Origin of the sequence: Streptomyces sp. ITFR-6 (assembly GCF_031844725.1) — a bacterium.
GTDB lineage: Bacteria > Actinomycetota > Actinomycetes > Streptomycetales > Streptomycetaceae > Streptomyces.
Window position 1 is genome coordinate 5,020,918 of record NZ_CP134612.1, and the last position, 57,671, is coordinate 5,078,588.

48 protein-coding genes, 1 tRNA gene and 5 pseudogenes (2 of these 54 only partly in view) are annotated in these 57,671 nt (G+C 67.5%); 29 read left to right on the forward strand and 25 right to left on the reverse strand.

Annotated features, from left to right (window positions below):
- Positions 1 to 926, reverse strand: partial view of a potassium/proton antiporter gene (locus RLT59_RS22865; protein ID WP_311305113.1) — the 5' portion only. It extends 760 nt beyond the left edge of the window; 926 of the gene's 1,686 nt are visible here — the first part of the coding sequence; its start codon is at positions 924 to 926; the stop codon falls past the left edge of the window.
- Positions 927 to 1,202: 276 nt separating this feature from the next.
- On the opposite strand from RLT59_RS22865, the gene RLT59_RS22870 reads away from it, so the two are divergent.
- Positions 1,203 to 3,953 (forward strand): penicillin acylase family protein, encoded by a 2,751-nt coding sequence (locus RLT59_RS22870; RefSeq protein ID WP_311305114.1) that lies wholly within the window; start codon positions 1,203 to 1,205, stop codon positions 3,951 to 3,953.
- Between the two features lie 49 nt (positions 3,954 to 4,002).
- Here the strand turns inward: RLT59_RS22870 and RLT59_RS22875 are convergent, their stop codons facing one another.
- A complete protein-coding gene (locus RLT59_RS22875; RefSeq protein ID WP_311305115.1) occupies positions 4,003 to 4,587 on the reverse strand; it encodes a 5-formyltetrahydrofolate cyclo-ligase in 585 nt (194 codons plus the stop codon).
- A 107-nt stretch (positions 4,588 to 4,694) separates the two neighbouring features.
- Here RLT59_RS22875 and galU point away from each other — a divergent pair, with 107 nt between their 5' ends.
- From galU to RLT59_RS22910, 7 genes are all read left to right on the forward strand, one after another.
- Complete coding sequence (galU, locus tag RLT59_RS22880) at positions 4,695 to 5,597, forward strand: UTP--glucose-1-phosphate uridylyltransferase GalU (RefSeq protein ID WP_311305116.1); 903 nt, start codon at positions 4,695 to 4,697, stop codon at positions 5,595 to 5,597.
- Positions 5,598 to 5,601: 4 nt separating this feature from the next.
- Positions 5,602 to 6,912, forward strand: a complete 1,311-nt coding sequence (gene glp, locus RLT59_RS22885; protein ID WP_311305117.1) for a molybdotransferase-like divisome protein Glp — start codon at positions 5,602 to 5,604, stop codon at positions 6,910 to 6,912.
- 122 nt (positions 6,913 to 7,034) lie between these two features.
- Complete coding sequence (moaC, locus tag RLT59_RS22890) at positions 7,035 to 7,535, forward strand: cyclic pyranopterin monophosphate synthase MoaC (RefSeq protein ID WP_311305118.1); 501 nt, start codon at positions 7,035 to 7,037, stop codon at positions 7,533 to 7,535.
- Entirely contained in the window at positions 7,532 to 8,050 is a 519-nt protein-coding gene (locus RLT59_RS22895) for a MogA/MoaB family molybdenum cofactor biosynthesis protein (RefSeq protein ID WP_311305119.1), read from the forward strand. Before moaC ends, RLT59_RS22895 begins: the two co-directional genes overlap by 4 nt.
- Before the next feature lie 17 nt (positions 8,051 to 8,067).
- On the forward strand, positions 8,068 to 8,682 hold the full coding sequence (locus tag RLT59_RS22900; RefSeq protein ID WP_311305120.1) for a GNAT family N-acetyltransferase: 615 nt from the start codon (positions 8,068 to 8,070) through the stop codon (positions 8,680 to 8,682).
- Between the two features lie 163 nt (positions 8,683 to 8,845).
- Positions 8,846 to 10,009 (forward strand): divisome protein SepX/GlpR, encoded by a 1,164-nt coding sequence (gene glpR, locus RLT59_RS22905; RefSeq protein WP_311305121.1) that lies wholly within the window; start codon positions 8,846 to 8,848, stop codon positions 10,007 to 10,009.
- Between the two features lie 96 nt (positions 10,010 to 10,105).
- Positions 10,106 to 10,179: transfer RNA gene (locus tag RLT59_RS22910), tRNA-Ala, on the forward strand.
- 254 nt (positions 10,180 to 10,433) lie between these two features.
- Here RLT59_RS22910 and RLT59_RS22915 read toward each other — a convergent pair.
- From RLT59_RS22915 to RLT59_RS22940, 6 genes are all read right to left on the reverse strand, one after another.
- Positions 10,434 to 11,171, reverse strand: a complete 738-nt coding sequence (locus RLT59_RS22915; protein ID WP_311305122.1) for a hypothetical protein — start codon at positions 11,169 to 11,171, stop codon at positions 10,434 to 10,436.
- Between the two features lie 29 nt (positions 11,172 to 11,200).
- Positions 11,201 to 12,493 (reverse strand): IS256 family transposase, encoded by a 1,293-nt coding sequence (locus RLT59_RS22920; RefSeq protein ID WP_311305123.1) that lies wholly within the window; start codon positions 12,491 to 12,493, stop codon positions 11,201 to 11,203.
- Between the two features lie 263 nt (positions 12,494 to 12,756).
- Entirely contained in the window at positions 12,757 to 14,136 is a 1,380-nt protein-coding gene (locus RLT59_RS22925; protein ID WP_311305124.1) for an IS1380 family transposase, read from the reverse strand.
- A 122-nt stretch (positions 14,137 to 14,258) separates the two neighbouring features.
- Positions 14,259 to 15,893: a hypothetical protein gene (locus RLT59_RS22930; protein ID WP_311305125.1), complete on the reverse strand. Its 1,635-nt coding sequence runs from the start codon at positions 15,891 to 15,893 to the stop codon at positions 14,259 to 14,261.
- 62 nt (positions 15,894 to 15,955) lie between these two features.
- Positions 15,956 to 16,711 carry a hypothetical protein gene (locus RLT59_RS22935; RefSeq protein WP_311305126.1) on the reverse strand — a complete coding sequence of 252 codons (756 nt, stop codon included), beginning with the start codon at positions 16,709 to 16,711 and terminating at the stop codon, positions 15,956 to 15,958.
- 162 nt (positions 16,712 to 16,873) lie between these two features.
- Positions 16,874 to 17,251 (reverse strand): peptidase inhibitor family I36 protein, encoded by a 378-nt coding sequence (locus RLT59_RS22940; RefSeq protein WP_311305127.1) that lies wholly within the window; start codon positions 17,249 to 17,251, stop codon positions 16,874 to 16,876.
- A gap of 959 nt (positions 17,252 to 18,210) precedes the next feature.
- Here RLT59_RS22940 and RLT59_RS39410 point away from each other — a divergent pair.
- Positions 18,211 to 18,351 (forward strand): annotated as a pseudogene (locus RLT59_RS39410) (transposase); the annotation flags it as partial.
- Positions 18,352 to 18,429: 78 nt separating this feature from the next.
- Here the strand turns inward: RLT59_RS39410 and RLT59_RS39415 are convergent.
- From RLT59_RS39415 to RLT59_RS22950, 3 genes and pseudogenes are all read right to left on the reverse strand, one after another.
- Positions 18,430 to 18,939: pseudogene (locus tag RLT59_RS39415) on the reverse strand (DUF6431 domain-containing protein); the annotation flags it as partial.
- Positions 18,825 to 20,054: a cation:proton antiporter domain-containing protein gene (locus RLT59_RS22945; RefSeq protein ID WP_311305128.1), complete on the reverse strand. Its 1,230-nt coding sequence runs from the start codon at positions 20,052 to 20,054 to the stop codon at positions 18,825 to 18,827. The pseudogene RLT59_RS39415 and the gene RLT59_RS22945, both read right to left, overlap by 115 nt.
- Before the next feature lie 95 nt (positions 20,055 to 20,149).
- Entirely contained in the window at positions 20,150 to 20,893 is a 744-nt protein-coding gene (locus RLT59_RS22950) for a thioesterase II family protein (RefSeq protein ID WP_311305129.1), read from the reverse strand.
- A gap of 133 nt (positions 20,894 to 21,026) precedes the next feature.
- On the opposite strand from RLT59_RS22950, the gene RLT59_RS22955 reads away from it, so the two are divergent.
- Positions 21,027 to 21,908: a barstar family protein gene (locus tag RLT59_RS22955; RefSeq protein ID WP_311305130.1), complete on the forward strand. Its 882-nt coding sequence runs from the start codon at positions 21,027 to 21,029 to the stop codon at positions 21,906 to 21,908.
- Between the two features lie 65 nt (positions 21,909 to 21,973).
- Complete coding sequence (locus RLT59_RS22960) at positions 21,974 to 22,366, forward strand: DUF6578 domain-containing protein (protein WP_311305131.1); 393 nt, start codon at positions 21,974 to 21,976, stop codon at positions 22,364 to 22,366.
- Positions 22,367 to 22,399: 33 nt separating this feature from the next.
- Here RLT59_RS22960 and RLT59_RS22965 read toward each other — a convergent pair whose 3' ends face one another.
- Positions 22,400 to 22,891, reverse strand: coding sequence for a GNAT family N-acetyltransferase (locus RLT59_RS22965; protein ID WP_311305132.1), 492 nt, complete (start codon positions 22,889 to 22,891; stop codon positions 22,400 to 22,402).
- A gap of 50 nt (positions 22,892 to 22,941) precedes the next feature.
- Between RLT59_RS22965 and RLT59_RS22970 the strand changes: the two genes are divergently transcribed.
- A complete protein-coding gene (locus RLT59_RS22970) occupies positions 22,942 to 23,757 on the forward strand; it encodes an exodeoxyribonuclease III (RefSeq protein WP_311305133.1) in 816 nt (271 codons plus the stop codon).
- Positions 23,758 to 24,023: 266 nt separating this feature from the next.
- Here RLT59_RS22970 and RLT59_RS22975 read toward each other — a convergent pair whose 3' ends face one another.
- Positions 24,024 to 24,218 (reverse strand): hypothetical protein, encoded by a 195-nt coding sequence (locus tag RLT59_RS22975; protein WP_311305134.1) that lies wholly within the window; start codon positions 24,216 to 24,218, stop codon positions 24,024 to 24,026.
- 285 nt (positions 24,219 to 24,503) lie between these two features.
- Here RLT59_RS22975 and RLT59_RS22980 point away from each other — a divergent pair, with 285 nt between their 5' ends.
- The gene (locus RLT59_RS22980; RefSeq protein WP_399125925.1) at positions 24,504 to 25,127 is read left to right on the forward strand and encodes an XRE family transcriptional regulator; all 624 of its coding nucleotides are present in this window, start codon (positions 24,504 to 24,506) and stop codon (positions 25,125 to 25,127) included.
- Positions 25,128 to 25,151: 24 nt separating this feature from the next.
- Here RLT59_RS22980 and RLT59_RS22985 read toward each other — a convergent pair whose 3' ends face one another.
- From RLT59_RS22985 to RLT59_RS23005, 5 genes and pseudogenes are all read right to left on the reverse strand, one after another.
- On the reverse strand, positions 25,152 to 25,577 hold the full coding sequence (locus tag RLT59_RS22985) for a hypothetical protein (protein ID WP_311305136.1): 426 nt from the start codon (positions 25,575 to 25,577) through the stop codon (positions 25,152 to 25,154).
- A gap of 206 nt (positions 25,578 to 25,783) precedes the next feature.
- The gene (locus RLT59_RS22990; RefSeq protein WP_311305137.1) at positions 25,784 to 26,362 is read right to left on the reverse strand and encodes a recombinase family protein; all 579 of its coding nucleotides are present in this window, start codon (positions 26,360 to 26,362) and stop codon (positions 25,784 to 25,786) included.
- A 484-nt stretch (positions 26,363 to 26,846) separates the two neighbouring features.
- Entirely contained in the window at positions 26,847 to 27,902 is a 1,056-nt protein-coding gene (locus RLT59_RS22995) for a recombinase family protein (protein WP_311307823.1), read from the reverse strand.
- Positions 27,903 to 28,124: pseudogene (locus RLT59_RS23000) on the reverse strand (recombinase family protein); the annotation flags it as partial. It lies immediately after the preceding gene.
- Positions 28,125 to 28,136: 12 nt separating this feature from the next.
- Complete coding sequence (locus RLT59_RS23005; RefSeq protein WP_311305138.1) at positions 28,137 to 28,388, reverse strand: recombinase family protein; 252 nt, start codon at positions 28,386 to 28,388, stop codon at positions 28,137 to 28,139.
- A 41-nt stretch (positions 28,389 to 28,429) separates the two neighbouring features.
- On the opposite strand from RLT59_RS23005, the pseudogene RLT59_RS23010 reads away from it, so the two are divergent.
- Positions 28,430 to 28,562: pseudogene (locus RLT59_RS23010) on the forward strand (exodeoxyribonuclease III); the annotation flags it as partial.
- Positions 28,563 to 28,575: 13 nt separating this feature from the next.
- Here the strand turns inward: RLT59_RS23010 and RLT59_RS23015 are convergent.
- On the reverse strand, positions 28,576 to 29,208 hold the full coding sequence (locus RLT59_RS23015) for a MerR family transcriptional regulator (protein WP_311307824.1): 633 nt from the start codon (positions 29,206 to 29,208) through the stop codon (positions 28,576 to 28,578).
- A gap of 194 nt (positions 29,209 to 29,402) precedes the next feature.
- Here RLT59_RS23015 and RLT59_RS23020 point away from each other — a divergent pair, with 194 nt between their 5' ends.
- The 10 genes from RLT59_RS23020 (at position 29,403) to RLT59_RS23065 (ending at position 41,279) form a co-directional block, all read left to right on the forward strand.
- Positions 29,403 to 30,923 (forward strand): flavin-containing monooxygenase, encoded by a 1,521-nt coding sequence (locus RLT59_RS23020; protein ID WP_311305139.1) that lies wholly within the window; start codon positions 29,403 to 29,405, stop codon positions 30,921 to 30,923.
- Positions 30,920 to 31,861, forward strand: coding sequence for an alpha/beta fold hydrolase (locus RLT59_RS23025; RefSeq protein ID WP_311305140.1), 942 nt, complete (start codon positions 30,920 to 30,922; stop codon positions 31,859 to 31,861). Before RLT59_RS23020 ends, RLT59_RS23025 begins: the two co-directional genes overlap by 4 nt.
- Positions 31,858 to 32,751: an SDR family oxidoreductase gene (locus RLT59_RS23030; RefSeq protein ID WP_311305141.1), complete on the forward strand. Its 894-nt coding sequence runs from the start codon at positions 31,858 to 31,860 to the stop codon at positions 32,749 to 32,751. Before RLT59_RS23025 ends, RLT59_RS23030 begins: the two co-directional genes overlap by 4 nt.
- 87 nt (positions 32,752 to 32,838) lie before the next feature.
- A complete protein-coding gene (locus RLT59_RS23035) occupies positions 32,839 to 33,033 on the forward strand; it encodes a hypothetical protein (RefSeq protein WP_311305142.1) in 195 nt (64 codons plus the stop codon).
- A gap of 180 nt (positions 33,034 to 33,213) precedes the next feature.
- Positions 33,214 to 33,990, forward strand: a complete 777-nt coding sequence (gene map / locus RLT59_RS23040) for a type I methionyl aminopeptidase (protein WP_311305143.1) — start codon at positions 33,214 to 33,216, stop codon at positions 33,988 to 33,990.
- 125 nt (positions 33,991 to 34,115) lie between these two features.
- On the forward strand, positions 34,116 to 34,532 hold the full coding sequence (locus RLT59_RS23045; RefSeq protein WP_311305144.1) for an SseB family protein: 417 nt from the start codon (positions 34,116 to 34,118) through the stop codon (positions 34,530 to 34,532).
- Positions 34,529 to 35,185: a hypothetical protein gene (locus RLT59_RS23050; RefSeq protein ID WP_311305145.1), complete on the forward strand. Its 657-nt coding sequence runs from the start codon at positions 34,529 to 34,531 to the stop codon at positions 35,183 to 35,185. The genes RLT59_RS23045 and RLT59_RS23050 overlap by 4 nt, the downstream gene beginning before the upstream one ends.
- Before the next feature lie 2 nt (positions 35,186 to 35,187).
- A complete protein-coding gene (locus RLT59_RS23055; RefSeq protein WP_311305146.1) occupies positions 35,188 to 39,948 on the forward strand; it encodes a putative T7SS-secreted protein in 4,761 nt (1,586 codons plus the stop codon).
- A gap of 8 nt (positions 39,949 to 39,956) precedes the next feature.
- Complete coding sequence (locus RLT59_RS23060) at positions 39,957 to 40,307, forward strand: hypothetical protein (protein ID WP_311305147.1); 351 nt, start codon at positions 39,957 to 39,959, stop codon at positions 40,305 to 40,307.
- A gap of 408 nt (positions 40,308 to 40,715) precedes the next feature.
- Positions 40,716 to 41,279 carry a hypothetical protein gene (locus tag RLT59_RS23065; protein ID WP_311305148.1) on the forward strand — a complete coding sequence of 188 codons (564 nt, stop codon included), beginning with the start codon at positions 40,716 to 40,718 and terminating at the stop codon, positions 41,277 to 41,279.
- A gap of 32 nt (positions 41,280 to 41,311) precedes the next feature.
- Here RLT59_RS23065 and RLT59_RS23070 read toward each other — a convergent pair whose 3' ends face one another.
- From RLT59_RS23070 to RLT59_RS23080, 3 genes are all read right to left on the reverse strand, one after another.
- Positions 41,312 to 41,584 (reverse strand): DUF397 domain-containing protein, encoded by a 273-nt coding sequence (locus RLT59_RS23070; RefSeq protein ID WP_311305149.1) that lies wholly within the window; start codon positions 41,582 to 41,584, stop codon positions 41,312 to 41,314.
- Positions 41,541 to 42,419, reverse strand: coding sequence for a helix-turn-helix domain-containing protein (locus RLT59_RS23075; protein WP_311305150.1), 879 nt, complete (start codon positions 42,417 to 42,419; stop codon positions 41,541 to 41,543). The genes RLT59_RS23070 and RLT59_RS23075 overlap by 44 nt, the downstream gene beginning before the upstream one ends.
- A 117-nt stretch (positions 42,420 to 42,536) precedes the next feature.
- Complete coding sequence (locus RLT59_RS23080; RefSeq protein WP_311305151.1) at positions 42,537 to 43,028, reverse strand: DUF6023 family protein; 492 nt, start codon at positions 43,026 to 43,028, stop codon at positions 42,537 to 42,539.
- 291 nt (positions 43,029 to 43,319) lie between these two features.
- On the opposite strand from RLT59_RS23080, the gene RLT59_RS23085 reads away from it, so the two are divergent.
- Together RLT59_RS23085 and RLT59_RS23090 are read left to right on the forward strand one after the other, a co-directional pair.
- On the forward strand, positions 43,320 to 43,544 hold the full coding sequence (locus RLT59_RS23085; RefSeq protein ID WP_311305152.1) for a hypothetical protein: 225 nt from the start codon (positions 43,320 to 43,322) through the stop codon (positions 43,542 to 43,544).
- A complete protein-coding gene (locus tag RLT59_RS23090; RefSeq protein ID WP_311305153.1) occupies positions 43,541 to 44,008 on the forward strand; it encodes an ATP-binding protein in 468 nt (155 codons plus the stop codon). The genes RLT59_RS23085 and RLT59_RS23090 overlap by 4 nt, the downstream gene beginning before the upstream one ends.
- Here the strand turns inward: RLT59_RS23090 and RLT59_RS23095 are convergent.
- Positions 43,981 to 44,412, reverse strand: a complete 432-nt coding sequence (locus RLT59_RS23095; RefSeq protein WP_311305154.1) for a hypothetical protein — start codon at positions 44,410 to 44,412, stop codon at positions 43,981 to 43,983. The genes RLT59_RS23090 and RLT59_RS23095 overlap by 28 nt on opposite strands.
- Before the next feature lie 283 nt (positions 44,413 to 44,695).
- Between RLT59_RS23095 and RLT59_RS23100 the strand changes: the two genes are divergently transcribed.
- Positions 44,696 to 45,259 (forward strand): Uma2 family endonuclease, encoded by a 564-nt coding sequence (locus tag RLT59_RS23100; RefSeq protein ID WP_311305155.1) that lies wholly within the window; start codon positions 44,696 to 44,698, stop codon positions 45,257 to 45,259.
- Between the two features lie 47 nt (positions 45,260 to 45,306).
- On the opposite strand, the pseudogene RLT59_RS39420 reads toward RLT59_RS23100, so the two are convergent.
- Positions 45,307 to 45,548: pseudogene (locus tag RLT59_RS39420) on the reverse strand (hypothetical protein); the annotation flags it as partial.
- Between the two features lie 390 nt (positions 45,549 to 45,938).
- Here RLT59_RS39420 and RLT59_RS23105 point away from each other — a divergent pair.
- Positions 45,939 to 49,601, forward strand: coding sequence for a laminin G domain-containing protein (locus RLT59_RS23105; protein ID WP_311305156.1), 3,663 nt, complete (start codon positions 45,939 to 45,941; stop codon positions 49,599 to 49,601).
- Between the two features lie 198 nt (positions 49,602 to 49,799).
- Positions 49,800 to 56,369, forward strand: coding sequence for an RHS repeat-associated core domain-containing protein (locus RLT59_RS23110; RefSeq protein ID WP_311305157.1), 6,570 nt, complete (start codon positions 49,800 to 49,802; stop codon positions 56,367 to 56,369).
- 452 nt (positions 56,370 to 56,821) lie between these two features.
- On the opposite strand, the gene RLT59_RS23115 is transcribed toward RLT59_RS23110, so the two are convergent.
- Positions 56,822 to 57,671 carry the final stretch of a S41 family peptidase gene (locus RLT59_RS23115; RefSeq protein ID WP_311305158.1) on the reverse strand. The gene runs 2,432 nt beyond the window's last position, so only the last 850 of its 3,282 coding nucleotides appear in the window; its start codon lies off the right edge, out of view; it ends in the stop codon at positions 56,822 to 56,824.

The window sequence follows — 57,671 nt, forward strand, 5'->3', positions numbered from 1 at the left end:
TCCTGCCACGGCAATCGGAACGGGGCCAGCGAGAGGAAGACCTCCAGCGGCCGGGCCACCACGGTGAGCACCAGGCCCACGACGACGGCGGGCCAGAAGTCGTCGAGCAGATCGTGCGGGGTGACCAGCAGGCCGAGCAGGACGAACATGCCGATCTGGGCCAGCCAGCCGAGCCCGTCCGCGAATCCGCGGGTGGCGGGCCAGTGCGGCAGCTTGGCGTTGCCGAGGATCATCGCCGCGAGGTAGACGGCGAGGAAGCCACTGCCGTGGACCATGGCGCCCGCCGCGTACGCGGTCACCGCGATCGCCATCACGGCGATCGGGTAGAGGCCGGAGGCCGGCAGCGCCACGTGCCGCAGCCCGAACGAGCCCAGCCAGCCCACCGCGATGCCGATCGCCGCACCGATCGCCAGCTCCAGCGCTATCTCGCCGACCAGCACGTACCAGTGGTCCACCGGACCGACGGCAGAGAAGGCCACCACCAGGATCACCACGGGGGCGTCGTTGAAGCCGGATTCGGCCTCCAGGACGCCGGTGATCCGGGACGGCAACGGCACCTTGCGCAGGACGGAGAAGACCGCCGCGGCGTCCGTGGAGGAGACGACCGCGCCGATGATCAGCGCCTGCCGCCACTCCAGACCGACCAGGTAGTGCGCCCCGGCGGCGGTCACGCCCACGCTCACCGCGACGCCGACGGTGGAGAGCATCGCGGCCGCGGGCAACGCCGGCCTGACCTCTTTCCACTTCGTGCCGAGGCCGCCCTCGGCGAGGATCACGACCAGGGCCGCGTACCCGATGACCTGCGTAAGTTCCGCGTTGTCGAACTTGACGTCGAAGAGCCCGTCCTGCCCCATGACGACCCCGATGCCGAGGTACAGGAGCAGGCTCGGGAGCCCGCTGCGCGACGAGATCCGGACCGCCGCCACCGCGACGAGCAGGACAAGTGAGCAGACGAGCAGGAGTTCGTTGAGCGCGTGGACAGTCAGTGGCCGGTCCTTCCCTGCGAGCGCCTGCCGGATCGTGTTCCGGCGGCCGGTACTTCGTTACCTTACCTAATCTTTAACGTTTTCTTGATGCGTTCGAGTACTCGTGCGATCACTACGCAATTCGAACCATCCCGATACCGCGTCAGAGGGGCTCCGGCGCTGCGCCTATGGTTGCTCCTGCACTCCCAGGACCACCCTGCCCCTCGAAGGACAGCGATGCCCGCCAACACAACCGCCTCTTCCGGCTCCACCGGTTCCGCCGGTGGCGGGTCGCGCAAGAAGAAGGGGCGACGCGCCCGCAGAATCGTGATCGTCCTGGTGCTGGCGCTTGTCGCGGGTATCGGATACGGCACGTACTGGTCCGTATCGACCGTGCGGGCCTCGTACCCGCAGACCAACGGGAGCGCCCAGCTCGCCGGACTCGACAGCAACGTCGAGGTCAAGCGCGACAGCTACGGCATTCCGCAGATCTACGCGGACTCCGACTCCGACCTGTTCCGCGCCCAGGGATTCGTCCAGGCGCAGGACCGCTTCTGGGAGATGGACGTCCGCCGTCACATGACGGCCGGCCGGCTGTCCGAGATGTTCGGGTCCGGCCAGGTCGAGACGGACTCCTTCCTGCGCACCCTGGGCTGGCGCAAGGTCGCCCAGGAGGAGTACGACCACGTCCTGTCCGCGGAGACCAAGAAGAACCTCCAGTCGTACGCGGACGGCGTGAACGCCTACCTCAAGGGCCGCGACGGCAAGGACATCTCCGTCGAGTACGCGGCGCTGGGCCTCACCAACGACTACAAGCCGGTGAAGTGGACCCCGGTCGACTCCGTCGCCTGGCTGAAGGCCATGGCCTGGGACCTGCGCGGCAACATGCAGGACGAGATCGACCGTTCGCTGATGACCAGCAGGCTCGACGCGAAGCAGATCGAGGACCTGTACCCGCCCTACCCGTACGACAAGCACAAGCCGATCGTCTCCGAGGGCGGGATCTCCACGCTCACCGGGAAGTACGACCCGCAGGCGGCACCGTCCGACGGAGTCGGCTCCTCGACCGTGCAGGGCGCCACGGAGGGTCTCACCACCCAGCTCGGCGCGCTCTCCGACACCCTCGACGAGATCCCCTCGCTGCTGGGCCCGAACGGCACCGGCATCGGCTCGAACTCCTGGGTGGTCTCGGGCAAGTACACGACGACGAACAAGCCGCTGCTCGCCAACGACCCGCACCTGGCGCCGCAGCTGCCCTCGCTCTGGTACCAGATGGGGCTGCACTGCCGCAGCGTCTCCGCCACCTGCAAGTACGACACCGCCGGCTACACGTTCTCCGGCATGCCGGGCGTGATCATCGGCCACAACCAGGACGTCGCCTGGGGCTTCACCAACCTGGGCGCCGACGTCACCGACCTCTTCCTGGAGAAGGTCTCGGCGGACGGCTACCAGTACGACGGCAAGGTGAAGCCCTTCACCACCCGCGAGGAGACCATCAAGGTCGCCGGCGGCAAGGACCGGCACATCACCGTCCGTGAGACCAACAACGGTCCGCTGGTCTCCGACCGCAACAGCGAGCTGGAGAAGGTCGGCCAGAAGGCGCCCGTGACCAACGCGGCCCCGGACCGTGCGGACGGCTACGGGGTGGCGCTGAAGTGGACCGCGCTGGAGCCCGGCAAGTCCATGGACGCGGTCTTCGAGCTGAACCGCGCCAAGGACTTCACGTCCTTCCGCGCGGCGGCAGAGCACTTCGAGGTCCCCTCGCAGAACCTGATCTACGCCGACACCAAGGGCCACATCGGCTACCAGGCCCCCGGCAAGATCCCGGTCCGCAAGTCCGGCGACGGCACGATGCCCAGCCCCGGCTGGTCCTCGGCCTACGGCTGGAAGAAGGACCCGATCCCGTTCGACGAGCTGCCGTATGAGTACGACCCGAAGCGCGGGTACATCGTCACCGCCAACCAGGCGGTCGTCGACGAGACCAAGTACCCGTACATGCTCACCAAGGACTGGGGCTACGGCACCCGCAGCCAGCGGATCAACGACCTCATCGAGTCGAAGATCAAGGGCGGCGGGAAGATCTCGACCGACGACATGCAGAAGATGCAGATGGACAACACCAGCGAGATCGCCGCGCTGCTGGTGCCCGAACTGATGAAGATCAACATCTCGGACAAGGACGTCCGGGAGGCGCAGAAGCTGCTGGAGGGCTGGGACTACACCCAGGAGTCCGACTCGGCCGCGGCCGCGTACTTCAACGCGGTCTGGCGCAACATCCTCAAGCTGGCCTTCGGCGACAAGCTGCCCAAGGAGATGCGCGTCAAGGGCGAGTGCCTGAACGTGCCGCCGGCCAAGAGCTCGGGCCCGGTCGACGAGCAGGACAGGCTGGTACGCGAATGCGGCCGGCGCGCCCCCGACTCGGCGCAGCCGGACGGCGGTGACCGCTGGTACCAGGTCGTCGAGAACCTCATGGACAAGCCGGACAGCGACTGGTGGAAGACGCCGGCGAACCGCAAGGACAAGGCGACCGGCAACCGCGAGGAGCTCTTCGCCCGCGCCATGAAGGACGCGCGCTGGGAGCTGACCGCCAAGCTCGGCAAGGACATCACCACCTGGAACTGGGGCCGGCTGCACCAGCTGACCCTCAAGAACCAGACCCTCGGTACGGAGGGCCCCGGACTGCTCCAGCGGGTGCTCAACCGGGGCCCGTGGAACCTCGGCGGCGGCGAGGCCGCGGTGGACGCCACCGGCTGGAACGCGGCGGGCGGCTACGAGGTCGTCTGGGTGCCGTCGATGCGGATGGTCGTCAACGTGGGGGACTGGGACAAGTCCCGCTGGATCAACCTCACCGGCGCCTCCGGGCACGCGTTCAGCGCGCACTACACCGACCAGACCGACAAGTGGGTCAACGGCGAGCTGCTCGACTGGTCCTACGGGACGAACGCGGTGGCCGGCTCGACGACGGACACGCTGACCCTCAAGCCGTAGGGGCTCATGGGTCCCTGGGGCTCTCGGCGGAGGGCGGGGCCGCCGCGCCTCAGCCGTCGCTGAAGCGCCGCGATCCCGCCGGTGTCACCACCGCGTCCACGGGGTGGTCGTGCGGTTCCTCCGGGACCCGCGCGGCCACCTCGTCGTCGTACAGCAGGACGATCAGCGCCGGGTGCGCCCCGGCCGCCGAGAGCCGGGCCAGCACCCGGTCGTAGCTGCCGCCGCCCCGGCCGAGCCGCATCCCGCGCCCGTCCACCGCGAGGCCCGGCAGCAGCACCGCGTCCGCGTCCAGTACGGCGTCGGGGCCGAGGCGCTCGCCGCCCGGCTCCAGCAGTCCGCGGCCGGCCTTCGTGAGGCTCCCGGCGCCCTCGTACTCCGCCCAGTCCAGGTCGTTGTCCGGCAGGAGCACCGGCAGCAGCACCCGGACGCCCCGTGCGCGCAGCGCGTCCAGCAGGGCGCGGGTGCCCGGTTCACGGCCCACGGAGACGTACGCGGCGACGGTACGGGCCCCGGAGAGCTCGGGGAGCGCGAGCGCGCGACGGGCCAGAACCGCGGCGGCCCGTTCGGCGTCCTCATCGGTCAGGAGGCGTCGTGCGGCGAGCAGTTCGCGCCGCAACAGGGCCTTTGCGGACATGTCGGTGTTCAACGGGGCACCCAGAGACCTCTCGTACTGGCGTATATGAGTGCAAAGTTAACCGGAGGATCATCTTCCGCCCATGTGCGCCGGTTAGGGTTCAGCGCATGACTCAGTCGAACCCCAGGATCAGCAAGGCTGTCATTCCGGCGGCGGGCCTCGGCACCCGCTTCCTGCCGGCCACCAAAGCCACTCCCAAAGAGATGCTGCCTGTCGTCGACAAGCCTGCCATCCAGTACGTCGTCGAGGAGGCGGTGGCGGCCGGCCTCTCCGACGTACTGATGATCACCGGTCGCAACAAGCGTCCCCTGGAGGACCACTTCGACCGCAACTACGAACTGGAATCCGCGCTCACCCGCAAGGGCGACGCCGAGCGGCTGCGCAGGGTCCAGGAGTCGAGCGACCTCGCCACCATGCACTACGTCCGCCAGGGCGACCCGCGCGGCCTCGGCCACGCGGTGCTGTGCGCGGCACCGCACGTCGGTGACCAGCCCTTCGCGGTGCTCCTCGGCGACGACCTGATCGACCCGCGCGATCCGCTGCTGGCCCGCATGGTGGAGATCCAGGAGCGCGAGGGCGGCAGCGTCGTCGCACTCATGGAGGTACCGCCCGAGCTGATCCACCAGTACGGCTGCGCGGCCGTCGAGCCCACCGCCGAGGATGATGTGATGCGGATCACCGGCCTGGTCGAGAAACCGGAACCGGCCGACGCGCCCAGCAACCTCGCCATCATCGGCCGCTATGTCCTGGACCCCGCCGTCTTCGGGATACTGCGCCGGACCGAGCCGGGCCGGGGTGACGAGATCCAGCTGACCGACGCCCTGCAACTGCTGGCGAAGGACGAGAAGACCGGCGGCCCGGTGCACGGGGTCGTCTTCAAGGGCCGCCGCTATGACACCGGCGACCGGAGCGACTACCTCCGTGCCATTGTCAGACTCGCGTGCGAACGTGAAGACCTGGGCCCGGAGTTCCGGACCTGGCTCCGCAGTTACGTCACCGAGGAGATGTAAGACCTTGAGCAGCACGATCTGGTCGGTGGACGAGCACCTGGAAGACATCCTCGCCGCCGTGAAGCCGCTCGAACCCATCGAGCTGCAACTGCCCGACGCGCAGGGCTGCGTCCTGGTCGAGGACGTCGTGGTGGAGATCGCCCTGCCGCCCTTCGACAACAGCTCGATGGACGGTTACGCGGTCCGCGTCTCCGATGTGGAGGGCGCCACAGAGGAGTTCCCCGCGGTGCTCACCGTCATCGGTGACGTCGCGGCGGGCGCCGCCGGGCTCCTCGGCGACCAGCGGGTGGGCCCGGGGGAGGCCGCCCGCATCATGACCGGCGCCCCGCTGCCGGCCGGGGCGGAGGCCGTGATCCCGGTCGAGTGGACCGACGGCGGTACGGGCGAGGGCCCCGCCACGTCGATGCGCTCCCACAGCGACGTCCCGGAGGGCGCGCGCGGCGAGGTCAGGGTGCACCGCCCGGTCGAGGCCCGTGCCCACGTCAGGGACCGGGGCAGCGATGTCCGGCCGGGCGATCTGGCTCTGCGCGCCGGTTCGGTGGTCGGCCCCCCGCAGATCGGGCTGCTCGCGGCGATCGGCCGCTCGACGGTGAAGGTGCGGCCCCGGCCGCGCGTCGTCGTCATCTCGACCGGCAGCGAACTCATCCAGCCCGGCGAGGAGCTGACCGGCGGCCAGATCTACGACTCGAACAGCTTCGCGCTGACGGCCGCCGCGCGCGACGCCGGGGCGATCGCCTACCGGGTCGGCGCCGTCACCGACGACGCCCAGACGCTGCGCGCCACGATCGAGGACCAGCTGATCCGCGCCGACATCGTCGTCACCACGGGGGGCGTCAGCGTCGGCGCGTACGACGTGGTCAAGGAGGCGCTGTCCTCGGTGGGCGACGAGGACGAGCCGGGCAGCGGCATCGACTTCCGCAAGTTGGCCATGCAGCCCGGCAAGCCGCAGGGCTTCGGCTCCATCGGCCCGGACCACACCCCGCTGCTGGCGCTGCCGGGCAACCCGGTCTCCAGCTACGTCTCGTTCGAGCTCTTCGTACGGCCCGCGATCCGGACGCTGATGGGCCTGCCGGACGTCAACCGCCCCACCGCCAGGGCCACCCTGGTCTGTGACAAGGCGCTGTCCTCGCCCGACGGCAGGCGGCAGTTCCTGCGCGGCACCTACGACGCGGAGGCGGGCACCGTCACGCCCGTGGGCGGTTCCGGATCGCATCTGATCGCCGCTCTCGCCCAGGCCGACGCGCTGATCGTGCTGCCGGAGGACGTCACCTCCGCCGAGCCCGGCACCGACACCGAGGTGATCCTGATCCGCTGACCGGCGCCCGGTGGCGGTACGGTATCTGCCGCTGTGCCTTCCGGGGGACATCCCCCGGACCCCGGGCCCGCACCCCGGTGCGGCTCAGGGGCAACCGGCGCCCTACCGCTAGGCGGAGTTAGTTGAGTACGCAGAACAGGCTGACACATATCGACGAGGCGGGCGCGGCCCGCATGGTCGACGTCTCCGAGAAGGACGTCACCGCGCGCGTCGCCCGTGCCAGCGGCCGGGTGCTCGTCTCGCCGCGTGTCATCGAACTGCTCCGGGGCGAAGGGGTCCCCAAGGGCGACGCGCTCGCCACCGCGCGCATCGCCGGGATCATGGGGGCCAAGCGCACCCCGGAGCTGATCCCCCTCTGTCACCCGCTGGCCGTCTCCGGTGTCACGGTCGACCTGAGCGTGGCCGACGACGCGGTGGAGATCCTCGCGACCGTGAAGACCACGGACCGCACGGGCGTCGAGATGGAGGCCCTGACCGCGGTCTCTGTCGCCGCGCTCACCGTCGTCGACATGATCAAGGCGGTCGACAAGGCCGCGGTCATCACCGACATCCGGGTCGAGGCGAAGTCGGGCGGCATGTCCGGCGACTACCGGCGCACCGCACCCGCCGGGGCGGACGCGTGAACGCCCCGGTGAGGGATTCCACCGGCTATCGCGCCCTCGTGGTGACCGCGTCCAACCGCGCCGCCGCCGGGGTCTACGCGGACAAGGGCGGCCCGCTGATCGCCGAGGCGCTGACCGGGCTCGGCTTCACCGTCGACGGGCCGCGCGTCGTCCCGGACGGAGACCCGGTCGAACAGGCGCTGCGGGACGGGGTGGCCGCCGCGTACGACGTCATCGTCACCACCGGCGGCACCGGCATCTCGCCCACCGACCGCACTCCCGAGGTCACCCGCGCCGTGCTGGACCACGAGGTGCCCGGTATCCCCGAGGCGATCCGTGCCGAGGGCCGGGACAAGGTCCGCACGGCCGCGCTCTCGCGCGGACTGGCGGGTGTGGCCGGCCGCACGCTCGTCGTCAACCTGCCCGGCTCCACCGGCGGGGTGCGCGACGGGCTCGCCGTCCTGAGCCGAATCCTGGTGCACGCCGTCGACCAGCTCCGCGGCGGCGATCACCCCCGACCCGGGAGCCCGAGCTGAACGTCCCGACCTGGCCGGTGACCCTGGTGGACGGTGATGTCACCCTCCGGCCGATAAAGCTCCGCGACCAGACCATGTGGCGCGAGGTCAACCGGCGCAACCGGGACTGGCTGCGCCCCTGGGAGGCGACCGTGCCGCCGCCCGCCCCCGGCGGCCCGGTGGCCCAGCGCCCCACCTACCGGCAGATGATCCGCCATCTGCGGTCCGAGGCCCACGCCGGGCGGATGCTGCCGTTCGCCATCGAGTATCAGGGCCGGCTGGTCGGCCAGCTGACCGTCGCCGGGATCACCTGGGGCTCGATGTGCTCGGGCCATGTCGGCTACTGGGTCGACCGGGAGGTGGCGGGGCGCGGAGTGATGCCGACGGCGGTCGCCCTCGCCGTCGACCACTGTTTCCGGGTGGTCGGACTGCACCGGATCGAGGTGTGCATTCGCCCGGAGAACGCGCCCAGCCGGCGGGTGGTCGCGAAACTGGGATTCCGCGAGGAAGGGATCCGGCCGCGCTATCTGCACATCGACGGCGCCTGGCGGGACCATCTGATCTACGCGCTCACCGCGGAGGAGGTGCCCGACGGGCTGCTCCGGAGGTGGCAGCAGGCCGGACCGGACCAGCCTAAACATCACACTAAATGAAATATGTGTTCGAAATTGATCGCTGTTTGACCGCTACCGGGCGGACAAACACCGACTGTTGATCCGAACAATCACAAAAAAAGTCCTTGATATCAGCAGGATCGTGCGACACACCGCGCCAATTGGCCGATGCCTCCATGCAAACCCCTCTACGGTGTGAGATGTGAGCAGCAGTGGCCTCATCTATGCAGTCATCGTCGGGGCCTGGGCCGCCTACTTGGTGCCGATGTGGCTCCGCAGGCAGGACGAGCTCAACGAAGCCCGTCCGACGGAACGCTTCAGCACCGCCATCCGGCTGCTGTCCGGACGGGCGGCGATGGAGCGCCGGTATGCCAAGGGGTTGCAGGAGCGCACCGACGGTGAGGCGGCGCCCGACGCCGAACCGGACGCGGACACGGACCGAATGGATTCCGTCGACGTCCGGAACTTTTCCGCGCCCCCGGCGCACACCGAGGCCCGGGTCCATGACCCGGCCCGTACGCCGGAGCGCGCCCCGAAGGAGCGGCAGGGCCGGGACCGCCCGGCAGCCCCGACCGGCCCCGACCCCGTATCCGCACCCGCCCGGCGCGCCCGCCCGCGCCCCGGTGGCATCGACGCCGAACGAGCCCGGCGCGCGCAGCGCACCCAGGTACTCGCACGCCGTCGGCGTACCACCGTCGTCCTCTTCCTCGGCTTCACGCTCGGCGCGGTCGTCGCGGCGGTCGGCGGCCTCGGCTTCCTCTGGGCCCCCGCGGTCCCCGCGGTGCTGCTGAGCACGTACATCGTGCATCTGCGTGCCCAGGAGCGGCGCAGGTTCGCCTTCACCATGGACCGGCGACGGGCCGAGGTGGCGGCGCAGCACCTGCGCGAGAACCGTCCGCGCAGGCACCAGCCCGCCACGACGGCCACCGCGGAGTCCGACGAGGACCCCGAAGCGCGCCACCCGGCCCCCGAGCCCACCCCCACGGTCTCCCCGCAGGAGGCCGGCCGCCGCGCCCTGGTCGAGCAGACGGACCACGCGGAGTGGGTGGACCAGCAGCGCGAACGCGGCCGGGTCCAGGGCGACAGCTGGGAGCCGGTCCCGGTCCCGCTGCCGACCTACGTCACCGCCCCGGTCGCCCCGCGCGCCACGGGCGGCGTCGAGGTCGGCAACCCGGAGACCTGGAGCGCGGCCCGCTCCAGCACCGCGGAACCCGCCCAGCCCGCCACCCCGCGCCCCTCGGCACCCCCTGTGGACCCCGCACCGCGCCAGCGCACCGGCCAGTCCCGCCGCTCCCGCGACCGGGGCCGGACGCCTCTTTTCGACCAGTACGACGTGGACGACCGCCCGCGCGCGGCCAACGAGTGAGGCGTCCGCCGCGCGCCGCGACGCCGACTCGGCTGACCAGCGCCTGCCGGATTTCCGAGCACCCCGTGGAGGGTGCTAAAGTTTCACTCGTTGCAAGGGCCTGTGGCGCAGTCTGGTAGCGCACCTCGTTCGCATCGAGGGGGTCTGGGGTTCAAATCCCCACAGGTCCACCGCAGGGCCGTTCACGAGTTAGCTCGTGAACGGTTCACGAAATCCCGTTCAGTCCATCCGACTGAGCGGGATTTCGTGCATCTGAGGCTTGGTACGGCATGGATGTTGTTCCGGGAGGTCCGGTTCGGGTCCGTGGGAACGCTGAGTGGAGCTGGCTGTGGCTGTGAGGGCATGGCGAAGCGGCCGTAGGACCCGGGTGGTCCTACGGCGCGCTGGTGGCTGTGCGGTTGTGCCTGCTTCGCCGATGCCGTTCCTACGGTTCGGGAGGCGGGGCGGAGCCGGGTCCCTCTGTCTCCTCGTCAGGGCTCTCGTACGGGTCGGGAGTCTCGGCGATGTGGCCGAGGGTGTAGTTCTCTTCCTTCCAGAGGCGCTGGTTGCGCAGGAAGGACTCGATGCTTCGCAGGTTCTCGACCATGAGCTGGATGGCGCTGAGCAGCGTTTGGGCGACTCGGCCTCGGCTTTGGTGTTTCTCGCGGGAGTGCAGGAATGTGTCGACGTTCTTGGCGCGGCCGTTGAGTCCTTCGACGTGGCTGCGCAGGCTTCGGTAGGCGCGCTGCCAGGCTTCCCGCCCCCACGGCAGGTCCTGGCGGAGCTTCGGCATGATGTCGACAGGCACGGTGATCGTGGACTGTTGGCAGATGGCCGGACGCTGGTGGGCCGGCCGTTGTGGTGGTCGTACGGTCGGTCTTGCGTCTGGATGGGCCTGCCGGGCGCGGCGGTTGGTCAGGTCGATGGTGTGGGGCTGAGCGCGGACGGGGCGGCGTGGGGTGTGGTTGCGGCGCCGGTGAGCGCCGGAGGCGTCGCGTTCCTGGGCCCAGGGGCAGGTGACGCGGGGGCTGGTGCCGGCGGCGGGGCACTGGCGGCGTTCCAGGCCGCGGTGGTCGGCGGACTGTTTCAGCGGGAGGACGTAGGGGTCCGCCTCCAGCATGTCGGGCAGGAGCTCTTCGCGGGTTCTGCTCTGCTTGGCGGCGGCCATGCGGGGGTCTGTCAAACGAGCGGTGTAACTCGGGTTGTTGAGGGTTACTGGCGTGCTGCGGAGAGTCGGCCGTCGAAGGTGATGTCGAAGGCGTTCAAGGCTGTCTTCCAGCGCATGGTCCAGCGGGCCTGGCCCTTGCCGGTCGGGTCCAGCGACATGATCGCCATGTAGACGCACTTCAGGGCGGCCTGCTCGTTCGGGAAGTGGCCGCGGGCTTTCACCGCCCGTCGGATCCGCGCGTTCACGGACTCGATCGCGTTGGTGGTGCAGACGATGCGTCGGATCTCGGTGTCGAAGCGGAGGAAGGGAGTGAACTCCTCCCAGGCGTTCTCCCAGAGCCGGACGATCGCTGGATACTTCTTGCCCCACGTGTCGGCGAACTCCGCGAACCGCTCGAGTGCGGCCTCCTCGGTCGCCGCGGTGTAGACGGGCTTGAGTACCTTGGCGATCTTGTCCCAGTCCTGGCGGGCTGCATAGCGGAAAGAGTTCCGCAGCAGGTGGACCACGCAGGTCTGGACGGTGGTGCGGGACCAGACGGCCTCGACTGCCTCGGGCAGGCCCTTGAGCCCGTCGCAGACGGGCATGAGGACGTCGTTCACTCCGCGGTTCTTGATCTCGGTGAGGATGTGCATCCAGTGCTTGGCACCCTCGCCGCCGTCGCCGGCCCACAGCCCGAGAATGTCCCGCCGGCCCTCGGCCGTGACGGCCAGGGCAACGTAGATGGGCCGGTTCGCCACGGCGCCGTCGCGGATCTTCACGTGGATAGCGTCGATGAAGACCACCGGATAGACCGAGTCCAGGGGCCGGTTCTGCCATTCGGCCATGCCTTCGAGGACCTTGTCGGTGATCGTGGAGATCGTCTGACGGGACACCTCGGCGCCATAGACCTCGGACAGGTGGGCCTGGACCTCACCGGTCGTCAGGCCCTTCGCGGCGAGCGAGATGACCATCTCGTCGACGCCGGAAAGGCGCTTCTGGCGCTTCTTGACGATCTTCGGCTCGAAGGAACCCTCGCGGTCGCGGGGCACGGTTATCTCCACCGGGCCGACGTCGGTCAGCACGGTCTTGGCTCGGGTCCCGTTGCGGCTGTTGCCGCCGTTCTTCCCGGCAGGATCGTGCTTGTCATAGCCGAGGTGGTCGGTGATCTCACCCTCGAGAGCGGACTCCAGGAGTCGCTTCGTCAGCTGCTGGAGCAGCCCGCCCTCGCCGGTCAGCTGCAGGCCCTCGGCCTGAGCCCGGCCCACGAGCTCGTCGATCAGCCGGTCATCCACAGACTTCGGCGGCACCGGCTCAGACGGCTCGACAGTCTCGGCCTCGGTCACGTTGTTGCTGGTCATCGATGCATCTTCCATGATCGGGAGTTACACCGAACGTTTTACAGTCCCCGATCAAGAGCAAGCGCAGGATCGGTAAGGCATCAGCTTGATAGCCTTGATCATTCGTGAGTCCCCGTCAGTTCGCTGATGATTGATCGGCGTTGGGGTGGTGCAGTCTTTTCGGGTGCGGGGCGGGCCGAGGGCCCGACGGTCGCGTCGGGTGTGCGCCGGGTTCCACTTTCCCGGGTGGTGGTGCGGGTTGTCGGGACGGTCGGGCCAGCTGGTCAGCCGGGGTTCGGGAGGGCTTGGAGCCGGTCGATCGCGTGGGAGATGACCTCGGTCCAGGGCCATCTGGCGGTGAAGCGGAGCCAGCGGCGGCGGCCGGTGTGGATGAGCTGCGCGGCGGCGGAGAACAGGCGGAGCCGGAGTCGTTTGGGTTCCCAGCGCCGGGCGTCGCCGGTCAGGGCGAGCATCGGCATCCAGGCCAGCAGGTCGAGGGCGATGGAGATGATCTCCAGCCAGATCCGGTTCTGTGCGGTGTCGTGCGGGGGCAGGTTGCGCAGGCCGGTGTCGCGGGCGTTTCGGATCCGGTCCTCGCAGCGGGCCCGCCTTCGGTGGCGGAGTTCAAGGTCGGCGAGCTGGCCGCCTTTGGTGTTGGTCGCGAAGCAGGTCAACCGCAGTCCGTCGAGGTCGGTGGAGCGCAACTGGGCGCCGGGGTGAGGCCGTTCCTTGCGGACGATCAGCCGCATCCCCCTCGGCCAGCTGGTCAGGTCGGGCATGTCGGTGATCTCCGCGACCCAGGCGCCGGGCCGCTCCGTGCCGCCGGAGTCGTAGGCCGGCGTCCACGCCTCCTTCGGGATCTTCAGCACCGCCTGGTGGATGGCGTCGGTGATGGTCATGCCGACGGAATACGACAGCCACCGGCCCCGGCGGGTCAGCCAGTCGAGGAAGGCGTGAGTGCCGCCGGCGGAGTCGGTGCGGATCAGTGTCTGGCGTCCGCGCCGCAGGTTCCTGGGCAGTTGGGCCAGGGCGAGTTGGGTGGTTTCGATGTGATCGCTCGCGGTGTTGGAGCCCGCATTGCCGGGCCGCAGCAGTGCGGCCATGGGCTCTCCGGCCCCGGCCTGGCCGTGGTCGACGAACGCGACGAGGGGGTGATGACCGAAGGTCTTCTTCCAGGTCGCGGTGGCGTCCTGCTTCTCGGAGTGCGCCAGGACCAGCACTCCGTCGATGTCCACGATCACGCTGCCGTCGGCGGCCGGACCGTTGCCCCCGGCCAACTCCCGGACTCCGCAGCGCACTTCCGCTCGGGCCGTGCGGATCGCGGTGAGCGCCTTGGGCCCGGCCGCGGCCAGGGTATCGATGAGGCGAGAGACGGTGGGATCGGAGGCCACCGGGCCGAACACGTCGGGCTCGGCCCTCAGCATGGCGACATCGGCCAGGCAGTCCCCGCCGAGTGCGACGGCCAGGGCCACATCCAGAAGGATCTTGCCCGGATCGTGCACCGCCCGCGGCTTGCTCCACGACGCCAACGCCGCCGATATCGCCTCATCCAGCCCGGACTTGCGGACCGTCTCCACCAACAGCACCGCCCCGGCCTGCGAGACCACCGAGCGGCCACCGCCCTCGACGCGGACAGGCGGATAGGACCCGATAGTCTTCTTCACTTGAGAAGTGCCTCCGGCGATGGCAGGAACAAGGACCTCGACAATCCTCATTCTTGCTGGTCAGAGGCACTTCTCGCTTACGCGGTCACCCATCGGACAGCCCGGTTCATGAAAGCGCGAGGCTAGCAGTGGCTTTGCCAAGGGCCTAGGTACGAGCTGTCGATTTCGTACCGACCGGCCCCCGGTACCTTGAGGCGCACCCACTCACCGTCACGCTCGATGCAGCCAGCGCTGGTACGCAGCCAAGGAGAGTAAGCGATGCGTAGGTTTACCGTCCCCCGTTTCCGTGCGCGGAGAGTGACTTTGGCGTTGTCGCTGCTGACCACAGACGCACCAGCGCCGGTGGCCATGGGGCGGGCGTTCTTGACTGCGTAAATCTGCCAGTTGGTGTCATGCCACACCGGCTTCAACCAGTTGGGCTTGCTCTTAACTAGATTGGCCTCATCCTTCGCCGCGAAGTCGGGCTCGCCGCTCGGCAGAACGACGTATGACACGGCCCAGTTGTTGAGCCAGGAGCGGTACTTCGCGGCGGAGAACCGACCTTCGTAGAAGAGGTCACCGCGCTCCACGTCGACCTGCCGATTCCATCCGCGGGCGAGATTCACATATGGGCCAAGCACGGTGGTCTCCCGGTGGTTGACCGCTGGCACGACCTCCACGCGGGTCTGGTCTGCACCCAGTCGGTCCAGCGCAGCTAGTACGCCGCGCGCTTCCGTGGCCCAGGTCGGCACCGGTGTCGACATCTTCGTCACATGCATGGTGTGCGACGTGACCCACTGAATGGAGAACACGAGCGCAACCGCGATCGCCGCTCTTTGCAACAGGCGCCCCTTGCCGGCGAGTACCGCAGCGAGCAGCACCGGGCCGCCGAACACTTCAGCCAGCCGGACGACATTGGCTCCCACGGGCGTGGGGATCAGCGCTGACAGAACGATGCCGAGTGTGTAGGTCGCGGCGCTGTAACGGAGCACTCGCCACTCCGGCGGAGCAAATGCAGCGAGGACAACACTGAAGAGGATCGGCTTCCATAGATCGCTCGTGGACATGGGCATCACGCCGCCGAACGGGAAAAACAGCGTCGTCAAGCCCACCACTGCAGTGGGTGGAACGCACAGTACGAGGGCTTTGCCGAAGTCTCGGTTCAGGAGCCAGCCCGCGCCACATACGAGGAGAAACAGACCTGCCACCGGGCTGGCCATGGTTGCCAGCAGACTGAACACACCGGCCGCGACAAGGCGTCGGCTGTTCCCCATCAGCATCAGGCATGCAGCCAAGGCCAGCGCAACACCGAGTGCGAAGGTAGACCTACCCGAAGCCACGTTGCCCCACAGGAACAACACCGCCAGGAGCGTGGGCCATATCGGGTTACGGACGCCGCTGCGTACGAACACGCAGCCGACGAGCCATGAGGCGGCAATACCTGAGGCTACGGTGACGGTTCGCACACCGAGCAGCGCCATCAGTTGCGGGGCCAGAACACTGTAATTTCCTACGTGGACGCCGCCGTACCAGGCGAGACTGTAAGGCGATCCAGGGTGGTCGGCGACAAAACGAGTCCAGGAAACCTGTGCGGCAAGGTCCCCGCCCCCAGTGGCGAGGAAGGCGGCCCACAGAATGTACGCGGGAAGGGCGAGAACGCTGGCCGCGATGGGCACACGATGCCGCTTCCAAAAGGGGCGCAGCCACCTTGGCCCGGCGGGAGGGATGTTCTTTCCTTGAGTAGGCAGCTCGGTTGTCGACGAGACACTGGATGCCACTGGTGATTCCGTTCAGTAACCTGCCGAGAGAACGCCCTGTAGGTCAGTCTCGCATTCAGCAGCTATTCCTTAGAGAGCGTCGCCCTGACATTTTCCGTATAACGCTCATTTGCGCTCTTCAGGTCATTAAAGTAAATTCTATCTTTGCCGATCTCTATTTCTTCCAAATTTCTTTCTGTTGAGAACCAGATGGTGACTATGCCTGTCTTCTTCTTGCATATTACGTCGGACACTGCAGTTGCGATCTCTCGCTTCACAGGGTCACCCTTGGCTCCCCACTTCCTGGCCGCATCCCAGGGGGTTGCGTAGTCAAAACCGGCCGCTCTCATGCACGCTTTCCACTTGGCGGCAGCGTTTTTCACATTGTGATCACGTTTGGCTGCCTCGAATGTACTCGACTTCAGGTCGTTGAACTTCGCGAGGGAGGTCTTTGCGCCACGTGTCAATGTCTGACCAGCCTCCTTCTGGCAGATGGCAGCGTCGGAAGCAGCGTCCTTCGAGAGGCTTGCCAGTCGCCCGCTCATCTGCTTGACCACGCTCCTGTACTCAGGCGACGACAGGAGCTCTGCGGGTGCATGGTAGCCAAACCTGCTGGCGACGTCAGGCTCGACGACTCCGAAGTGGAGACGATTTCGCCAGCTAGGAACATACTCAGGTGTCTTGATTAGACCCCATTCATGCCCTTTCTCTCGCATACATGAACGAACAAGATCATCAGTGGCCTCATAGGTCTTGACAATGTCATTATCGGACAATTCGTAGGAATCGAAAGGGAAGACGATACTCCTGGCCTCCACGGTTGGTGCAGGCACGTCCACCTCCGGCTCTCCGCCCGCCGGAGATCCTCCGGAGCAGCTGGCAACGAGCAGGACCAGGGCTACGAATGAAAGATATCCCCGACGCATTCGCATTCTTCCTTAATTTTCACATGCCGTCTGGGGGTGCCGCTTTGTGCGGCACCCCCAGACGTACAGAGTTTCCTAGAACCCGTTCAGGGACGTGGCCTTGTTCGAGAAGCTGTTGTTCCCGAAGTCAGAGTCCACGCTGGTGGGCTGCAGGCTGTAGCTCTGACCGTTGTAGTTCGAGTCCGCGTACATGTGGACCCAGTGGCTGCAGTTGTTCTTGCCGGAGTTGGCATCGTTGTCCATCGACGAGCCGCTCGACCACTTGTTCCCGACGAAGGTCGAGTCGTTGCCCGAGAATGCACGGGACCCGTCCTTGTAGCCGGCGGTCTGCCACAGCGTGACGCAGGCAGAGGCCTGGGTGCCGCTTTCGGCTGCGGTCGCGGCGGGGGCGATAGCGACGAGGCTGGTGGCGCATACAGCCGCGAGGCCGAGCGAAAGAGTGAGCTTACGCATTGCTTCCTCTCGAATTTTGGTCAGAAGCGAGAACCGTGACGGGGAACGGAATTTCCTTCTCCGCTTTCCGATTGCCCGCCGTTCGAACGCCGGAATACAAACATTGCATTCATATGAAGGTCAACGAATTTATGGCAGTGGCGCTGGCATATGGCCAGAAGTGATCCCCACCTTCAGTGAAACCTATCGAGTGAATCATCATCAGTATCCGATTTGAGCGACCCTATTGTCCTGTAATTTGCATACTTTGCATGATTAGTGAGTGGGGGACTGGAAGTGCGCACCGGGAGAGATGCGAAGTGACCTTCATATCTGGCCACGGGTGTCCGAAAGTGGCAACATGTCTCCATACCGTGTTCGCTCGAAGGTGGCGCAAAATCTGCGGCCGAATGTAGGGTGACTCGCTTCCGCGCTCTGCCCCGGCCATCGCCGAGCTCTGCTTCAAGGGCGGCTTGCGTTAAATCTGAGCGGTTGCTTCAGTACGTTGTTCGGCGGACCGAGGCTCCGGGGCAGCGTCTACGGACCAGATTCGTGGCAAGAGAGATGGAAGGCGCGAGGTGTTGATAAGCGGTAGCATTCTTGCAATTATCGGAACAATGTCCGTGTTCGGATCTTTTGCCATGAGCATCGCACACATGCGTCGATTTGCGGAAAGCGCCCCCGAGGCCCGGGTGCACGACACTGACGGCGCCATTAGGAAGGAGAGGACGCGGCAGCTCGCAGCGGCTATCCGCCCAGCTCGTCGCACCCTCGCGACCGGGTTGCTGCTGGTCACGTGCGGCGTAGGAATGATGGTCTCGGCCTTCCTGAGGTGACGATCTGCCCTCATGTCCCGTCACGGATACGAGAAGGCCTCGCATTGAGGTATTCCCGGGATGCGGAAGGTGGTGACAGCAGGTCAGATGGGGCTCACGAAAGGGGCTCTGGCCATGGCTGCGCCGAGATAGTAATCGCTGGAGTTGTGTGAGCGTGCGGTACGGATGTACCGGACTGCGGAACCGAAGCCTCAGATCAAGAAGCTGGCCCTCGATCTCGGGGTGCATCCCGAAGCGTTGTGCGGCTGGATTCGTCAGGCCGAGGCCGACGTCGGCGATCGTGATGACCGGCCGACCACCGCCGGGCACCGGGAGTCTGGCGGCGATCGGCCGATGGTCAGGGCCGCGTGCCGCGCCGAGAAGGGTCTGTCCGATGGCGCGGGCGGTGTACGCGCGGCGAGGCAGCAGGGTGGCATTGAGGATTACGTGCGCGGCCTGGCAGTTGGGGCACCGCGCCCGGTCCGGACGGACCACCAGCTCGCCGCCGGCATCACGGGCCGTCCGGGGTCTGGCTCGGCCCCACGGACGCAAGATCCCGCGGCACCCCGGACAGCGCACCGGGCCAGGGGCGGGACCGCTACAACGTCGAACACTTCGATCATGTGCCATTTCGTCAGGCCCCGGCCTGGCCCGGTGCCCCCGGGAGGGGCAGTTCGTGTTGCACTCTGGCCTGCTGGCGACGGCTGAAGCAAGGGAGTCCGCTCGTTCGAGGGCTCCGACACTGGACCGACCGGACACGGCACCGCACCCACGGCCGTTCAAGGGCTCTGGTCCGCAACTGCCTTTCGTCGACGAGGTACCGTCCCAAGTACACCGAGAGACCACCCGGGCACTGGCATCCTCAACGCCGGTTGCTGTCCGCGATATCGGCATCTCCAAAGACCCCCAACAAGCACGCCCGCTCCCACGGCTCCGTGCAGCGCGCCATGAGCGACGGACCGATCGACGCCGACCTGCTGCACGGGTCCTTTCGCGCTTTGCGATCTACCTCGCTGTCCCCGCGGCGGCATTGTGCTCTTCGCGGTGCCGGACAGCCTGTCGGCCACCCGGACGGCCCGTGCGCTGCCCCTCGGCCAGGCGAGCCCGATCAGCAGGGCACCGATCAGCTGGTGCACCCCGATCAGGGTCGTCAGCGCGGCTGTCGCGGCGATGCCGGCGGCGAGCAGGACCATGGTGACCGCATCGCTTTCGCCGCCCTCAGCGGCTCCCGGCCGGGAGTGCGCCCAGCGGGCCAGCCCCTTCCGCAGCGGCCCGAGGAAGAACACGGTGATCGCCGCGGCGATGAAGCCGTTCAACAGCACGCCCGCCGGTCCGCCGCCGTGGAGCTGGGCGAGAAGCCCGGTGAGCAGCAGCCACACCGCGCCGTCCCCGGCCGCCGATGCGAAGAGGCTCAGCTGACCCTGACGGGTACGGGTGAGCCCCAGGTCGGTCAGGATGCGGGCCAGCACGGGGAAGGCGGTGACGCTCAGCGCGCACCCCACGAAGAGCACGAACACCACCGGATTGCCGGCCGACCCCATGAACGTCGCGACCAGCGGCACGGCGACCGCGGCCCCGGCCGCGAACGGCACCAGCAGAGAGGCCTGGGTCACCAGGAGTGCCTGCGTCCCGGTGCCGCGCAGCCGCATTCCGGTCAGCTCGCGGCCGACTCCGAACATGAAGAAGACCAGGCCCACCTGGGCCAGCCCGTCGAGCATCGGGAGAACGCCGGAAGGGAAGAGCCAGCCCGCCGCGTCGGGGACGAACCGTCCCAGCAGGGTCGGTCCCAGCGCCAGCCCGGCGCAGATCTCCCCGATGACCCGAGGCTGCCCGAGCCGGTCGGCGAGCAGCCCGCCCAGATAGGCGGCGAGCAGGATCACCGCTACGGCGATCAGGAAGTGGCCGCCCTTGTCGAGACCGTGCGCCACGGCGGCCGCCTCCCCGGCGGGGGTCGGCTTCTGGGTTGCCATCCAGGTGGCTGCGGCGATCACCGCCAGGGGCACTGTCACGATCAATACCATGACGGTCCGGCGTCGTTGTCCGAACAGGCTCTCTCCACGCACGATGCACACTCTCCGTGTTCTCGATGGGCGGGCGATGCGGCTCAGCCGCGTCGGGGCTCGTCGTGCTCGGCGCCGAGGGACTCCCGGACCACGTCGTACGGCGGTGACGCGGCCAGGTAGAAGTGGTCACCGGGCACCACCCGTTGCTGGAAGGTGCCGGTGGTGTGCTCGGCCCATCGGGCGGCCTGATCCGGCGTCACGCGTGAGTCGCTGTCCCCCAGCACCGCGGTGACGGGGCAGCGCAGCGGCGGGCCCGCGCGGTGGGTGTAGGCCCCGAGCATCTGGAAGTCGCCCTTGACGTACGGCAGGATCAGCTCGCGGAACATCGGGTTGTCCAGCAGCTCGGCATCGGTGCCGCCCAGGTCCACCAGCGTCGCGATGGCGCTCTCGTCGTCCAGCGCGGCCGCTCGGGCCTCCGACCGGACGGAATGGGCCGGCCGGGTTCCGGAGACGAAGAGATGCGCAGGCCGCGCCCCCTCGGCCTCCAGGATCCTGGCCGTCTCATAGGCGACGACAGCGCCCATGCTGTGGCCGAACAGCGTCGTGGGACGGTCCATCAGAGGCCGTACGACATCCGCGATCTCCCCGGCCATCGCCACGAGATCGGTGGCCGGGGCCTCCCCGAACCGGTCGGCCCGCCCCGGGTAGCACACCGCGTGCACCTCGAATTCGGGAAGGCCCTTGCGCCACTCCCGGAAGAAGTACGACGACCCTCCGGCATGGGGGAAGCAGACCAACCGTCGGGTGGCGAAAGGGCGGGGTTCTCTGCATTCCGTCCAGGCCATCAAAGCGCTCCTGCTGGTCGTATGCCGAACATGCTCGGCTGTTTCACGGGCCCGCCCATTGCACCCGGCCCCGCTGACAGCCAACTGACAGGAGCGGGGAGGCGGCAGCCGTCCGCGCCGTAGGCTCGTGAGCATGGCGACTGAAGACGGCCCGGCCCGCGACCCGGAGCCCTGGCAGGACCGCACGGACGTGTACGACTTCCTGGACCGGATCCGGCGCCTGCCCGGCAGGTGGCTTCCCGGCGGCTCGCTCAGACACCTGGAGCTGCTGCTCACCGGCTACAGTGCGGCGCTCGGTGTGCACGGCGTCGAGGAGGACTTCGCCTTCCGGCCCGAGGGCGACTTCAGCCGCTGGCTCCGGGAGTGGCGCGGCGCGGACAGCTCGCGCGGCTGGGTGGCGGATATCGAACGCGACACCCCCGAAAGCTCGACCCCGGTCGAGGAGTTCTTCCGGCTCCTGGACGCCTACCGGGGCGAATTGGCCGAGGATCCGGCCCGGGTCTCCCCGTCGAACCGCTTTCCCGGCATCGAGTACATGGGCAACACCTTCGTCACCCTCTTCCGGCGACGACAGCTCCTCACGGATGCCGAACTGCGCCTCCAGGAGCGCGGGTTCCGCGTCGTCCGCCTCGCGGCGGCGGAGTGGACCCGCGAGCGCGACATGCACAGGGCCTTCGCCGCGGCGCTGCGGTTCCCCGACTACTACGGCCACAACCTCGACGCGCTGAACGACTGCCTCGGGGACGTGGCCTGCTACGGCCCCTACGACGACTCACCCGAAGGTACGGGGCTGGTCCTGTCCGTCACCGACTACGACCGCTTCACCGCCGCCTGTCCGGAGGCGGCCCAGACCGTCCTGGACATCGTCGCGGGCCAGGCCCGCCGTGCCGCCGTGCTCCGGCGCCGCTTCTTCTGCCTGGCCCACAGCGACGACCCGGGCATCCGGTTCGAACCGGTCGGCGCCATGCCCGTGCTGTGGAACCGCGACGAGTGGGCCGACGCCAAACGCCGCTGAGAAATGCTTCGGAGCAGCTGAGAAATGCTTTGGAGCATCAGGGCGCCCGTCGGATAGTTGACCGTATGGCGCTGACGATTTGGGTCGATGACTGGCAGATGCAGTGCTGCGGGGACACCTTCAGGCCGGGCGACGCCGTCTCGTGGCAGCTTCTGGAGGTCGATCCGGGGGATTACGCCGACATCGTCGGCAGCGATCGTGCGGCGGAGATCGACTTCCGCGAGGAGCACCACGGCCCGGGGGAGGAGCAGCCGCTGACACCCTTGCGGGTGGTGGACGTCACCGAGGTGCACTGCCGGTACGGCGTACCTTCCGGCAGCACGGCCGAAGTGCTGCGTCCGGTGCCGGGCTCGACCGAGCTGGTTCCGGTCGTGGAAGCGGACGGATGGGCGAAGGCCCGCCCCCACACCATGTTCGCCGGCTACCTGGTGACCGCCGAGCGGCCGGCCGCCGGGTAGGAGCGCGGCGGCGCCGCTCGCGGAGGGCGCGCCTCAGGCCGTCCCGTCCCGCAGCGGCTTCGCGAAGCAGTGGCTGTTGGGGTACGTGCGGTAGTGGCCGAACTTCTCGCAGGGCTCGTAGCCGCTGGAGAGGTACAGGGCGATCGCCTCCGGCTGCTGGTCGCCGGTCTCCAGGACCATGCGGACGCGGCCGGCCGCGCGGGCATCGGCCTCCAGCGCGGCCAGGATGCGGCGGGCCAGGCCGTTGCCGCGTCCCTCGGGTATGACGTACATCCGCTTCAGCTCGGCGTCCCCGTCCGAGTACCCCTCGGCGTTCCGCTCCTGCGAGCGCCAGCCGCCGGTGGCGACCGGGCTGCCCGACGCGTCGTAGGCGATCAGGTACAGCCCGTGCGGCGGGTCGAACATCGTGGCGTCCAGGGGTGTGACATCGCCCTCGTCCCCGTAGCGCTCGGCGTATTCGAGCTGCACCCAGTCGTTGAGTTTGACGGCGTCAGGGTGGTCGAAGGCCCGAGTGTGGATATTCATGCGTGCAATCGTACATGTATGCGTCGCTCGGATGTCGGTATCGTGCCGGGATGCTGACTGTGACCTCCGTGAATGTAAATGGTCTCCGCGCCGCCGCGAAGAAGGGCTTCGTCGAGTGGCTGGCGCAGACCGACGCCGATGTGATCTGCCTCCAGGAGGTGCGGGCCGAGGCGCAGCAGCTGCCCGAGGGCGTACGGGAGCCGGAGGGGTGGCACACCGTCCACGCCCCGGCCGCCGCCAAGGGCAGGGCCGGGGTCTCGCTCTACTCGCGCCGGGCGCCCGAGCGGGTCCAGATCGGGTTCGGCGGCTTCGGGGTCGCCGGGGCCGAGGAATTCGACACGAGCGGCCGGTACGTCGAGATCGACCTGCCGGGCGTCACGGTCGCGAGCCTGTACCTGCCCTCGGGCGAGGTCGGCACGGAGAGGCAGGAGGAGAAGGAGCGCTTCATGGCGGCCTTCCTCCCCTACCTGACCGGGCTGAAGGCGCGGGCCGCCGCGGAGGGCCGCGAGGTGGTGGTCTGCGGTGACTGGAACATCGCCCACCAGGAGGCGGACCTCAAGAACTGGAGGGGCAACAAGAAGAATGCCGGCTTCCTCCCTGAGGAGCGGGCGTGGCTGACCCAGGTCTTCGAGGAGGCCGCGTACGTCGATGTCGTGCGGTCGCTGCACCCGGACGTCGCGGGCCCGTACTCGTGGTGGTCCTACCGGGGACAGGCCTTCGACAACGACACGGGCTGGCGGATCGACCTCATCGTCAGTTCGCCACGCCTGGCGGAGCGTGCGGCGAAGGCGTATGTGGAGAGGGCTGCGAGCCATGCGGAACGGTGGAGTGATCACGCGCCCGTGACTGTCGTCTTCGACTTGTAGGGAGCGGCAGCGGAAAGCCCCGCCCGGCTGTGTTGCTCGCCGTCGCCGGACGGGGCCGCCTGGTGGGCGTCACGCGCGCCGTACGCCGCTGGGCGGGATCAGCCATTCCCGACCCCCACCCTTCGGCCACACGAACGTCGTGGGGCGCTTGCGGCGCTCTCCGGGTGACTCGGCAGGGTCTTCGTAGTCAGGGATCACGTCGCGCAGGATGCCGACCCTTCCGGCGTGGTCCCTGACCGGCCTGCCGATATCCGCGCGGGTGACCATCAGTGCCCCTCGGGGTGGCGCCGCAAGTAGACGTTGCAGTCGCTCACGGTCGTCCAGTCGCCCACGATGCGAGCGCGGTCCCGTACGGCGGAGAGTTCGACGCAACCCGCGCACCCGTCGATGGGGTCCGGCTCCCTGTCCAGGTTCAGCGGCAGTTCGATCGGTGGAGTGCTGTATCGCGTGGGTTCGGTCATGGCGGGAGCGTGACCCACCCCTGCGGACGTATCTCCCCTGCACGGCGGGCAGTTGAGAAGTCTGGAGCTAGGGTCGAAGAAAGCCCAAAAGGCCACGGCGAGGGGGTTGACTTGAACGCCGCTCTTCAGTCCGCCATGGAAGGCGCAGGCATGTCCACGCGGCAGTTAGCGTACCGGGTAGGGGTATCTGCGAAGCAGGTGGAACGATGGCTGGGCAATGCTGATCTGACACCACACGCAAGGAACCGAGCGGACGCCTGTCAGGCGCTGGGAGTGGACTAAGAGATGTTGTGGCCGAAGGCTGTGCAAGAGCGCGTGAAGACCGGCACTGACCGGGAGCTGGTCCACAGCTACCCCTACCGTTCCGCGTGCCCCTCCACGGTCTGGACGGAGCTTGTCGAGTCGGCCCGCACGGAACTCTTCCTCGCCGGCTATACGAACTACTTCTTCTGGACTCAGGTGCCGCACTTCGCGGAGACGATCCGGCGCAAAGTCGAGTCAGGCTGCCGCGTGCGGTTCCTCGTGGGGGACCCGGGTGGAGAGGTGACCCGCCGGCGAGAGACGGTCGAGGACGTGGCGTTGTCCGTCTCCACGCGCATCAGGATCACCCTGGAGCACCTTGACCGGCTCAGCCCGCTGGAAGGGGTGGAGACGCGCGTATCCGCACCCCTGGACGCCATCAATCACGTGAGCCTGTCCGTGTTCCGCTTCGACGACGACGCCTTGGTGACACCGCACCTCGCCCGGCTCGTGGGGCACGACTCGCCACTCCTGCACCTGCGCCGACATGGAAGCGGGGGCATGTTCGACCGGTTCGCGGAGCACGGCGAGGAACTGTGGGACCGGGCCAACCCCAGGAACCCGAGCCCTCGCGCCGAAGGTGGGACCACAAGGCACGTGGAGCGGTGAAGACTCAAGGGGGCCAACCTCAGGTCAGCACTCGTCGGCTGCGACCCACGCCCCGTGCGCAGCTGGGGCAGGGATGCCAGTGCGCTCCTCGGCCCATCGGCATGCCGCATCAACCCTGTCCATAACGTTGAGCGCATAGGCGCAGTCAAGAAGCTCGACTTCGGCGGCCTGCACGGAGAGTTGCTGAGCTGATAGCGCTTTCCGAAGTGATTCGCGGGCTTTCGCGTCACCGTGAAGCAGGAAGTTGCGCCAGGCGTCCAGCTCGTCGAAGAAGTTTCTGTGCGCCTTCGGGAGTCCAATCTCTCCGTCTCGGCCGAGCTTCGCGGCAGCGTGACGGAGAGCGCCCCAGCGCCCTATCCAGGTGCCACTTGGCGCGACGCCAGCTTGAAGAAAGACCCAGTTGACGTAGCCTTCGGCGGCCCCCTGAGCCAGGATCACCGTGGCAATCACAGCATCCCTTTACCGCTGCCTGCGTTCCACTCCTCCTGTGCGGCCGGCCGCCTCTTCCTCGGCTGCCTCTCTAGCGAATCGCTGTGCAGCCAGAGCGCGCGCCTTGGCCTGACGAAACAGGACTTGGCTCCCGTTGTGCCCGTGGGTCGTCATGACGGCAATCATTCCGCTTCGCCGCCAGGGCGGCTACTACCGAGCCCCACCGGCTACTTGCTCTCCTTCAATGCTCGGTAGAGCGTGGCGCGGGACACTCCGAGAGCCTTGGCGACGGCTGTAGCGCTCTCCCCCTTGGCGCGGCGCGCCTTGGCCGCAGCGAGTTTGTCGGCGTCCATGACGACCGGTCGTCCACCCGTACGCCCCTGTGCACGGGCGGCGTCCAGGCCGGCGCGGGTCCGGTCCTTGATCAGGTTGCGCTCGAACTCCGCCATTGCGCCGACCACTTGCAGCATGAGCCGCCCGTCCGGGGTGTTCGGGTCGATGCTCGCCAGCGTTCCCGTCAGCACCCGGAAGCCGACTCCCCGCGCGGCAAGCGCGTCCACCATGTTCACCAGGTCGATCAGCGAGCGGGCGAACCGGTCCAGCTTCCACACGCAGAGGGTGTCTCCGGGGCGGACGTAGTCGAGCACGGCGGCGAGTTCGGGGCGGTCCGTGTTCTTCCCGCTCGCCTTGTCTGTGAAGATCCGGGCGCACTCCGCGTCAATCAGCGCGTCATGCTGCAACTGCGCTTCCTGGTCGTCGGTGGAGACTCGGGCGTAGCCGATGAGGTGTCCCGTGGATGTGCCCATGGCGAGACTGTCTCATAACTCGTCTCAGAACATCAAGGGATTTGGGTAGGTTGTGAGGCGGGTTCTGCTACACGCTTCCGGAGTTCGGGAGGGGGTGGCGGGATCGTCTCAATAACCATCGTTCGATAGACACCTTGCCAACCGTCAAGCACAGCAACTCCCCGCGCAAACAGGCCAATCAGCCATGTGAGAGTTTTCCCTCCCTGCCGCTCTGACAGGAAGCGAGGAGGGGGCACCTCCCTGGGGTCCACGTCCGGCAGTGCGGCAGCGAAGCGGGCGCCCGCGATGACGTGATGACGGATGAGGCCCTTGTTCTGTTTTTCTCTTATTTTTCTACGTGCAATCAAAAAAGTAGGGAGAACCGTCACTCCGTCATCGCTCTGCCGCCGAGAGGGCGCCAAGCCAGTGGCATCCCCAGGGAGCGATCGCGACCCGCCGCCAGGTGTTTTCCCGGCAACGGGCCGTGAACGGCGCTCAGGCAGGCTCAGGCGGCCGCATCTCCCTGCTGCTGGGCCCTCGCGCCCTGCAAGTCGATCGACAGGCGTTCCATTGCGCGGCGCTTCATGTCCGCCGGGCGTTCCCCTCGCTGACCCTTCGCACACTCCAGGCGGGTTCCGGTGTCGAGCAACATGAACCGCCGTTCCCGGGCGTCGCCGATCCTCCAGTAATCGGCGTAGGTCTTCCCTGTGGGGACCAGCTCCGTGCGTTCCTTCTGCACGGGAGTCGCTTCCAGGACCTCGGCGCGGCCCTCCAGTGCGTCCACCTGCTCCTGCCAGATGGCGAGGCCGACACGTGATCGCCGTGATTCGCGAACGGCGTACAGCTCGCGGAGTTCGGTGGTGATCTCCTCAAGTTCGGGGCGGGGGTCGTAACCGGGGTACGTCACCCGTTCCAGTACGGGGAAGCCTCCCCACTCCTTCAGGAACTCCCATTCCGCATACTCCTCCACCCAGTCGGTCTTGATGGCTGCGGGAGCCTCACAGGGAAGTCCTTTGGTACGGGCCCGGCAGACGTAGACCGAGTAGCCGTGTGCGGGAACCCTGTACATGCGGCCCTTGCAAGAGGCGCAGTGCAGAACGCCGAGCAGGAGCGCGCCGGTGTCCTTTCGGGTTCCCGCAGCCCCCTTGGGTCGTTCACCTAGGGCGGCCTTGATCTCCTCGAACCGGTCTCGCGTCAGGATCGGGTCCGAGGTGATGCTCACCGGCAGGCCGTCGCCGTCCCGGACGACGGAGCCCGCGTACGTCTGGTGGCCGAGGAGTGACGGGGACAGCAGCACGCGTTTGACGGTCTGGCCGACCCACTTGCGCCCCTTCGGGTTTCGCCCTTGCCGAACGTCGTTCCAGTCGCGAGGCGTCAGGATGTCTTCGCTGTTCAGATGGAATGCGATCGCGTTCGGGGCGTCACCGTCCAGCAGCATTCGGATCATCGTCTCGATGGCTTCCACGCGCTTCGGATCCTGGGCCAGCGTCCACCCTTCGCCGGCCGGACGCTGCACGGGTGTGTATCCGTAGGGCGGGAGCCCTCCGGAGTACCGCCCCATCGCCCGCAGTGCCGCATTGGCGCTCGTGACGCGCTCCTTGATGGCCTGGCTCTCCATCTGCGCGGCGAACGCCAGCAACGTGATGATCAGTTCGGACATGATCGAGATCATGTCCAGTTCCAGGGAGCTGCCTCCCGGGCCCTCGGCGAAGACCAGGCGCTTGCCGTGGCGCTTCGCCCAGCGTGTCAGGTCGGCCATGTCTCCCATGGAGCGGACGGCGCGGTCGAGCCGCCATTAGATGATCACGTCGAAATCGTCGGGCCTGGCCAGCCAGTCGCCCAGTTCCGGCCGTTCGAACGGAGTCGTCCTGGTGGCGGAGACGTCTAGATCCTCCGCGTAGCCGACGACCTCGGCGCCAAGGCGTCTGGCCTCCGCCTCGCCGGCTTCCCGCTGGCGCTTCGGCGATGTCGATTCGTCTGTCCTGACGCTCAGTCGTACCGCGACGAGTGCCCGCAGCCCCGGGCGGTCGTTGTTCGTATTGATCACGCGAACCCCCCTCTGAAGCAAACTGTGTCTTCATTTCAATGGGCTGGCAGATCGACTACCACGTGGCCACTCCGGGGCTGGCCGCGCGCCGCGAAGGCGTTCGTCGAGCGGGCCGCCACACACGGCGAGCGCTGGAGCGACCACGCGCCCGTGACGGTGGTGTACGGGCAGTAGGGGGGAGCCCTCGTTACTCCGCCGCCCCCGCGTCGCGGCGCAACCGCCGGTCCAGGGCCATGGAAAGTTCCGCGTCGACCACCGCGCGTGCCAGCGGGCGCAGTTGGGGAGGCTCTTCCTGTGTGCTGTGATCACGCAGGGTCGAGACGAAGAGGTCCGCCAGGGCGTCCGCGTGTCCGCGGACCCGGCGGCCCGCGGCGAGGACGGTGGCGAGCGGGACGCCCTCGCGTACGAGTTCGGCGGAGACCTCCAGGAGGCGGCGGCTGATGTGCACGATCTCGTCGCCGTCCGTGCCGAGGTAGCCCAGCTCCATCGCGGCCGCCAGGTTCTCCGGGGTGGACTCGCTCCCGAAGTAGTCCGCGAGCTGCTCGGGGGTGAGCCGGACCGGGGTCTCCTCGGTCGGTTCGCCCAGGCCCAGCACCTCGGCCACATCGCGGCCGCTCTCGAAGGTGCGGGCCAGGTCCGCGATGCCGGTGAGGGTGTGGCCGCGCTCCAGCAGGCCCGTGATCGTGCGCAGCCGGGCGAGGTGGTGGTCGTCGTACCAGGCGATACGGCCCTCGCGGCGCGGTGGTGAGATCAGGCCGCGCTCGCGGTAGAAGCGCAGGGTACGGACGGGGATGCCGGCTTCCTTGGCCAGCTCCTCCATGCGGTATTCGCGGTGCTCGTCTCCGTCAGCCACCCCCGCACCCTACCGGCCGACCCGCTGCGGGGGCCGCTTGTTGTACCGCCGGTAACTTTCCCCTGCCGCACCCCTACCCATCGGTACGGGCCTGCTCTAGTCTCCCAACAGTGCCAGTGATTGCTGGCAGAGTCGTGGGATGTACTCGGGGAGGCTGCAGCATGGCCCAGCACGAACATGTACGAGTGGCGGTGATCGGATCCGGATTCGGGGGCCTCGGGGCCGCTGTCCGGCTCCGCCGCGAAGGCATCACCGATTTCGTGATCCTGGAACGCGCCGGTTCGGTCGGCGGCACCTGGCGCGACAACAGCTATCCGGGCTGCGCCTGCGACGTGCCGTCCCACCTCTACTCGTTCTCGTTCGCCCCCAACCCCGAGTGGCCGCGCACCTTCTCCGGGCAGGAGCACATCCGCGCCTACCTGGAGCACGTCGCGGACACCTTCGGGCTGCGCCCGCACCTCAGGCTGAACCATGAAGTGACGATGATGCGCTGGGACGGCGACGAGCTGCACTGGGTCATCGAGAGCGCGAACGGCACGACTGTCGTGGCCGATGTCGTCGTCTCCGCGACCGGGCCGCTCTCCGACCCGAAGCTGCCCGACATCCCCGGGCTCGCGGACTTCCCCGGCAAGGTCTTCCACTCCGCCCGCTGGGACCACGACGCGGATCTGACCGGCAAGCGCGTCGCGATGATCGGCACCGGCGCCTCCGCCATCCAGATCGTGCCGTCGATCCAGCCGAAGGCCGCGAAGCTCACCCTCTTCCAGCGCACCCCGCCCTGGGTCATGCCGCGCATGGACCGGCAGATCAGCGGCGCAGAGCGCTGGCTGCACCGCACGCTCCCCTTCACCGGCACCGCGCGCCGCGGACTGCTCTGGGGCATACGGGAGTTGCAGGTCACCGCCTTCACCAAGCACCCGGACCAGCTGGGCATGATCGAGCGGATAGCCAAGTCGAACATGGCCCGCTCCATCAAGGACCCGGCCCTGCGCGCCAAGCTGACCCCGTCGTACCGCATCGGCTGCAAGCGCATCCTGCTCTCCAGCGCGTACTACCCGGCGCTCGCCCAGCCCAACGTGGACGTGGTCGCCTCCGGCCTGAGCGAGGTGCGCGGCTCCACGGTCGTCGCCTCGGACGGTACGGAGGCCGAGGTCGACGCGATCGTCCTCGGCACCGGCTTCCACGTGACGGACATGCCGATCGCCGAACGCGTGGTGGGCGCGGAGGGACACACCCTCGCGGAGTCGTGGAAGGGCGGGATGCAGGCGCTGCGCGGCGCGAGCGCGGCCGGCTTCCCCAACTGGATGACGATCATCGGCCCCAACACGGGTCTCGGGAACTCCTCGATGATCCTGATGATCGAGGCCCAGCTGAACTACATGGCCGACTACCTCCGCCAGCTCGACGTCCTCGGCGGAAAGGTCGCCCTCGACGCGCGCCCCTCCGCCGTCGGAACGTGGAACCGCCGCGTCCAGGAACGGATGAGGCGCACCGTCTGGAACACCGGCGGCTGCACCAGCTGGTACCTGGACGCCAACGGCCGCAACACCACCGTCTGGCCCGGCACCACCGCCGAGTTCCGCAGGGCGACCCGGGCGGTCGACATCGCGGAGTACCAGGTCGTCCGCGTACCCGCGCAGCGGAGTACGGAGAAGGCCGTCTCCGAGGAGGTCGCCGGATGAGCCGCCCGCTGCCCGGCCGGAGCACCCGCCCCGTGCCCGCCCGCGAACTCATGGCCGTCTCCGCCGACGGCTCCCGCGTCCACATAGAGGTGCACGGACAGGACGGCGCCCCGGCAGTGGTCCTCTCCCACGGCTGGACCTGCAACACCGGTTTCTGGGATGCCCAGATCCGGGACCTCGCCGTCGACCACCGCGTCATCGCCTACGACCAGCGCGGCCACGGCACTTCGCCCGCGGTCGGCCCCGCCGGATACAGCACGCGGGCACTGGCCGACGACCTCGAAGCGGTGCTCGCCGCCACCCTGGAACCGGGCGAGAAGGCCGTACTGGCCGGCCACTCCATGGGCGGCATGACGATGATGGCCGCCGCCCGCCGGGCCGGGCTCCGCGAGCACGCCGCCGCCATACTGCTGTGCAGCACCGGCAGTTCGCGGCTGATCGCCGAAGCACGGGTCGTGCCGATACGGGCCGGTGCGCTGCGCACTCGGCTGACCCGGGCGATCCTCGGCGCCCGCGCGCCCCTCGGTCCCGTCACTCCGCTGTCCCGCCGCATCCTCAAGTACGCGACCATGGGAGCGGGTTCGGCGCCGGACCGGGTCGACACCTGTGCCCGGATCGTGCACGCCTGCCCCCGCGCCCCCAGGTTCGCCTGGGGTCACGTCCTCGCGGAGCTCGATCTCGAAGAGGGCGTACGGGAGCTGCGGGTGCCCACCGCGGTGATCGCGGGTACGGAGGACCGGCTGACGCCGCCCGCCCACGCCCGCGCCATCGCGGCGGCGCTCCCCGACCCCCTCGGGCTCACCGAGCTGGCGGGCCTGGGGCACATGACTCCGGTGGAGGCACCGGAAGCGGTCACGGCGAAGATCCGGGAACTCGCGACCGGGTATCTCCCGTTGCGCGATACGGCTGGTGTAGAGGGCAAGGAGGAGGTCGTATGAGCGGCAGGCACAGTCTCGAAGGTCAGGTCGTCGTCGTCACGGGCGCGGCGCGCGGTGTGGGCGAGCTGCTGGCCCGCAAGCTCTCGGCGCGCGGCGCGACGCTCGCGCTGGTCGGTCTGGAGCCGGACGAGCTGAAGAAGGTCTCGGAGCGGCTGCACGGCGACAGCGACCACTGGCACGCGGACGTCACCGACCACGAGACGATGTCCCGGGTCGCCCAGGAGGTCAAGGAGCGCTTCGGCAAGATCGACGCCGTCGTCGCCAACGCGGGCGTCGCCTCGGGCGGCCCGTTCGTCGACTCCGACCCGGCCGCCTGGCGCCGGGTCATCGAGGTCAACCTGATCGGCGGCGCGGTCACCTGCCGGGCGTTCCTGCCGATCCTGATGGAGAGCCGGGGCTACTTCCTCCAGATCGCCTCCCTCGCCGCGATGACCCCCGCGCCGATGATGACCGCCTACTGCGCGTCCAAGTCGGGCGTCGAGGCGTTCGCGCACAGCCTGCGCGCGGAGGTCGGCTACCGGGGAGTGCAGGTCGGCGTCGGCTACCTCTCCTGGACCGACACCGACATGGTGCGCGGCGCCGACGAGGACGACGTCATGCGCGAGCTGCGCCAGCGGCTGCCCTGGCCGATGAACCGCACGTACCCGCTGGGCCCCGCGGTCGACCGGATAGTGGCCGGTATCGAGCGCCGCTCGCCCCATGTGTACGCCCAGTGGTGGCTGCGCGGCATGCAGTCGGTACGCGGCTACCTGCCGTCGGTGATCGGTATCGGCGGCCGGCGCGAGATGGCGCGGTACGGCTCCCGGCTGGACGGCGTCAGCAAGGGCCTTGTCGGTGCGGGAGGCGCCGCTGACCAGGCAGAACGCGCGTCGAACACGCAGCGTAAGTGATCGAAATGCGATGTCTGCCCGCTCGTGCAAGTCTGGTCGAGGCCCTTACGGGGCCGTCCCCCACGCACCCCACGAGGAGTGAACAGCATGGGCATCGCGGACCAGTTCAAGGACAAGGCGAAGGATCTCGCCGACCAGGCGCAGAAGAAGGCGAAGGACGGCAAGGGCGACGGGCAGAACCGCTCGCAGGACGCCTCCGGGCGGGTCTCCGACGCCTCTGAGCAGGGCCGCGACAAGGCCCAGGGTGCGGCGGACGACATGCGCGAGAAGTTCGACCGCTGACGACGGCGGTCGAGTCCGAGCGATGAGTGATGTGTGTTGAGGGGCGCGTCCGGGTCACCCGGGCGCGCCCCTCCGCGCGTCACGGGCAGGTGAGCGGCTTCTCGGGGCCGACCGTGACCCCATTCTTATACCGGTATAGTTAGACCGGTATAGTTATTGGACGCACTTGAGAGGTTCCCCGTGATCGAGATCCTGAACTCCGCGCGCCTTGAGCGGGCGAGGGGCACCGGCACCCTGGTCGGAGACATCCTTCACACGCTGAAGCGGCGCAGCGTGGTCGGGACGAACCTGCTGGACATCGACCAGTGGGCCAAGGAGATGATCATCGAGGCCGGTGCGCAGTCCTGCTACGTCGACTACGCGCCCTCCTTCGGACGCGGCCCGTTCGGGCACTACATCTGCACGGCCGTCAACGACGGAGTGCTCCACGGGCTGCCTCACAACTACGCGCTGGCGGACGGGGATCTGCTGACGCTCGACCTCGCCGTGGTCAGGGGCGGGGTCGCCGCGGACGCCGCGATCAGCTTCCTGGTGGGCAAGGCCAGGCCTGCGGAGAGCGTGGCGATGATCGAGGCGACCGAACGCGCACTCGCGGCGGGCATCGCCGCCGCCAAGCCCGGGGCGCGCATCGGTGACCTCTCCCACGCCATCGGCACGGTCCTCGGCAAGGCGGGGTACCCGATCAACACCGAGTTCGGCGGCCACGGCATCGGCTCGACCATGCACCAGGACCCACACGTCGCGAACACCGGACGGCCCGGCCGCGGATACAAGCTGCGTCCCGGACTGCTGCTCGCCCTGGAGCCCTGGGTCATGGCCGACACCGCCACACTCGTCACCGACGCGGACGGCTGGACCCTGCGCAGCGCGACGGGCTGCCGGACCGCGCACAGTGAGCACACCATCGCCATCACCGACAGCGGAGCCGAAATCCTCACCCTGCCGACGGCCTCCTGACGTCGCCAGGCCCTCTCGGCCTCTGGGCGACCGGGTGCTCGTCCGGAACTCTTGGGAGAACCGGTCGTGTCCTGTCGCGCGTCCTGTTCTACGGTGCCTTCAGTCACCGAGGACGGGGGAGGGCCATGGGCCGGGCAGGAACAGCGCTCGCGGAGCGGATCGGCGAGCGCAGGAGCGGTGTTGGTGACCCGCGGGCGTTGGTGGGTGAGATGCGGCGTTCGGTCCTTCTGGTGCCGGTGGCCGATGAGCGGTTGTGGTCGGTGCGGATGGGTGGGGTGCGGTGGATCTGCGGGTTCACCGATGAGACGGCGCTGGCCCGGTTCGCTCTCCACCACGGTCCGGGGGACCAGCCGATTGATTACGCGGCGCTGTTGGGTGCGCGGATCGTGGATGAGATCGTGCCCGCGCTGGGTGAGCCCGCGGGCCTCGCGGTCGATATCGCGACCGAGGACGGGTCGATGTTCTTCCCGCCGGTCTCCGGGATCGTTCCGGACGCGGTCGCCGTCGATAGGGGTGCGGGTGAAGAGGGGGCGGAGCGGTGAGCGGTGACGGGGCGGATCTGCATCTCGACAAGGAGTCGGTCACCAAGTTCACCAAGGGCCTGAACTCGACGATCGATGAGTTGGGTGATCTGGGTGGTGCGACGGGTTCGGTGATGGGGAAGGGTTTCTCGTCGTTGGCGATCACGGGGATGGAAGCCGGTCACCACGGGGTGTCGGTGGACTTCGGGGACTTCTGCGAGCGGTGGGAGTGGGGGGTGCGGGCCCTGGTGCGCGATGCGAGTGGGCTGGCGGACCGGCTCGGGCTGGCGGCGGGTACGCAGTGGGAGAACGACCAGTACATCGCGGGCACCCTCAAGGTCGGTGCGAATGCCGTGTTCGGCGGGAATCCGCATGCGAGTGAGGAGGAGATCGCCAAGCAGGACTGGGGCGACATCTTCACGCCGGACTACCTGGACCCGGACTTCAGCCCGGAGTCGTTCGAGAAGGCCGGCCAGGACATGGGCCAGACCTGGAAGGACACCGGCCGCACCGTCCTCACCGAAGGGTATGGCGGGCGGCAGTCCGACATGTTCAACAGCGCGCTCGGTATCTCCGACGAGCAGTTCAACCAGTCGCTGGACGACACGTTGGGGCCGTCGCCGGAGGAGCGCGCCGAGCAGGCGCGGCAGCAGGGTGAGTCGGGGGACAACTGACCGTGGGTATAGGCGACTTCATCAAGGACATCACGCCCGATTCGGTCGAGGACGTGGTCGAGGACGGTGTCGAGTGGGCCGGTGACCGGGTCGAGGACGTCGGGAACTGGACGGCCGACCGGCTGGACGATGTCGGGTGGGAGTCCGGGGCGGACTGGGTGCGCGAGCAGTCGCGTTCGGTCGCCAACCGGATGGGCGCCGAGGTCGACGAGATGGACCTCGGTCAGACCGAGGACAAAACGAAGCTGATCTACGGCAGTACGGGCAAGCTGGATGCCACCGTCTCCAAGCTTCGTGCGTTCCAGGCGGCCTTCGACAGCACCGGTGACGGACTGAAGGGGCTCGACTCCGGTCAGCTCAAGGGCGAGACGGCCGACGCGCTGCGCACAGCGGTGGGCACCCAGCCCGCCAAGTGGTACGCCGCGGCCGACGCCACCTCCAAGGCGCTGGGCGCACTCGATTCGTTCGCGTCGACGGTGAGCTGGGCGCAGGGTCAGGCGCAGACCGCGATCGACAAGTGGAAGGAGGGCGTCAAGGCCTCGGAGACGGCTGCGGACGCGCACCGTAAGAAGGTCGATGACTACAACAAGGCGGTCGACCGTTACAACGCCAAGCCGTCGGACAAGCGCGACCCCTCCGAGCTGCCGCCCCGGCCCGCCTCGACGTTCACCGATCCGGGCAAGAAGCTGATGCAGGATGCGCAGGACATCCTGGCCGAGGCCCGCACCCAGCGGAACACAGCGGCGCAGACCGCCCGCACCGCGATCAGTGCGGCCCGCGACATGGCACCGAAGAAACCTTCGTACGCGGAGCAGCTCGGTGACGGGTTCGAGGAGCTCCAGGTCATGGGGATGCATCTGGACGGCGGCATCATCAAGGCGACCGCGGGGACGCTGAACTTTGTTCGTGGCCTGAACCCGATGGACCCGTACAACCTGACGCATCCGGCGGAGTACGTGACGTCCCTGAACAGTCTGGCGGCGGGTCTGGTGGTCGCCGCGAACGACCCGACCGGCACGGGCATTCAGATGGCGAAGGACTTCATGAAGGACCCGGCCGAGGGTCTGGGCCGGCTGATCCCCGACATCGCGCTGACCGTGGCGACGGGTGGTGGCGGCGCCGCGGTGAAGGGCGCCCGCGTCGCGGAGGAGGCCGCCGAGGCCGCCCGGCTGCGGAGGCTGGTCGATGACGTGCCGGAGGGCACCCACCGCCGTCCGGACGGGGAGCGTGTCAGCGAGGGCACCGACCCGGTCGATCTGGCGACGGGCCGGATGTATCTCCCGCAGACCGATGTGACGATCCCCGGGATCCTGCCGCTGGTCTTCACCCGCCGTACCGAGTCCGGTCTGGCGATCGGCCGCTTCCTGGGCCCGTCCTGGACGTCCACGGTGGATGAGCGCCTCCAGATCGATGCCATCGGCGTCGTCCACGTCACCGCCGACGGCCTCCTGATCCGCTACCCGCACCCGGTCCCTGGTCTGCCCACCGCATCGGAGTCGGACAAGGCCCGCACCCTGCTGGCCCGCGACGCCAACGGCGACTACACGGTCACCGACCCCGACAGCGGCCTGGTCCTCGACTTCGATGCCCCCCGGGGCAGCGAACCCGGCGGCGACGGTGTGGCGTGGCTGGGCGAGATCAGCGAACGCAACGGCCACACGATCGCCATCGACCGCGACGAGGACGGTGTGCCGCTGGCCCTGGCCCACTCGGCGGGCCACCAGGTCAACCTGTCCACCACGGATGGCCTGGTCACCGCCCTGACCCTGGCCGGTGCGGGCGTGGACGGTGCGGACCTGCCGCTGATGGGCTACGGCTACCGGGACGGCGTCCTGACCACCGTCACCAAGCCGTCCGGCGCCACCACCACCTTCGTCCACGACGACCGCAACCGCGTCACCGCCTGGATCGACTCGAACAACAGCCGCTACGACTACGTCTACGACGACCAGGACCGCGTCATAGCCGAAGGCGGCGAGGCCGGCCACGTCCACATCACCCTCACCTACACCGAACCCGACCCCGAGACGGGCCACCGCACCACCACCCTCACCACCGCCTACGGCCACACCACCCGCCACCTGTTCGGCCCCGGCTGCCGCCCACTGGCCGTCACCGACCCGCTCGGCCACACCACCCGGTTCCGCTACGACCCACGCGGCAACCTCACCACCCGCACCGACCCCCTGGGCCACACCACCGCCTTCGCCTACGACGAAGACGACCGCCTCATCTCCGTAACCCGCCCCGACGGGAGCGAACTGAGCACCGCGCGCGGCCCGTCCGGTCTACCGGTGGAGACCGTCGGGGCGGACGGCACCCGCGTGCTCAACGAGTTCGACGAACGCGGCAACCGCACCTCGGTCACCGACCCAACCGGCGCCACAACCCACTACACCTACGACCGGGGCGGCCGGCTCACCTCGGTCACCGACGCCCTCGGCGCCACCACCCATGTGGTGTGTGACGCGGCGGGCCTGCCCGTCGAGGTGACTGGCCCGACCGGCGCCACCACCCGCATCGAACGGGACGCCCTCGGCCGACCGGTCCGCACCATTGGCCCGGCGGGCGGCACCACACGCCTGGAGTGGCACGCCAACGGCCAGCTCTCCCGCCGCACCAGCCCCGACAGCGCCACCGAGTCATGGACCTACGACGGCGAGGGCAACACCCTCACGCACACCGACCCGAGCGGCGGAGTGACCCGCTTCGAGTACACCCACTTCGACCTGCTGACCGCCCGCACCGGACCCGACGGCGCCCGCTACGAGTTCGAGCACGACAACGAACTACGCCTGACTCGGGTGACCAACCCCCAGGGCCTCGCCTGGAGCTACGAGTACGACCCTGCGAACCGCCGAATATCGGAAACCGACTTCGACGGCCGAACCCTCAGATACCACCTCGATGCCGCAGGGCAACTAATGTCCCGCACCGATGCCCTCGGCGGCGTCCTCACCCTGGAGCACGACCAGCTCGGCCGAATGATCAGGAAGGACACCGGAGGCAGGACGACCACTTACGCCTACGACGCGTCGGGACGCCTCTTGCAGGCATCCGGCCCGGACGGCGACCTGATCCGCCATTACGACCGGCGCGGCCTGCTCAAGACCGAACTCGTCGACGGCCACGCCATCACCTACATGTACGACGCACTCGGCCGCCGGAGTCGACGCATGACCCCGACCGGACATGTCACCACGTACGCCTATGACGTGGCAGGCCGCCTTGATCTGATGTCCGCGAGCGGCCATCAGATCGACTTCACCCATGACTCCGCAGACCGTGAAGTGTCGCGTTCCTATGGCGACACGATGACTCTGTCATGCGTCCGGGACGAAGCCGGCAGGCCGTCCGCCCAGTACCTCACGGCCGGTGGACGGACCCTGAACAGCCGTATGTACGCCTACCGTGCCGATGGTCACCTCACCGCCGTCGTCGATCAGTTGTCCGGCACCCGGTCGTTCGAACTGGACAACGTCGGCCGTGTCACCGCCGTCCACGCCGACCGGTGGACCGAACGCTACGCCTACGACCTCGTCGGCAACCAGACCCAAGTCTCCTGGCCCTCAACGCATCCGGGCCACGAGACGACCGGCCCTCGCACGTACACAGGCACCACGATCACTCGTGCCGGCAACAACCGCTTCGAACATGACCGTCTCGGGCGCGTGGTCCTCAGACAGCAGACCCGCCTGTCCCGCAAGCCACAGACCTGGCGCTACGCATGGGACTCCGAAAGCCGCCTCACCTCGGTCATCACGCCGGACGGCACCCTCTGGAAGTACCGTTACGACCCACTGGGCCGCCGCATCGCCAAACAACTTCTCGCGGACGACGGTGAGACGGTTCTGGAGGAAACCCGTTTCACCTGGGACGGCATGGTTCTTTGCGAACAGACGACCGTCTCCCATGACCTGCCGCATATCGTCGCACTCACCTGGGATCATCGCGGCTCGACCCCCCTCACCCAGACCGACCGCATCCTTTGCCGCGACGCGGGCCAGCGGGAGATCGACCGCCGCTTCTTCGCCATCGTCACGGACCTGGTCGGCACCCCGACCGAACTGGTCGCCGAGAACGGAGACATCGCTTGGCACACCCGATCCACCCTCTGGGGCACTACCGCCTGGAGCCGGAGTAGCACTGCCTATACGCCCCTCCGCTTTCCCGGCCAGTACCATGACCCCGAAACCGGCCTCCATTACAACCTCTTTCGGCACTACGACCCCACAACGGCCCGCTATCTCACCCCGGATCCGCTCGGTCTCGCTCCCGCACCCAACCCGGCCACGTACGTCCATAATCCGCACACCTGGACGGACCCACTTGGCCTTTCTCCGTGCGAGGGGAAGGGGCGAAACGCGGAGGTCGATCCCAGAAAGCTCGATTACCTGTTCAACAAGAACATCAAAGCGAACTCCCACAACTCACCCAGGGCACTCCAGAACGAACTGCAACTCAATCGGATCGGACTACCAGACACTCCGGAGATGCGGCAATATGTCACCGATCACCTGTCCCAGGCTGCCGAACAGTCGTTCGGGCGTACATTCCATAAGGAGTGGGACGGTGGGAGCGGTGATTTCGGCGTGACCGAATCTGTCCTCTACGGCCCGCACGGAGCGCTTGGCGTCGAAAGTACCTGGCAGATTCTGCCGGACGGCGTACATAGACTCTCCACGGTCGTCTTCCGCGGCAGCGGCCCAAATGTCAGTATTCACGGCAGCCTGAAGCACTGGCCGCCGTACAGTGGAAAGTGAAGGCGGGCGTGTACCGAGAGTTCCTCACCCCAGACGACGAAGACGTCTACGAGGCCATCGGCGAATGGCCGGATTCGGACGAAAGTGGCGCACGGATTCTCACTCTACAGGATAATTCAGGACAATCCATCACTTTCTCCTACGATGCGCTGGCGAGGTCGGTGAGGATCCACTGGGTGAACGATCAGGGCGTCGAGATGCTGGATTTCTTCCGCGAAAGCGCAACGCGCCTTTCCTTCACCTCAGGGAAATCGGCCAAACATATTTCCGTCGATTTCCATATGGGTGAGTGCGCAGGGACAACGGAGATTCAGCTCTCACCCCGCCTTTCGGTACGCGACCGCCTCCTGTTTCAATAAGAATTCCAACAGAAATAGCTTTCCCTTCATTGAAGCGGCATTGGCTCACGGAATTCGTCATCGCCCTGGGAGGTGAGAGCCACGCGGTGGCTCCCGACGCCACTCCAGTGACACGGAGGCTCCGCAGCCGCTCGCCACGAGCAGGCATTAGTCTCGGGCCTTCATATGGCTGGGTGTCCGATGAGTGATGAGAACGCGAAGAGTGCTCCTGACGGTACCTATTCATGTGTCCTTCATGTGTCCGCATCGAGGACGCTGGTCTCCCAGGCCGGAGGGGTGTGGACGAGACGTGTCGCGATGCTGCTGGCCGAGCCGGCCGTGTTCGGGCCGGTAGCCTCCGACACGGAAAGGGTGGGGCGTGAGGGGTTCCTCGCGGACACCTTAGGTAGCGAGCACTGGCTGTAGGGCATGCCTGGCGTCTTCCGGTTCGCGCTGGACGGCCGACAACTGGTCGGTGCCGAGTTCCGTTTGCCCGAGGGCTCCGCCCGCGTCCCCACGACGCCTGCGGCAGATCCGGGCGGGCTTCGCGCGGACGATGTCCGGGACTTCCGACACGGTATGTGCACGGTGCTCTGCCGTTCCCCTGAGGATGCCGCCCTGACGTGCCTGCGTGACCTCGACGTCCTCGACGAGCCGCTGGGTGCCCGCATCGGCATCGCACCCGACGTGGCGCTTCTGGTCCAGCACGGCGCCGTCGTCGGGTGGAGCCTCACGGATCCGGCACGGTACCTGACCAACCCGTTCGCCGTGCCCGACACCGCCCCGCCGGCCATCGCCACTCGTCGGCTGCTCCCCGAGTGCCTGGACCTGATCACCCAGCCGGTGATCTACGACGTGGAGGACTCCGACCCGGCCGCCCTGACCAGGCTCCGGGCGGCCGACGACGCTCTGCGTAACCAGCCCGAGGGCCGCTGCCGGGCCGGCGTCCGCCACACGCTCATCGCGCAACTCGTCGAGGGCTACGCGACATGATCGCGAGCCGGTCGGTGGTCCGCCGGGGGCGCTCAGGACGCCTTGACGGACTTGATGAAGGGCGCCCAGGCAGTCGCGTGCATGATCAGCGTGGGGCCGTCGGGGCGCTTGGAGTCGCGTACGGGGACGAGCCCGGGGACTCCGTCGGCAACTTCGAGGCAGTCGCCGCCGGAGGTGTTGCTGTAGGTGCTCTTACGCCAGCGGGCGAAGTCCTGTGCCACTTCGAGGCAGTTGCCGCCGGATGAGTTGCTGTAGCTGCTCCTACGCCAGGTGGCGGCGGTCAAGTCTTGCTGGCTGAGCGCCATTTCGATAGTCCTCTGCCGCTTCCTGGATCATGGCTAGGGACGCGTCCGGCGGCGAGGCGGCGGCCCTCAAGAGATCGTACGACCTCCGATACTGCTTCACGAGGCCCGGATCGTCGACGGTATTTCCGTGGTGCTGGCCCTCCATGTAGACCAGCGGGGGAGCGTCCGTGAAGTCCAGAACCATGGCGTTGCTCAGCATGAGCGGGTGCGGCCCCGCGTTCCACGGAATGATCTGCGTAAGGATTCGGCCCCGCTTAATGAGAGAGGCGATGTGGTCGAGTTGCTCAGCCATGTGCTGCGAAGACACGATCGGTTGCCGTAACAGAGTCTCCGGCAGAATCGCCCAGTACTGCGGTGTCCGGTGGCTCGTTTCGAAGATCTGTGCCCGCGCCAGCCGCGCGTTGACCTTCTCGTCGACCTCCTCCGTGAGCTCAGGCATGCGCTCGGCGCAGATCACGGCCCTGGCGTACGGTGCCGTCTGGAGCAGTCCCGGGAAGACACCCGGTGACCACTCCTCGATGGTCTCCGCGTGCTTCTCCGCCTCCAGCACGCGCTCGAAGTAGTCCGCGTGACCCTTGCGCCTCGCCTTCCGGACGTCGTCACACCGTCGTTCGAAGAACCCGTCCGTCCGCAGCACCTGGTCCACGTGGCGCGCCAGCTCCACCGGCATGCGCCGATGCCCGTGTTCGATCTCGCTCAGGTACGTGATGCCGAAGAAGGAGCCGTCGACCAGCTTCTCCAGCGTCAGGCCCGCTTCCTCCCGCTTGAAGCGGAGCTCGTTCCCGTAGAACTGCGGGACTCCCGCCGAGCCGTCGATTTCCTTGCGTGTGGCCACCGTTGACTGCCTTTCGCGCTGCGCTCCGTGGAGCGGTATCGCCCTCCACGGTAGAGGCCCGCGCGGCAGTGTGTGAGGCGTTCGTCACAGTAAGCAACGAAGGTGTACGTCTGCGGCTTACTCGTCCGCCTTGTTCGCCCTGTCGAGGCGCCACCCGACCATCCCCGTGGCTCCCTTCATCCCGGCACCGTCGATCTTGGTCGTGCCCCCTGGCCCCGTGAGGAGCTGTCGCCACACGGCTCCGTCGCACGCGAGGGTTCGGTGGAGGGGCTTCTTCAGGGCTACGGAAAGGCGGACATGCCCCTTTCCCTCGCAGGTCACCGTCAACTGGTATGAGTGCCCTCGCTCCAGGTCGGGCCGTGAGTGGAAGCCGTCGCCGACATGTTCGAGGCCGGCCTCGACGAAGAGTCCGTCGCTGTCGTTGACCTCGGCTGTGCCGAGGGTCTGCTGGACCTGTGCACCCAGCTTGTGGTCGTTGTGGTCGGACGCGCCTGAGGGGTCTTGGTGGCGACTTGGGCTGCTGGTCGGGGCGGTCGGCCCGTCGGAGTCGCTGGTGCATCCGGTCAGCAGGGTTACGGCCAACGCGACCGCACCGGCTGTGGTGGTCAATGTCGGCAATGCTTTCTTTCGCACGCAGTTCCCCCTATGGATGACGCCCGGACGGCTGGGCCGGGCTGCAAATCTTTGCAGCTGTCACGTCGGGATTGAGGGAATCGCCGTGACTCTGAGGAAAGCTTGAGGGTGGAACTGAGGCTTCCGCAGCGGTCGGCCTCCTGCGTGCGTTGATGACCGGCTTTCGCGCTGCGCTCTGTGGAGCGGGAAACCCTTCCACGGCACAGGTCCGTGCGGCAGCGTGTGGCGTGTTCGTCACAGTCAGCAACGAAAGGTGTACGCCTCCTCATGGACGAGATCAGGGACGACTCACCCACGTACGACATCGTCAAGGACATCGACGCACTGCGCGCCGCGCTCGCCGCGCACGGGATCACGCTGCCGTCGCTCGGCGTCGATCCGCTGACGCTGGCCGGGTGGTCGAAGCATCCGCCGCTGGTCGCGCTCGGCAACTGCAACGTGGTGACCGCACGGCGGCCAGCCGAGGCGCTGTGCGTGGGGGCCGGGGGATGACGGCGCTGCCGTTCACGGTGGAACTGCTCGCCGTGCCGGAGGCCGTACCGGAGATGCGGCGCATGCTGCGGTGGCGGTTGGGGGAGGTGGACGTGCCCGATCTGCTGCTCTGCGTCAGTGAGTTGCTGACCAATGTGATCGTGCACGTGGGGGTGGGGGCGCCGGTCACGTTGCGTATCAGCGGCACGGGAGCGGGGCGGGTACGGGTCGAGCTGAGTGATCCGGCGCCGGGGGTGTGGCCGGCGATACGGTTCGCGGCGGGCGATGCGGAGACCGGGCGCGGGCTGCTGCTGTTGGACGCGTTCGTGCTGCGGTGGGGCGTGGAGCAGGGGCCGTACGTGAAGACGGTGTGGTGCGAGCTGCGGGCGTCCGGCGTCGGGCGGGGGTCGACGTCGGGCGCCCGTGCCTCCAGAGACGGTGACAGGGGCCGCGAGGGTCAGTCGGACCGGGTGGCGGTCCGGTGATCCGTGGGTGGCCAGACGGTCAGCTGTGCCCCGTCGCAACTGACCGTCCGGCCCGGATACATGGCCTGGACGGCGGCCCGGTCCAGGCCGTCGATGTCGCCGCGCAGGATGACCGCGCCCGGCTGGTGGGAGACCCACACCGTGCCGACCGGCCACACCGCGATCGTGTTCCCGCACCGGGTCACGTGCCGCCAGGGGTACGCCCGGCGCAGCGCCGTCAGCGCGTCGTCCCCCCGGCCCTCCGCGTAGTCCCCTTCCAGGTAGACGAGCGTGTGGTGGCGGCTCGCCCGGACCGTGCCGTCGGGCCACGGCCGGTCGTAGGGGCGGGTGCCTAACGCGTCGGCGTCGTGGTGCCCGAACGGAAGGTGTTCCGGAGCGCGAACGTACTCATGTGAATCGGACACCGAGCAATCCCCCAAGTCCCTTGTCACCTAGCGAGGTTGCTGAGCCCGCCAAGGCTTTGCGTGAGAGAATCTATTGGATTGCTTACGCGAATTGCAAGCGATATGGGTGGCCGTTCGGGACGCCTGTGGCGGCGAGCCCCCAGCGGCGCCGGACCCGTGCGGCGGCAACGCCGGCCGTCGGCGGTCGGACCTGATGTCGGCAGGTGGGAGCGCCCGTATGCTGGCCGTGTACCGCCTGTCTGGCTCATGCGTGAGGGGCAGGCGGCCGAGGAGGTGAAAGGGAATGAGTGTCGCCGTCGACCACACCGGGCCCTGGACCGTCGCCGACGTCCTGGCGCTGCCCGAGGACCGCACGAACCGTTACGAACTGCTGGGGGAATCGCTCGTGATGTCCCCCGCCCCCGGCATCCGCCACCAGCGCGCGTCGCTCCGGCTCGCCATGATTCTGCATGCGGCGGCCGTGGCCGCCGAGGCGCCGGTCGAGGTCCTGGAAGCCGTCAATGTCGTCCTGCCCTCCGGTCTTGTCATTCCCGACATCGTGGTGACCGACGCCGGTGCGACCGCTGAGGACGGCGTCAGTGTCGACGCGGACGGTGTCCAGCTCGTCGTCGAGCTCGTCTCCCCCGGCAACCGCATGGTGGACCGCAAGTTCAAGCCCATGCTCTACGCCGAGGCCGCCATCCCGCACTTCTGGCGCCTGGAGTTCGATCCGGCACCCATGCTCGTCGTCTACGAGCTGGAAGGCGGCCGGTACGTGGAGCGAACGACCGCGCTCGCCGGGGCGACCACGTCCCTGGACGAGCCGTTCCCCGTGACGATCGACCCTGCTGGCCTCTCCCGCCAGTAGGCGCCCCCTGTCGCGGCGGCACGGTCCCGAAGCTCGGATCCGCCCGCTTACCGCGGCGGCAAAGGAGGCCGTCTCGGGTCCGGGGCCCTCTCGTACGTCGCCTCGTACGTCGCCTCGTACGTCGCCGAGGGATTGGCGGCCAGTAGGTCCAGGCCCATCCAGACCGCGTCGTCCAGCGCCGTGTGGCGGCCTTCCGTCCAGTCCGGCGGGTGCGCAGGGGCCTCCGCATCGGGGGAGGCGCCTGGTTCTCCACCGTCCAGCCGTAGGCGTCAAACCATGCGGCGTTCAACTCTTTGAGGCGCTTCTCACGGGGTGCGCGCTGCATGTGACATGGGTGTCCTCCCTCTCGGGCATGGGTCGGCTCTGTCAAGGTGGGGCTCAAGTATTCGCCCCCTTCGAATTGGGCTGCCGGTGGTACTCCACGAACTGCCTGGCTGCCCCACTCATCGACATATGACAGCTGTTGAGGTGGGGTCAGGTTCTTACATTCTCATTCAGGGGCCATGTAATCCGTTGACGGGTGAGGCTGTCGGCGCTTACGCTCCGCCAGCGATCTTCACAGGAAGGTCATAGGTGTGATGGACCCGGGGGGGGTCCCGCAACGGGGTTGGGGTGGGGTATGTCTGTCGGCAGATGGAGATCTGCGCGGGTTCTGGGGCCGCTGTTGGGTCTGGCTCTCATGGCCGGGGCAGCTCCCGTCTACGCAGCCAGCCCAAGCGCTGCGGCCGGGGCGACCGCCGAGGTGTCCGACTCGGTCGCGGAGCAGACCGCGCTGGCACAGGCCGCCGAGGCGGGGGAGCCGGTCGAGGTCACGGCGGCGCGCACCGAGTACGCGTCGACCACAGCGAATCCTGATGGCTCGTTGACGTTGACGCAGTCGACGGCCCCGCAGCGTGTGCGCGCCGATGACGGTTCGTGGCGCAGCGTGGACACGACGCTGGTGCGCCGTTCCGACGGTTCGGTGGGGCCGAAGGCATCAGTGGTGGACCTGGCCTTCACCGGCGGGGGCAGCGGCAGGGACATGATCCGGCTGGGTGGCAAGCAGGGTTCGGTGTCATTGGGCTGGCCCGGCGCTCTGCCCGAACCGGCGATCGATGGCGCGACCGCCACGTACACAAATGTCATGGCGGGGGTCGACCTCGAACTGACCGCGACAGCCGAGGGCTATCACGAGGTGCTGGTCGTCAAATCGGCGGCAGCCGCTGCCAGCCCGGAACTGGAGCAGGTGAGCCTGTCTGCATCCGGTGAGGGCCTGCGGGTGGTGCCGGGAGCCGGCGGAGGTCTGCGCGCGGTCGACGAGAACGGGAACACCGTTTTCAAGGGCCCGGCCGGCCAGATGTGGGACTCCGCAGGCAGCCAACAGACAGTGAGCCAGTCGGCCCGTGCGACCGCGGTGGACGATCCTCAGGATCCGGCAGGCGGGGGCAACGCCACCCAGCCCGGGGTGGGCGACAGCACCGCCGTGCTTCCGGTGCACGTCGACGGTGAGGCCGTCTCGGTCACGCCCGACCTTGCCCTGCTGCGCGGTACGGAGACCGTCTACCCCGTGCGCATCGATCCCTCGGTCGGGCTCGGAGTCTCCGAGCGGTCAGTGATCTCTTCCGACGGTGACCGCTGGTGGCAGTTCGACGGGGACTACGGAGTCGGGCTCTGTGGGAGCGCGGACGGTTACTACTGCGGCAACGGATACAAGAACCGGATGCTGTTCGAGCTTGCCCCGACCCAGTTGGCAGGCAAGTACGTTCTGGACGCGACGTTCCGCGCGCATGAGACATGGTCGTTCAACTGCAATGCGCACTGGGTCGATCTTGAGCGGACCGACAACATGACCGAGGGAACCCACTGGCCGGGTCCGAAGGACCTTGATCAGATGGGCGACCGGAACGTCTCCTACGGACGGGGAGACAACTGCAGCCCTTCGCAGCCCGACAGCTGGGTCGAGTTCAACGACAATCCCGCCGAGCCGGACGAGAATCTGAAGTCCACTGTCCGTTCGTTCGCCGACGGCAAGATCCGCCGTTTGACGTTCATGCTCAGGGCGAAGGACGAGACCGACGCGAGAGCCTGGAAGCGCTTCGACGACAACGCGGAGCTCAAGGTCAACTATGCGTACCAGCCGGGCGTCCCGACCAGTGTCGGTGTCATCCCCGGGAACGGCAGTACCGCATACTGCAGGCCGTCCTCGACGGACCCATTGATGGTGACCCGGATCGACCCGATGGTGCAGGCCCGTGTTCAGACCAAGGTCGAGGCGCACAAGGGCGATGAGGAGGGCTCGCTGCAGGCCGAATACGTCGTCCAGCGGGGCGACGACGCAGCTTGGCACGAAGTCTGGTCCGCCTACCGGCCGGCCAGCGGCTGGGTGCCGGACGAAACCCTGCAGAGCCTGCGCACGTCCAGCCGTGCTGACGGGGGTCTGTACCGCCTCCGGGCGCGCACTCAGTCCCATTGGTCCTACGATGGCGCGTCCGGTGACCTGTTCTCCTCGTACTCCTCCTGGTGCTACTTCAAAATCGACTCCACAGCGCCGAAGGCCCCCACGATCACTGCGGGCGCCCCGTACACGCAGTGCACGGTGAACGTGTGCAACCCCAGCGGCGGCCCCGGCACGCCGGGCAGGTTCACCTTCACGCACAACTCGGCGGACAGTGACGTCAAGGCGTTTCGGTGGCGCCTGCTGACCACCTCGGCGCAGAAGACCAAGCAGGTCAGCGGGTCCACCGTGACGGTCAATGACGTCACCCCCTCTCTGGCCGGCACTCAGGTGCTGTCGGTGGAAGCCAGTGACCTCAAACTCGATTCCTCCGGCCGGACACGTTGGGGAACGCCGGCAGAGTTCACCTTCAAGGTCTCGACGCCGAACGGCCCCGTCGGTCGCTGGCACCTTGACGACGGCACGACCGGATCGGGTGTCGTGGTGGCAAAGGACGTAGCCACCGAGGCCGGCACACGGCACGACGCCACGCTCCACAGTGCCGCCGGCGCCACTTGGTCAGGTCGCGGACGCCGCGGCGATCCGGACTACTCGTTGCGCCTCAACGACGCCGCGACGAACCCGTCAGACCAGGTCGGATACGCGGCCACTGCCTCGGCTGCGGTGAACACCAAGGATTCGTTCACTGTCTCGGCATGGGTGCAGTTGTCGGACCCGTCGAAGAACAGGGTCGTTCTGTCCGAGTCCGGTACGAACGGCAGCGCATTCGCCCTGTACTACTCCGCGAGTTTCAAGAAGTGGATCTTCAATCGCATGGACAGGGACCAGGCGAATCCCGCGTTCATTCGATCCGTTGCCGACGAGATCAACCCGCCTCTGAATGTCTGGACACACTTGTCCGGAGTTTTCGATTCCAAGAACGACGCGGACAAGAGTAACGACACGATCCAACTCTTCGTGAACGGACGACCGCAGGGGGACCCTGTCACGCTCGCCACAAGCGCCTCCACGTACGAGCCGTGGACCGCGAACGCGGGGATGCAGATGGGGCGTTCGATGGAGAACGGCGGGTATGGCGGCTACTTCTTCGGCCTCCTGGACGAGGTTGCCGTCTGGCAGCGCCCACTCACCGGTGACGAAGTCATGAAGGAATCGCAAGCCGCCGTCGACGATGTCCCCACCAATGAGCTGGTAGCCCACTGGGATGCCGCAGCAGCCACGGCCACCGCGATCCCGGAGAGCCCTGCCACGCTTTACGCGCCCGGGTCCCTGACCCTGGCCGGCGGCGCAGTCCCCAACGCGGACCGGAGCGCTGTGGTGCTCAATGGGACTACCGCCTACGCATCCGTGTCCGGTCCGGTGGTTGACGACAGTGGCTCCTTCACGGTCTCGGCATCGGTGGAGTTGGATTCGGAGGCGCTGGCAGCGAAGCCGGTCGGTTACACCGGACAGATAGCCGGCCAGCGCACGGGCAATGAATCCGCCTGGGCTCTGTGGGTCACCAAACCGGCGGATGACGCGTACCAGTGGAAGTTCACCCGGACCGCCGGCGGCGCCAACGGCCAGGTCATCCAGAGTGCCGAGGTTATGGATGACGAACTCGCCGAGACTGACACATGGGTCCAGGTCACCGGAGTCTTCAACGCCCAGGAGAGCTTGGAGTCGGACGACCCGTCCTACGGGAAACTGCACCTGTACGTCGGTACCTTCGCTCAGCCGTCCGGTGAGAACGCCGACCTCACTGCCGCACAGGCCGGCAGCGGTGAATTGGCGATCGGCCGAGGTGCCAAGGGCGGAGCAGTGGGGAACTACCTGCCCGGAAGCCTGGAGAGCCTGAAGGTCTGGACCGGAGCGATGACGGCCGACCAGGTCAGCGTCCAGGTGCAGGCCGCGTCAGGCGCAGGTTAACCAAGTGCTATCCGGGTGGCGGCGCGACTGCGCTGCCACCCGGCCGCATGCCCGGCCGTGCTGTCGCGACGGCCCTCACATTCTTTGCGTTACCCACCAACCGTCCCCGTCGGCACAGGCTGCGGGGCAAGAACGCAGGGCGCCTTACGGGTAGCTCGTGCGGGGAGCGGAAACCAGATGAACGGGATCGGATCAGCTATGCGTACGCGCAGAGGCCGACCAGGCAAAGCAGCCTGGACACGACGCATAGCGACGCTCGCCGGCTTCACTCTCATACCCGGACTGCTCACGCCGGTGGCGTTCGCCGCCCATGCTGATCCGCTGGGCAAACCGCAGGTACTGCTGCACCCCGACAAGGTGTCACCGTTCACCGCGAAGGTGAACAAGAAAATCGCAGCAGTGGTGGAGAGGTCGGCTGCCGAAGACCGATCCGCCATCGCACGGGCCGAGAAGGACCGTGCCAAGACTGTCTCCTGGCCTACATCCGGGCAGGCTCAGCTGACCCTGCCGACAACGGGCCCGGCGAAGGCATCGCCGGGGTCGCTCCCGCTGACCTTGGACCGCCCGTACCGGGACAAGGGAGAGAAGCAGCCCAAGGCAGCCGGCTCGGTCAAGGTCAAGGTTCTTGATCAGAAGCAGACGGCCAAGCTCGGGGTCAAGGGCGTAGTCCTGTCCGTAACCGGTCCGGTCGCCGGCGGGAAAGCCCAACTCGGCATTGACTACAACGGGTTCGTCTCCGCGTACGGCGGCGACTGGGCCGGTCGCCTGCAGGCCTTGCGTCTGCCCGGCTGTGCGCTGAGCGATCCCGCGAAGGCCGAGTGCCGCACCCGGACACCCCTTCAGTTCACCAACGACCGCAAGCACAACCGCATCGACGCCCAGCTGGCCTTCGGTACCGCAGCCGCCTCCGAGCAGGCCGCCCAGGGCGAAGGACGCACGATGACGGTCGCCCTGGCAGCGGGCACCAAGTCCGGTGGAGGCGACTACAAGGCGACGCCACTGGCTGCCTCCTCCACCTGGGAGGCAGGAGGCTCTGCGGGCACGTTCACCTGGTCGTACCCGCTGCGCACTCCGCCCGCAGCGGCGGGACCGGCACTGGATCTGTCGATCTCCTATGACTCCGGGGCGGTCGACGGCCAGACCGCGAACACCAACAACCAGGGCACGGCGATCGGCACTGGTTTCGACATCACCTCCTCGTATGTCGAGCGCAAGTACGGCTCCTGTGACGACGACGGTCAGACCGACAAGTTCGACCTGTGCTGGAAGTACGACAACGCCTCGCTTGTCCTCAACGGCAAGGCCAGTGAGCTGGTCAAGGACGACACCTCAGGTGTGTGGCGGCTGAAGAACGACAACGCCTCGACCGTTATCCACTCCACCGGCGCCGACAACGGTGACGACAACGGCGAGTACTGGACTGTGACCACCGGGGACGGAACCAAGTACGTCTTCGGCCTCAACAAACTGGACGGCGCGGCAGCCAGTGACCGCACCGACTCGGTGTGGACGGTGCCGGTCTTCGGTGACGACTCCGGCGAACCCGGCTACGCGGACGGAACCAGCTTCTCCGGGCGGGCCAAGAAACAGGCCTGGCGGTGGAACCTCGACTACGTCGAGGACACCCACAAGAACGCCATGTCCTACTGGTACACAGCCGAGACCAACAACTACGACCAGCTCGGCGACGACAACACCGGCACTCCTTACACCCGCGGCGGCTATCTGAAGGAGATCCGCTACGGACAGCGAGCCGACGGCCTGTTCGCCGCCCAGCCCGCCTCGAACAAGGTCACCTTCGCCTACGCCGAGCGTTGCGTCGCATCCGGCACCGGATGCGACGCCTTGACCAAGGACACCCGGGACAACTGGCCGGACGTTCCGTTCGACGCCGTGTGCAAGGACGGCGCCAAGTGCACCGGAAACGTCAGCCCGACGTTCTTCACCCGCAAGCGGATGACCGGCGTGACCACCTACGCCTGGGACGCCGCCGTAGCCACCCCAGGTTTCTCCGCCGTGGACGGCTGGGCACTGAAGCAGCACTACCTCGACCCCGGTGACACGGGTGACTCGACAGACCAGTCGCTGTGGCTGGACGAGATCAAGCACACCGGCAAGCGCGGCACCGATCTGAGTCTGGACCCGGTCATCTTCACCCCGGAGTCCCACCCCAACCGTGTCGACTCCACCAGTGACGACATCCTGTCCCTGGAGAAGCCACGGCTGAAGTCGGTCACCTCCGAAGCGGGTGCGAAGACCGTCGTCACCTACATGGATGCCGGATGCGTCGCCGGGCAGAACATGCCCCGCCCTGATGAGAACACCGGACGCTGCTACCCGGTGTACTGGTCTCCGAACGGCGGGAAGACCCCGATCCTGGACTGGTTCCAGAAGTACCCGGTCTACTCGGTCATCACCACCGACCCCCACGGCGGATCCGAGGCAGTCGAGAACACCTACAGCTATTCCGGCGGTGGTGCCTGGCACTACAACGACGACCCGATGACCAAGGAGAAGGAACGCACCTGGTCCATCTGGCGAGGCTTCGGCCGGGTCACCCACCTCACCGGCATCCCGGGCAAGACCCAGTCGAAGACCGTCACCGTCTATATGCGCGGCATGAACGGCGACCGCGTCCTCACGGACGACGGGAAGACCCTCGACCCGGACAAGCGCAAGACTGTCAAGGTCACGGCCATCAAGGCAGCGGAGATCACCGACTCCGAACCGTACGCCGGCTTCACCCGTGAAACAGCCACTTACAACGGTGCCAACGAGGTCGGCGGCACCGTCAACGACCCGTGGTCGAAGAAGACGGCCACCCAGCACAAGTCGTACGCCGACACCGAGGCGTACTACGTGCGCACCGCCGCCACCCACACCCGCACCAACATCACCAGCAGCGGAACCCCCAAGGACCGGGTCCGGTCCAACGTCACCACCTTCGACGACTACGGCATGCCCGAAACCGTCGAGGACAAGGGCGACGACGCCGTCGCGGGTGACGAGAAGTGCACCCGCACCTGGTACGCCCGTAACGACACCCTGGGCATCAACTCGCTCGCTTCCCGTACCCGCACGGTCACCAAGCCCTGCTCCACCACGGACGCCGCGCTGGACCTGCCTGCGGACTCCACCAGGTCCGGTGACGTCGTCTCCGACGTAGCCACCGCCTACGACACCACCACCTGGAGCGCGACACAGAAACCCACCAAGGGCGAAGTCCAGTGGACGGGCCGGGCCAAGTCCTACGGCGTCGATGACGCTCCTGTCTTCCAGAAGTTCGTCACCACGACCTACGACGTCCTCGGGCGGCCACTCACCGTCAAGGACACCAACGACGCCCTCGTCACCACCGCGTCCTACGTCCCGTCGGGCAAGATCGGTCCGCTGACTTCCAGCGCGAGCAGCAACATCAAGGGCTACACCACGACCACAGCCGTGGACTTCGCGACCGGCGCTGTCACCAAGGTCACCGACCCGAACGGCAAGAACACCGAGTCCGAGTACGACTCGCTGGGCCGTGTCACCAAGGTGTGGCTGCCCAACCGGCTCAAGGCCCTGAAAGCCACTCCGAACTACGTCTACAACTACAGCGTCACCGCCACGGACACACCGTGGGTGTCGACGGGCACACTCAAGGGCGACGCGTCCGGCTACAACACCACCTACGAGATCTACGACTCACTGCTGCGGCTCCGGCAGACGCAGACTCCCTCGCCCGTCGGCGGGACCGTCATCGCCGAAACCCTGTACGACGAGCGGGGTCTCGCCGTCACCAGCCTGGCTGACATCTGGGCAGAGAAGATAAGCCCGTCCGGGAAACTGGTGGGGACCGAGGGCGGCCAGGCCCCCACGGAGAACGACACCACGTACGACGGCGCCGGGCGTGCCACCGTGTCGGTGACCAAGGTCCGGGGTGTCGAACGCTTCAGGACCAAGACCGACTACACCGGCGACACCGTATCCAACAGCGCCCCAGCAGGGGGCCAGGCCACGATGGTCACCACCAATGCCCTCGGCCAGACAACGGAACGCCGCGAGTACGCAGGACCGCAGGCGACCGGCAGTGACTACACCACCACGGGATACGAGTACACCCCGGCCGGCCGGCAGAAGAACGTCACCGGACCCGACAAGACCAAGTGGTCCTACACATACGACCTCTTCGGGCGCCAGGACAGCGCCACCGACCCGGACAAGGGCACCTCGCACACCCACTACAACGCGCTCGACCAGGTGACCAGCACCAACGACTCCCGCGGCAAGACCCTGATATCCGAGTACGACAACCTCGGCCGTCAGACCGGCCTCTGGGACGGGACCAAGACCGACGCAACTCAGCTCGCCTCCTGGGGCTTCGACAGCCTGGCCAAGGGCCAGCAGGACACGGCCACTCGCTACGAGGGCGGCCTGACCGGCAAGGCATACACAACCCAGGTCACCAAGTACGACAACCTCTACCAGGTCGTCGCCAGCCAGCTGATGCTGCCCGATACCGACCCACTGGTTACGGCAGGGGTCCCCAAGACGCTGTCGTTCACCACCAACTACAACGTCGACGGAACCGTCGAGGGGGCGGAACAGCCCGCGGTCGCAGGCCTCCCGCGCGAGACCGTCTCCAGCAAATACAACGCGCTCGGCCAGCAGACCGCAGCCAAGGGTGCCACCAGCTACCTTCAGACAGCCGCATACTCCCCTCAAGGCGACCTGCGCCAGCTCACGTTGGGCACCGACTCCACCAGTTCAGCGAAGAAGGCCTTCCTCAACTACGACTACGAGGACGGCACCCGTCGGCTGAACCGCTCCTACGTCACCGACGACGTGCACGGCTACATGCCCCAGGAGCTGAAGTACACCCACGACGACGCCGGTAACGTCACCTCGATCTTCGACGCCAGCACCCAGGGCGGTACCACCAAGGCCGACTACCAATGCTTCGAGTACGACGGCAACCGCCGCCTGACCGAAGCCTGGACCCCCAAAACCGCCAACTGCGCCAAGAGCGGGCGCAGCACCACAAACCTCGACGGTGCGGCTCCTTACTGGACCAGCTACACCTACAACGAATCCGGTCAGCGCGAGACCGAGAAGCAACACGCCGCCTCCGGTGACACGACAACGTCGTACACGTACGGAACCACCACCGGCCAGCCCCACCCGCTGACCAAGACGACCGGCACCAAGACCAGTTCCTACGCATACGACGAAGCGGGCAACACCACCAGCAGGCCCGGCACGCAGGCCAAGCAGACCCTGGTCTGGAACTCCGAGGGCAAACTCGTCTCCACCAGCGAGCCCGCCACAGGCAGCAAGCCGAAGCTGGAGACCAACTACCTGTACGACGCCTCCGGCGAACTCCTGATCCGCCGCGCGACCGGCGACGGCGACACCGTGCTCTACCTCGGCGGCACAGAAGTCCGCCTCACCACCAAGGGCACCACCAAGATCCTCTCCGGCGCCCGCTACTACACAGCCGCCGGCAAGACCATCGCCCTGCGCACCGCCACCAGCGGCGTGTCCGGCACCAAACTCAAATTCCTCTGCTCAGACCCCCACGGCACAGCCAGCCTCGTCCTCGAACCCGCCACCTGGGCCGTCACCAAGCGCTACACCACCCCCTTCGGCTCCACCCGCGGCGCAACACCCACCACGTGGCCCGACGACAAGGGTTTCCTGGGCAAGCCTGCCGACACCACCACAGGCCTCACCCATATCGGTGCCCGCGAATACGACCCAGGCATCGGCCAGTTCATCAGTGTCGACCCCGTCCTTGCCCTCGATCAGCATCAGTCCCTCAACGGGTACAGCTATGCCAACAACACCCCCGTCACAGCCAGCGATCCGACCGGCCTGAAGACCATGCCGCTCAACAGCGGTGGAGAGGAGCCTGTCGGCAGCAATTGCTACGCAGGCAACATGTCCGCCAGCTGTGACGGCATCGGCGGCAACAACATGGGCACCGGTGGCGGTGGCGGTGGCGGTGGTGGTGGTGGTGGAACGACCGGCGGCAGAGGAGGGACCGCACACACCAGCAGTACTGGTGACAGCAGCGGCAGCGACAGTGATGGCGGTCGCTGGGGCTGGCTAAAGGGCGCCAAAGACAGTGTCCTGAACTACGGAAACGCCCTGTTCCATGACTCGAACTTTTGGGAGGGGGCTGCCCTCTTCCTAAGCGGGGGCGGGGCCGCCGGCGGGGGACTCACTCTAATAGCCTCAGGGGTGGTGGAGTGCGGGACTCTCGCGCTCTGTATTGCTGGCGGGCCCCAGATCTTTGCGGGTGCAGGACTCCTCGTCGGCGGGTACGAGGCATCCAGTAAAGGGGCGGGGCTACTCGGAAAGGCCTTCTCTGAAGCGTCAGCCGAGGGGAGTTCCGGGGCGGGCAGTTCCAAATCTGGAGAATTTGTCAACGAGGCGCAGAAGGCTTCGGCCGATGAGATCTACGCCGCCGAGAAGGTGGCAAATCAGGGACATCGAGTGGTGCTCAGGGACCCTCCAGCCGATGGTGGGACAAGGGGAATCGATACCTCGGATGTCCTGATTGATGGCTCTCAGGGCGACATCTACAGTCCGAAGACTGGTAATATGGATAGAATTGCTAGCGCCGTATCCAGTAAGCGTAACCAGGTTGACGGTGGGTACGTAATTCTAAATCTCAAGAACTCTCCAATCGATGCCGGCGGTGTAGATGTTGGCAATTTGCTGAAGCGAGTTAATTCCCGTCCGGGTAATTCATCTCCGATGGGTGGAATTTTTGTGATCCAGTAAGGTGGGAATTTCGACTCCCTGCTGTATGCCTGGAAAAAAAGGGGGGGGTTGTCGAGTTGATCATGTAGTCTTGGATCCTCACTGTCGGCTTTGAGGGGTGATTGGTGCATGGCTAAATTTCGATGCCGCTGCGGTGAAGTGATTGCTATGAGCGGGGAGATTCCTAATCCGCTTGAATGGCATCTCACGTCTGACCTGGACCTTGAAAGGTTCTGGGGCTCCGGAGACTTCGAGGCAATGCAGACCGAGGCGAAACCGGCTTACTTGTGTCCCAATTGCAGGAGGATTTGGGTTTACTGGAATGGCCATGAAGGGGAACGCGTCTCATATGTGCGTGAGAGTGATTGAAGGTTTCGTCGGGCTTCCCTTGCGTTTCATGCTATAGGTTTGTGGCGTGATCATGGCAGGTGGCCCCGAATCATCCCAATGTGTGCCACCTTTGTGCGCCGCACCTACCGCGGCGGCAACGGCGGCCGCCTCAGGTCCGGGACCGCGTCGTACGTCGGCGGGGTCTTCGGCGGGGTCGCGGCCAGTAGGTCCAGGGCCATCCAGACCGCGTCGTCCAGGACCGCGTGGCGGCCCTCCGCCCAGTCCAGGGGGGTGCGCAGGGCCTCCACGTCGGGGGAGACGCCGTGGTTCTCCACCGTCCAGCCGTAGGCGTCGAACCACGCGGCGTTCATCGGGACCGTGATCACCGTGCCGTCGCCCAGGCGGTGGCGGCCGGTCATGCCGACCACGCCGCCCCAGGTGCGCTGGCCGACCACCGGGCCCAGCTTCAGCAGCCGGAACGCGGCGGTGATCATGTCGCCGTCGGAGGACGTCGCCTCGTCGGCCAGCGCGACCACCGGGCCGCGCGGGGCGTTGGAGGCGTAGCTCACCGGCTGGGCGTCACGGGTGAGGTCCCAGCCGAGGATCGTGCGGGTCAGTTTCTCGATGACGAGTTCGCTGATGTTGCCGCCCGCGTTGCCGCGTACGTCCACGATCAGGGCCTGCCGGGAGACCTCCAGGCGCAGGTCCCGGTTGAACTGGGCCCAGCCGGAGCCGCCCAGGTCGGGGATGTGCAGATAGCCGCAGCGGCCGTCGCTCAACTCCCGTACGACCTCACGCCGTTTGGCCACCCAGTCCTGGTAGCGCAGCGGGCGTTCGTCGACCAGCGGGACGATCGCTACCCGGCGGGAGCGGCCCTCGCTCTCGGCGGGCCGGAAGGTCAGCTCGACCGTGGTGCCCCCGGCGGCGGAGAGCAGCGGGTAGGGGCCGGTGACCGGGTCGACCGGGCGGCCGTCCACGTGGGTGAGGACCGCA

What these genes read in the sequence shown, in the direction of transcription:
- RLT59_RS23090 (WP_311305153.1), top strand. Translation starts at nt 43,541, where the DNA reads ATGACGGCGCTGCCGTTCACGGTGGAACTGCTCGCCGTGCCGGAGGCC.
- RLT59_RS22955 (WP_311305130.1), top strand. Translation starts at nt 21,027, where the DNA reads ATGGCGACTGAAGACGGCCCGGCCCGCGACCCGGAGCCCTGGCAGGAC.
- RLT59_RS22990 (WP_311305137.1), bottom strand. Translation starts at nt 26,362, where the DNA reads ATGGGCACATCCACGGGACACCTCATCGGCTACGCCCGAGTCTCCACC.
- RLT59_RS22980 (WP_399125925.1), top strand. Translation starts at nt 24,504, where the DNA reads ATGTTGTGGCCGAAGGCTGTGCAAGAGCGCGTGAAGACCGGCACTGAC.
- RLT59_RS23100 (WP_311305155.1), top strand. Translation starts at nt 44,696, where the DNA reads ATGAGTGTCGCCGTCGACCACACCGGGCCCTGGACCGTCGCCGACGTC.
- RLT59_RS23030 (WP_311305141.1), top strand. Translation starts at nt 31,858, where the DNA reads ATGAGCGGCAGGCACAGTCTCGAAGGTCAGGTCGTCGTCGTCACGGGC.
- RLT59_RS23045 (WP_311305144.1), top strand. Translation starts at nt 34,116, where the DNA reads ATGGGCCGGGCAGGAACAGCGCTCGCGGAGCGGATCGGCGAGCGCAGG.
- RLT59_RS22965 (WP_311305132.1), bottom strand. Translation starts at nt 22,891, where the DNA reads ATGAATATCCACACTCGGGCCTTCGACCACCCTGACGCCGTCAAACTC.
- RLT59_RS22875 (WP_311305115.1), bottom strand. Translation starts at nt 4,587, where the DNA reads ATGTCCGCAAAGGCCCTGTTGCGGCGCGAACTGCTCGCCGCACGACGC.
- RLT59_RS22870 (WP_311305114.1), top strand. Translation starts at nt 1,203, where the DNA reads ATGCCCGCCAACACAACCGCCTCTTCCGGCTCCACCGGTTCCGCCGGT.
- RLT59_RS23085 (WP_311305152.1), top strand. Translation starts at nt 43,320, where the DNA reads ATGGACGAGATCAGGGACGACTCACCCACGTACGACATCGTCAAGGAC.
- RLT59_RS22920 (WP_311305123.1), bottom strand. Translation starts at nt 12,493, where the DNA reads ATGACCAGCAACAACGTGACCGAGGCCGAGACTGTCGAGCCGTCTGAG.
- RLT59_RS22970 (WP_311305133.1), top strand. Translation starts at nt 22,942, where the DNA reads ATGCTGACTGTGACCTCCGTGAATGTAAATGGTCTCCGCGCCGCCGCG.
- RLT59_RS23015 (WP_311307824.1), bottom strand. Translation starts at nt 29,208, where the DNA reads ATGGAGGAGCTGGCCAAGGAAGCCGGCATCCCCGTCCGTACCCTGCGC.
- RLT59_RS22975 (WP_311305134.1), bottom strand. Translation starts at nt 24,218, where the DNA reads ATGACCGAACCCACGCGATACAGCACTCCACCGATCGAACTGCCGCTG.
- RLT59_RS23035 (WP_311305142.1), top strand. Translation starts at nt 32,839, where the DNA reads ATGGGCATCGCGGACCAGTTCAAGGACAAGGCGAAGGATCTCGCCGAC.
- RLT59_RS23110 (WP_311305157.1), top strand. Translation starts at nt 49,800, where the DNA reads ATGCGTACGCGCAGAGGCCGACCAGGCAAAGCAGCCTGGACACGACGC.
- RLT59_RS23025 (WP_311305140.1), top strand. Translation starts at nt 30,920, where the DNA reads ATGAGCCGCCCGCTGCCCGGCCGGAGCACCCGCCCCGTGCCCGCCCGC.
- RLT59_RS23020 (WP_311305139.1), top strand. Translation starts at nt 29,403, where the DNA reads ATGGCCCAGCACGAACATGTACGAGTGGCGGTGATCGGATCCGGATTC.
- RLT59_RS23105 (WP_311305156.1), top strand. Translation starts at nt 45,939, where the DNA reads ATGGCCGGGGCAGCTCCCGTCTACGCAGCCAGCCCAAGCGCTGCGGCC.
- RLT59_RS22960 (WP_311305131.1), top strand. Translation starts at nt 21,974, where the DNA reads ATGGCGCTGACGATTTGGGTCGATGACTGGCAGATGCAGTGCTGCGGG.
- RLT59_RS22995 (WP_311307823.1), bottom strand. Translation starts at nt 27,902, where the DNA reads ATGGGGCGGTACTCCGGAGGGCTCCCGCCCTACGGATACACACCCGTG.
- RLT59_RS23070 (WP_311305149.1), bottom strand. Translation starts at nt 41,584, where the DNA reads ATGGCGCTCAGCCAGCAAGACTTGACCGCCGCCACCTGGCGTAGGAGC.
- RLT59_RS22940 (WP_311305127.1), bottom strand. Translation starts at nt 17,251, where the DNA reads ATGCGTAAGCTCACTCTTTCGCTCGGCCTCGCGGCTGTATGCGCCACC.
- RLT59_RS23065 (WP_311305148.1), top strand. Translation starts at nt 40,716, where the DNA reads ATGCCTGGCGTCTTCCGGTTCGCGCTGGACGGCCGACAACTGGTCGGT.
- RLT59_RS22950 (WP_311305129.1), bottom strand. Translation starts at nt 20,893, where the DNA reads ATGGCCTGGACGGAATGCAGAGAACCCCGCCCTTTCGCCACCCGACGG.
- galU (WP_311305116.1), top strand. Translation starts at nt 4,695, where the DNA reads ATGACTCAGTCGAACCCCAGGATCAGCAAGGCTGTCATTCCGGCGGCG.